General features: G+C 71.4%; 55 protein-coding genes. 32 read left to right on the top strand and 23 right to left on the bottom strand.

Translation table 11 applies throughout. The features are described from left to right. Positions 1–348 precede the first annotated feature (348 nt). Positions 349–612, bottom strand: coding sequence for an SCO4848 family membrane protein (locus ACO1BR_RS10800; RefSeq protein WP_426794806.1), 264 nt, complete (start codon positions 610–612; stop codon positions 349–351). 547 nt (positions 613–1159) lie between these two features. Here ACO1BR_RS10800 and ACO1BR_RS10795 point away from each other — a divergent pair. The 3 genes from ACO1BR_RS10795 to ACO1BR_RS10785 all read left to right on the top strand — a co-directional run bounded on the left by ACO1BR_RS10795 (position 1160) and on the right by ACO1BR_RS10785 (position 3627). Further along, entirely contained in the window at positions 1160–1468 is a 309-nt protein-coding gene (locus ACO1BR_RS10795) for a hypothetical protein (RefSeq protein WP_426794805.1), read from the top strand. 46 nt (positions 1469–1514) lie between these two features. After that, positions 1515–3008, top strand: coding sequence for a hypothetical protein (locus tag ACO1BR_RS10790; protein ID WP_426794804.1), 1494 nt, complete (start codon positions 1515–1517; stop codon positions 3006–3008). A gap of 100 nt (positions 3009–3108) precedes the next feature. Beyond that, positions 3109–3627 (top strand): FBP domain-containing protein, encoded by a 519-nt coding sequence (locus ACO1BR_RS10785; RefSeq protein WP_426794803.1) that lies wholly within the window; start codon positions 3109–3111, stop codon positions 3625–3627. A 112-nt stretch (positions 3628–3739) separates the two neighbouring features. Here ACO1BR_RS10785 and ACO1BR_RS10780 read toward each other — a convergent pair whose 3' ends face one another. Then, on the bottom strand, positions 3740–4561 hold the full coding sequence (locus tag ACO1BR_RS10780; protein ID WP_426794802.1) for an alpha/beta fold hydrolase: 822 nt from the start codon (positions 4559–4561) through the stop codon (positions 3740–3742). A gap of 109 nt (positions 4562–4670) precedes the next feature. Here ACO1BR_RS10780 and ACO1BR_RS10775 point away from each other — a divergent pair, with 109 nt between their 5' ends. Further along, positions 4671–5066: a MerR family transcriptional regulator gene (locus tag ACO1BR_RS10775; RefSeq protein ID WP_426794801.1), complete on the top strand. Its 396-nt coding sequence runs from the start codon at positions 4671–4673 to the stop codon at positions 5064–5066. 88 nt (positions 5067–5154) lie between these two features. After that, complete coding sequence (locus tag ACO1BR_RS10770) at positions 5155–6018, top strand: hypothetical protein (RefSeq protein ID WP_426794800.1); 864 nt, start codon at positions 5155–5157, stop codon at positions 6016–6018. On the opposite strand, the gene ACO1BR_RS10765 is transcribed toward ACO1BR_RS10770, so the two are convergent. The 5 genes from ACO1BR_RS10765 to ACO1BR_RS10745 form a co-directional block, all read right to left on the bottom strand. Next, positions 6002–6775, bottom strand: a complete 774-nt coding sequence (locus tag ACO1BR_RS10765; protein WP_426794799.1) for a succinate dehydrogenase iron-sulfur subunit — start codon at positions 6773–6775, stop codon at positions 6002–6004. The genes ACO1BR_RS10770 and ACO1BR_RS10765 overlap by 17 nt on opposite strands. After that, complete coding sequence (gene sdhA, locus ACO1BR_RS10760; RefSeq protein WP_426794798.1) at positions 6775–8529, bottom strand: succinate dehydrogenase flavoprotein subunit; 1755 nt, start codon at positions 8527–8529, stop codon at positions 6775–6777. The genes ACO1BR_RS10765 and sdhA overlap by 1 nt, the downstream gene beginning before the upstream one ends. Positions 8530–8562: 33 nt before the next feature. Continuing rightward, positions 8563–9051 carry a succinate dehydrogenase hydrophobic membrane anchor subunit gene (locus tag ACO1BR_RS10755; RefSeq protein ID WP_159508405.1) on the bottom strand — a complete coding sequence of 163 codons (489 nt, stop codon included), beginning with the start codon at positions 9049–9051 and terminating at the stop codon, positions 8563–8565. Positions 9052–9057: 6 nt separating this feature from the next. Continuing rightward, the gene (gene sdhC, locus ACO1BR_RS10750; RefSeq protein WP_159508404.1) at positions 9058–9438 is read right to left on the bottom strand and encodes a succinate dehydrogenase, cytochrome b556 subunit; all 381 of its coding nucleotides are present in this window, start codon (positions 9436–9438) and stop codon (positions 9058–9060) included. A 182-nt stretch (positions 9439–9620) separates the two neighbouring features. Beyond that, entirely contained in the window at positions 9621–10178 is a 558-nt protein-coding gene (locus ACO1BR_RS10745) for a 2-oxo-4-hydroxy-4-carboxy-5-ureidoimidazoline decarboxylase (RefSeq protein WP_426794797.1), read from the bottom strand. A gap of 389 nt (positions 10179–10567) precedes the next feature. Between ACO1BR_RS10745 and ACO1BR_RS10740 the strand changes: the two genes are divergently transcribed. From ACO1BR_RS10740 to ACO1BR_RS10730, 3 genes are all read left to right on the top strand, one after another. Continuing rightward, the gene (locus ACO1BR_RS10740; RefSeq protein ID WP_426794796.1) at positions 10568–12274 is read left to right on the top strand and encodes a beta-N-acetylhexosaminidase; all 1707 of its coding nucleotides are present in this window, start codon (positions 10568–10570) and stop codon (positions 12272–12274) included. A gap of 531 nt (positions 12275–12805) precedes the next feature. After that, positions 12806–13543: an RNA polymerase sigma factor gene (locus ACO1BR_RS10735; RefSeq protein WP_159508401.1), complete on the top strand. Its 738-nt coding sequence runs from the start codon at positions 12806–12808 to the stop codon at positions 13541–13543. Then, positions 13543–14589 carry a hypothetical protein gene (locus tag ACO1BR_RS10730; protein WP_426794795.1) on the top strand — a complete coding sequence of 349 codons (1047 nt, stop codon included), beginning with the start codon at positions 13543–13545 and terminating at the stop codon, positions 14587–14589. Before ACO1BR_RS10735 ends, ACO1BR_RS10730 begins: the two co-directional genes overlap by 1 nt. Before the next feature lie 247 nt (positions 14590–14836). Here the strand turns inward: ACO1BR_RS10730 and ACO1BR_RS10725 are convergent, their stop codons facing one another. Beyond that, complete coding sequence (locus tag ACO1BR_RS10725) at positions 14837–15259, bottom strand: peptidoglycan-binding domain-containing protein (RefSeq protein WP_426794794.1); 423 nt, start codon at positions 15257–15259, stop codon at positions 14837–14839. 54 nt (positions 15260–15313) lie between these two features. Here ACO1BR_RS10725 and ACO1BR_RS10720 point away from each other — a divergent pair, with 54 nt between their 5' ends. Both ACO1BR_RS10720 and ACO1BR_RS10715 read left to right on the top strand, forming a co-directional pair. Further along, entirely contained in the window at positions 15314–16894 is a 1581-nt protein-coding gene (locus ACO1BR_RS10720) for an acyl-CoA mutase large subunit family protein (RefSeq protein WP_426794793.1), read from the top strand. Between the two features lie 57 nt (positions 16895–16951). Then, entirely contained in the window at positions 16952–17164 is a 213-nt protein-coding gene (locus ACO1BR_RS10715) for a hypothetical protein (RefSeq protein WP_159508397.1), read from the top strand. Positions 17165–17183: 19 nt separating this feature from the next. Here the strand turns inward: ACO1BR_RS10715 and ACO1BR_RS10710 are convergent, their stop codons facing one another. Continuing rightward, positions 17184–17912, bottom strand: coding sequence for a FadR/GntR family transcriptional regulator (locus tag ACO1BR_RS10710; RefSeq protein WP_426794792.1), 729 nt, complete (start codon positions 17910–17912; stop codon positions 17184–17186). A 165-nt stretch (positions 17913–18077) separates the two neighbouring features. Here ACO1BR_RS10710 and ACO1BR_RS10705 point away from each other — a divergent pair, with 165 nt between their 5' ends. Then, positions 18078–18593, top strand: a complete 516-nt coding sequence (locus ACO1BR_RS10705; protein WP_426794791.1) for a gluconokinase — start codon at positions 18078–18080, stop codon at positions 18591–18593. Positions 18594–18680: 87 nt separating this feature from the next. Then, on the top strand, positions 18681–20078 hold the full coding sequence (locus ACO1BR_RS10700) for a gluconate:H+ symporter (protein WP_426794790.1): 1398 nt from the start codon (positions 18681–18683) through the stop codon (positions 20076–20078). A 175-nt stretch (positions 20079–20253) separates the two neighbouring features. Here the strand turns inward: ACO1BR_RS10700 and ACO1BR_RS10695 are convergent, their stop codons facing one another. Further along, positions 20254–21837, bottom strand: a complete 1584-nt coding sequence (locus ACO1BR_RS10695; RefSeq protein ID WP_426794789.1) for an FAD-dependent monooxygenase — start codon at positions 21835–21837, stop codon at positions 20254–20256. A 38-nt stretch (positions 21838–21875) separates the two neighbouring features. Between ACO1BR_RS10695 and ACO1BR_RS10690 the strand changes: the two genes are divergently transcribed. Then, positions 21876–22556 carry a TetR/AcrR family transcriptional regulator C-terminal domain-containing protein gene (locus ACO1BR_RS10690; protein ID WP_426794788.1) on the top strand — a complete coding sequence of 227 codons (681 nt, stop codon included), beginning with the start codon at positions 21876–21878 and terminating at the stop codon, positions 22554–22556. 25 nt (positions 22557–22581) lie between these two features. Here the strand turns inward: ACO1BR_RS10690 and ACO1BR_RS10685 are convergent, their stop codons facing one another. From ACO1BR_RS10685 to ACO1BR_RS10675, 3 genes are read right to left on the bottom strand one after another with little or no spacing between them, the layout of a single operon-like run. Next, positions 22582–23754 carry an acyltransferase family protein gene (locus tag ACO1BR_RS10685; RefSeq protein WP_426794787.1) on the bottom strand — a complete coding sequence of 391 codons (1173 nt, stop codon included), beginning with the start codon at positions 23752–23754 and terminating at the stop codon, positions 22582–22584. Then, positions 23751–25118 (bottom strand): alpha-2,8-polysialyltransferase family protein, encoded by a 1368-nt coding sequence (locus tag ACO1BR_RS10680; RefSeq protein ID WP_426794786.1) that lies wholly within the window; start codon positions 25116–25118, stop codon positions 23751–23753. The genes ACO1BR_RS10685 and ACO1BR_RS10680 overlap by 4 nt, the downstream gene beginning before the upstream one ends. Beyond that, positions 25118–26098, bottom strand: coding sequence for a glycosyltransferase family 2 protein (locus ACO1BR_RS10675; RefSeq protein WP_426794785.1), 981 nt, complete (start codon positions 26096–26098; stop codon positions 25118–25120). Before ACO1BR_RS10675 ends, ACO1BR_RS10680 begins: the two co-directional genes overlap by 1 nt. A 224-nt stretch (positions 26099–26322) precedes the next feature. On the opposite strand from ACO1BR_RS10675, the gene ACO1BR_RS10670 reads away from it, so the two are divergent. From ACO1BR_RS10670 to ACO1BR_RS10620, 11 genes are all read left to right on the top strand, one after another. Continuing rightward, positions 26323–27651: a DUF6716 putative glycosyltransferase gene (locus tag ACO1BR_RS10670; RefSeq protein WP_426794931.1), complete on the top strand. Its 1329-nt coding sequence runs from the start codon at positions 26323–26325 to the stop codon at positions 27649–27651. A gap of 35 nt (positions 27652–27686) precedes the next feature. Further along, entirely contained in the window at positions 27687–28907 is a 1221-nt protein-coding gene (locus ACO1BR_RS10665; protein WP_426794784.1) for a cytidylyltransferase domain-containing protein, read from the top strand. An 85-nt stretch (positions 28908–28992) separates the two neighbouring features. After that, positions 28993–29934, top strand: coding sequence for an N-acetylneuraminate synthase family protein (locus ACO1BR_RS10660; protein ID WP_426794783.1), 942 nt, complete (start codon positions 28993–28995; stop codon positions 29932–29934). A 168-nt stretch (positions 29935–30102) separates the two neighbouring features. After that, complete coding sequence (locus ACO1BR_RS10655; RefSeq protein ID WP_426794782.1) at positions 30103–31197, top strand: hypothetical protein; 1095 nt, start codon at positions 30103–30105, stop codon at positions 31195–31197. 139 nt (positions 31198–31336) lie between these two features. Next, the gene (locus tag ACO1BR_RS10650) at positions 31337–32548 is read left to right on the top strand and encodes an amidohydrolase (RefSeq protein WP_426794930.1); all 1212 of its coding nucleotides are present in this window, start codon (positions 31337–31339) and stop codon (positions 32546–32548) included. A 264-nt stretch (positions 32549–32812) separates the two neighbouring features. Then, a complete protein-coding gene (locus tag ACO1BR_RS10645) occupies positions 32813–33850 on the top strand; it encodes a BMP family lipoprotein (RefSeq protein ID WP_159508384.1) in 1038 nt (345 codons plus the stop codon). A 180-nt stretch (positions 33851–34030) separates the two neighbouring features. Beyond that, complete coding sequence (locus tag ACO1BR_RS10640; RefSeq protein WP_426794929.1) at positions 34031–35659, top strand: ABC transporter ATP-binding protein; 1629 nt, start codon at positions 34031–34033, stop codon at positions 35657–35659. After that, positions 35656–36762, top strand: a complete 1107-nt coding sequence (locus ACO1BR_RS10635; RefSeq protein ID WP_426794781.1) for an ABC transporter permease — start codon at positions 35656–35658, stop codon at positions 36760–36762. The genes ACO1BR_RS10640 and ACO1BR_RS10635 overlap by 4 nt, the downstream gene beginning before the upstream one ends. Then, positions 36759–38051, top strand: coding sequence for an ABC transporter permease (locus ACO1BR_RS10630; protein WP_426794780.1), 1293 nt, complete (start codon positions 36759–36761; stop codon positions 38049–38051). The genes ACO1BR_RS10635 and ACO1BR_RS10630 overlap by 4 nt, the downstream gene beginning before the upstream one ends. After that, entirely contained in the window at positions 38048–38443 is a 396-nt protein-coding gene (locus ACO1BR_RS10625; protein WP_426794779.1) for a cytidine deaminase, read from the top strand. The genes ACO1BR_RS10630 and ACO1BR_RS10625 overlap by 4 nt, the downstream gene beginning before the upstream one ends. A 102-nt stretch (positions 38444–38545) precedes the next feature. After that, positions 38546–39823, top strand: coding sequence for a thymidine phosphorylase (locus ACO1BR_RS10620; RefSeq protein WP_426794778.1), 1278 nt, complete (start codon positions 38546–38548; stop codon positions 39821–39823). 89 nt (positions 39824–39912) lie between these two features. Here the strand turns inward: ACO1BR_RS10620 and ACO1BR_RS10615 are convergent, their stop codons facing one another. After that, positions 39913–40266 (bottom strand): hypothetical protein, encoded by a 354-nt coding sequence (locus tag ACO1BR_RS10615; RefSeq protein WP_426794777.1) that lies wholly within the window; start codon positions 40264–40266, stop codon positions 39913–39915. Between the two features lie 100 nt (positions 40267–40366). After that, a complete protein-coding gene (locus tag ACO1BR_RS10610; RefSeq protein WP_426794776.1) occupies positions 40367–41353 on the bottom strand; it encodes a radical SAM/SPASM domain-containing protein in 987 nt (328 codons plus the stop codon). Positions 41354–42280: 927 nt separating this feature from the next. Here ACO1BR_RS10610 and ACO1BR_RS10605 point away from each other — a divergent pair. The 3 genes from ACO1BR_RS10605 (at position 42281) to ACO1BR_RS10595 (ending at position 44448) form a co-directional block, all read left to right on the top strand. Continuing rightward, a complete protein-coding gene (locus tag ACO1BR_RS10605) occupies positions 42281–43540 on the top strand; it encodes a helix-turn-helix transcriptional regulator (protein WP_426794775.1) in 1260 nt (419 codons plus the stop codon). 2 nt (positions 43541–43542) lie between these two features. Further along, positions 43543–43908 (top strand): hypothetical protein, encoded by a 366-nt coding sequence (locus tag ACO1BR_RS10600; protein ID WP_426794774.1) that lies wholly within the window; start codon positions 43543–43545, stop codon positions 43906–43908. Positions 43909–44208: 300 nt separating this feature from the next. Continuing rightward, positions 44209–44448, top strand: a complete 240-nt coding sequence (locus tag ACO1BR_RS10595) for a hypothetical protein (protein WP_426794773.1) — start codon at positions 44209–44211, stop codon at positions 44446–44448. Positions 44449–44544: 96 nt separating this feature from the next. On the opposite strand, the gene ACO1BR_RS10590 is transcribed toward ACO1BR_RS10595, so the two are convergent. Beyond that, entirely contained in the window at positions 44545–45864 is a 1320-nt protein-coding gene (locus ACO1BR_RS10590; RefSeq protein WP_426794772.1) for an MFS transporter, read from the bottom strand. Positions 45865–45899: 35 nt separating this feature from the next. Here ACO1BR_RS10590 and ACO1BR_RS10585 point away from each other — a divergent pair, with 35 nt between their 5' ends. Then, a complete protein-coding gene (locus ACO1BR_RS10585) occupies positions 45900–46946 on the top strand; it encodes a LysR family transcriptional regulator (protein ID WP_426794771.1) in 1047 nt (348 codons plus the stop codon). 18 nt (positions 46947–46964) lie between these two features. Here ACO1BR_RS10585 and ACO1BR_RS10580 read toward each other — a convergent pair whose 3' ends face one another. Further along, a complete protein-coding gene (locus tag ACO1BR_RS10580; RefSeq protein ID WP_426794770.1) occupies positions 46965–47732 on the bottom strand; it encodes an alpha/beta hydrolase family protein in 768 nt (255 codons plus the stop codon). A 103-nt stretch (positions 47733–47835) separates the two neighbouring features. Between ACO1BR_RS10580 and ACO1BR_RS10575 the strand changes: the two genes are divergently transcribed. Together ACO1BR_RS10575 and ACO1BR_RS10570 are read left to right on the top strand one after the other, a co-directional pair. Then, positions 47836–48996 carry an adenosine deaminase gene (locus ACO1BR_RS10575; RefSeq protein WP_426794769.1) on the top strand — a complete coding sequence of 387 codons (1161 nt, stop codon included), beginning with the start codon at positions 47836–47838 and terminating at the stop codon, positions 48994–48996. A 142-nt stretch (positions 48997–49138) separates the two neighbouring features. Next, entirely contained in the window at positions 49139–49399 is a 261-nt protein-coding gene (locus ACO1BR_RS10570) for a hypothetical protein (protein WP_426794768.1), read from the top strand. Between the two features lie 112 nt (positions 49400–49511). Here the strand turns inward: ACO1BR_RS10570 and ACO1BR_RS10565 are convergent, their stop codons facing one another. From ACO1BR_RS10565 to afsQ1, 5 genes are all read right to left on the bottom strand, one after another. Further along, entirely contained in the window at positions 49512–49721 is a 210-nt protein-coding gene (locus ACO1BR_RS10565) for a PspC domain-containing protein (protein ID WP_426794767.1), read from the bottom strand. 76 nt (positions 49722–49797) lie between these two features. Beyond that, complete coding sequence (locus ACO1BR_RS10560) at positions 49798–50304, bottom strand: VanZ family protein (protein ID WP_426794766.1); 507 nt, start codon at positions 50302–50304, stop codon at positions 49798–49800. A gap of 162 nt (positions 50305–50466) precedes the next feature. Next, positions 50467–51099 carry a hypothetical protein gene (locus tag ACO1BR_RS10555; RefSeq protein ID WP_426794765.1) on the bottom strand — a complete coding sequence of 211 codons (633 nt, stop codon included), beginning with the start codon at positions 51097–51099 and terminating at the stop codon, positions 50467–50469. Next, positions 51096–52823, bottom strand: a complete 1728-nt coding sequence (locus ACO1BR_RS10550) for an ATP-binding protein (RefSeq protein WP_426794764.1) — start codon at positions 52821–52823, stop codon at positions 51096–51098. The genes ACO1BR_RS10555 and ACO1BR_RS10550 overlap by 4 nt, the downstream gene beginning before the upstream one ends. Further along, a complete protein-coding gene (afsQ1, locus tag ACO1BR_RS10545; protein ID WP_131124765.1) occupies positions 52820–53497 on the bottom strand; it encodes a two-component system response regulator AfsQ1 in 678 nt (225 codons plus the stop codon). The genes ACO1BR_RS10550 and afsQ1 overlap by 4 nt, the downstream gene beginning before the upstream one ends. A 248-nt stretch (positions 53498–53745) precedes the next feature. Here afsQ1 and ACO1BR_RS10540 point away from each other — a divergent pair, with 248 nt between their 5' ends. After that, entirely contained in the window at positions 53746–54531 is a 786-nt protein-coding gene (locus tag ACO1BR_RS10540; RefSeq protein ID WP_426794763.1) for a SigE family RNA polymerase sigma factor, read from the top strand. 215 nt (positions 54532–54746) lie between these two features. On the opposite strand, the gene ACO1BR_RS10535 is transcribed toward ACO1BR_RS10540, so the two are convergent. Continuing rightward, complete coding sequence (locus ACO1BR_RS10535) at positions 54747–55391, bottom strand: ATP-binding protein (protein WP_426794762.1); 645 nt, start codon at positions 55389–55391, stop codon at positions 54747–54749. Positions 55392–55569: 178 nt separating this feature from the next. Here ACO1BR_RS10535 and ACO1BR_RS10530 point away from each other — a divergent pair, with 178 nt between their 5' ends. Continuing rightward, a complete protein-coding gene (locus ACO1BR_RS10530) occupies positions 55570–55986 on the top strand; it encodes a hypothetical protein (RefSeq protein WP_426794761.1) in 417 nt (138 codons plus the stop codon). Positions 55987–56036 lie beyond the last annotated feature (50 nt).

The raw sequence follows: 56036 nt of genomic DNA, 5'->3' as shown, positions 1-56036 counted from the left end.
GTGCAGGGACAAGTGCCTGCACGAGCGCCTGCACTAGTGCCTGTATGAGTGCCTGTATGAGTGCCTGTATGAGCCGGGTGTGCGAGGTCAACCGCGCAGTCGGGAGAGGGGAGTTGGGCCCCTGGTGCGACGGGGAGGGGTGGGAGGCGCGGCGGGGTCGCTGCGCCGTGCGGGTGCGTCCGGAAGGGCGGGGGATCGTCCTCCGCTGTTCCCGTTCGGGTGAACGACGCCGGCTCTCGGCCGACGGGCCGGGCGACCCCGCTGGTGGGGGCCGCGTCCGGCGCGGCCCCGCCCGCCCCCGATCGCCCCGCTGTCGCGCCCCCGGCGGCCCCTTCCCGAGGGACCCGCTCAGCCCTCCGCGGGAGCCTGCTGTGCCGACTCCTGGCGGAGCGCGCGAAGGCCCCGGAGCCCGATAACGCCAATAGCGGTCCCCAGAATGAACGACACGATGGCCAGGGTGAGGTGGATCCAGAAATAGGCGGTGGGATTCCCGTGATCGAAGGCCAGTCCGCTGGCGTCCTTGATCAAATTCTTCACGAAGGTCACCCAGACCATCCACGACCAAGCGCCGAAGGCGAGCAGGAACCAGGAGACGGGGCGGCTGAGCTTCATGGGAATGTGTCCTCTGCTGCGGGGAGCCTTGCCCTGCCAGTATCCGGCCGGTGGCTCCGCGCCCTGCCGTCGGGGTGCTGATGAGGTGCGGGTGAAGTGCGGGTGAAGCGCTTTCGCCGGGAATCCCTGGAGCGGGGCGGCGGCTCCGCGCTGTGCGCCACGGGTGATCCGGCCGCGTACTTCCGGGGTCGGCCGCGGCTCGCCGCGGTGTCCGCACCCCGCGCCGCGAGGGGGCTGATGGACCGTCAGCGTGCCTGCGGAGCGGCTCGGTTGGGTGGCGCGGCCGGGGTCTCCGCGCTACGGATCGCTCCCTGGCGGGTATGAGGAGAACGGGGGAGCGGGAGCCCTGCGGCCCCTTGGTAACGACCTGCCCGTCAATGGCATTCGTAAATGGCCATGAATCGGACAGTTCACGACTTACGATCTTGCTATTCGGACCGCTGACTCCGTAATCTGGATTATCTTTACGGTGTCCTTACCGTGGTGGCTCCGCGAGGCGGTGCGAAGGGGCGAGAAGGGCGCGCGGGTAACGGGGAGAGCAGCGGAAATGGCTGAGCAGTTCAAGGTCGACCTGGAAGAGCTGGACACCGTCGTACGCCGGCTCAGGCGCCTTCAGCGCGATATGGACGACCCCGGCCAGAAGGTGAAGTACAGCACGACGATCCCGAAGTCGGCGTTCGGGATCGATTTCCTGGAGGCGGGGGAACTCGCCGGCGCCCACGACAACATGCAGGAGTACATGTCGCAGGTCATCGCGGCGCTCCAGGAGCTGCTCCACAAGTTCGGGGAGAAGACCGAGGCCAGCCGGGGCGCGTACGAGGACCTGGAGCACACCACCAAGTCCATGAACGGCTGACTCCGCGGCGGCGCGGCGGCGAGGGTGACGACGAAGGGGGGCGGGCGTGGCTGACGCCCGGCAGGAGTACGGCAGCGCCAGGGCGGCGGAGCAGCGGCGCGCGGCGGCGGAGCGGGAGGAGCGGCTCGCGTCGCTCGCGGGGCAGGCCCACACCCGGCGCTCCCCGTCCGACTTCCAGCACCGCTCCATCGGCGAGCTCCGGCGGATGGTCGAGAGCGCCAACCCGGCGGCCATCGACGCGTCGGGCCTGCACTGGCGCTCCGCCGCCGACGGGATCGGCGGCGAGGACGGACACAGCGGCATCCGGAAGTCCTTCCTGGACGCCGTCGAGCACGCCTCGGCGCACTGGGAGGGCTCGGCGGCCCAGGCGTTCCGCAGGGAGGCGGCCAAGGTTCTGGCGAAGATCGACCGGACCTACGCGCACGCCAGGGTCGTGGAGCGCAGCCTGGTCGGCACCCGGGGCACCGGGCCCGAGCACGGCGTCGCCCACAACCTGCGCGAGGCCAAGCAGGCCATGGCGAAGATCCACGACCCGGGCCCGGCCGGCGGCGAGCTGGAGGCCGGCGACGACAGCCAGTTCCAGCGGGACATGGCCAACCCCAAGATGGACACCCGCACGGCGCTGGAACTCAACCGGGGCAGCCTGCCCATGAGCAAGCAGCGCCAGGTCGAGGCGGTCGTCGTGATGGACGAGCTGGCCGCCAACTACCACGGCCACGCCAAGGTCCTCAGGGAGAGCTACGACCCGCGGGGCGTGGCCGGCGACTGGCCCAAGCACCCCTCGTCGAGCCCCTCGCCGGCCCCCGTGAACGTGTCGGTGGCGGGCGGCAGCGCGGTGCACCAGCCGGCGCGCCAGGCGCCCGGCGGCGCGGGCGGCGGTGCCGTGCCGGCCGGGTTCGACGGCCCCAAGGTCAGCCGGCCCGAGGTGCCGACGACCACCGGGCTGGCCAGTGTGCAGGGTGGCACCCTCGCCCCGCCGCACGGCGGCACCGGCGCGGTCGCCGCAGTCGGTCCGGTCGGCACCGGCACGCCGGGCGCCGGGCACGGTGCCGTCGCCGGTCCGGTCGGCGGCCTTCCCGCCGGCGCGATTCCGCCGGGCGTCCTCGGCATACCGGGCGCCGGTACGGGCTCCGGCACCCCCCGCGCCGCCGGGGGCGGGGTCCGTACCCCCGGTTCCCGCGCCGCCGGGCGTCCCGCTGGCGCGGCAGGTGGCACGGCCGGTGCCGGGCCGGTGCCGGCCGGCGGCGGTGCCAAGGGCCGGGCGGGCGCGCCGGGTTCGGCCGCCGGACGCGGCGGTGCGCCGGCGCGGGCCCGCGGTGGCGCGGCCGGCACACCGGGCGGTCCGGCGGGCGGCACCCGGCAGGGCGGCTCCGCACTCCACCGCAGCCGCGGCGGTGCGAAGGCCGCCGAAGAAGCGGGAGCCCCGGGGAAGGGCAAGGCGGAGAAGGAGCGCACCGGCGGGCAGCGGCCGGATGACCTCATCGAGGACGAGGAGCCCCGTGCGCCGGAGCGCACGGTGGCGCCCCGCGTCATCGAGTAGACCGAGGAGTCGGCGCCGCCGCCGTCGACCCGGCGTGCGGCGCCCTGCGGGGGATAAATCGGGAGACGGTGCTCCGGCCGCCCTGCTAGCTTCCGCGTCCATGGACCCCGTCGGTGAAAAAGCGATACGCACGTCCTTCGTCAACTGCTCGAAAGGTGAGGCGAACCGGGTCAATCTGCCGGCACTGCCGGACGTCTCCTGGGGGGACCTGGACTTCCTGGGGTGGCGTGACCCGGGCGCGCCGGACCGGAGCTATCTGGTCGCGCCGCGCGGGGACGGCCTGATCGGTGTGACGCTGCGGGTGCCGCAGGGCGTGCGGCGGACCTTCACCAAGACGACGGTGTGCTCGGTCTGTCTGACGGGGCACCCCGGTTCCGGGGTCAGTCTGCTCGCCGCCCGCCGCGCCGGTCCCGCGGGCCGCCAGGGCAACACCGTGGGGACGTATCTCTGCGCCGATCTCGCCTGCTCCCTCTACGTCCGCGGGCGCAAGCGGTCCCAACTGGCGGGCCGGCACGAGGAGACGCTTCCGCTGGAGGAGCGGATCGCTCGTACGGTGCGGAACCTGGACGCCTTCCTGGACAAGGTCCTGGAGGGCGCGCACCAGGGCCCGGCCCACTAGATCCCGGTTCCAGGGTTGGGTCCACTGGACGTCGGTTCCCGGGGTCCGGCCCACCAGGGCCTGTCCGCACGGCCGTTGGGGCCCGACCGGGCGGCCGGGCCCCGGTTGCTGCTCACAGCCCGTGCTCGGCGAGGAAGTCCGTGATCAGCGCCAGCCACTCCGTCCCCCGTTCCACCATCGGCAGATGGCCGCTCTCGATCTCCGCGTAGGCGGCTCCCGGTATGTGGTCGGCCAGGTAGCGGGAGTGGGCGGGGTGCACCAGTGCGTCCCGCGTCGTGGCGATGACCAGGGTCGGGACCGCGATGCCCGGGAGGTCGGCGGTGGTGTCCACCTCCCGGACGAGGGCCGTCTGCTCGGCCGAGCCGCGCGGCGGCAGCGCCGGGTCCGGGTCCAGGACCGCCGCCAGTTCGGCCGGCGGCAGCGCGCCGAGGTACTCAGGCGCCAACCCGCTGAGGGCGCGGGCCTGTGCGAAGCCGGTGTGGTCGCCCCGGTCCAGGAGGCGCAGCCACAGGTCCAGCCAGACCCGCGCACGGGCGTCCGGCTTCGCCAGGCCGGCGGCCAGGACGAGGCCGCGCACCCGCTCGGGGTGGCGCGCGGCGGCCCGTACGGAGACCGCGGTGCCCAGGGAGAAGCCGATCAGGGTGAAGGTCTCCAGGCCCGCCGTGGTGGCCTGCGCGACCACCGCGTCGGCCAGCGCGTCCAGCTCCAACGGGCCGGTGGCGCGCGGGGTTTCGCCGGAACCCGGGTAGTCGGGGGCCACCACGCGGTGGCCGGAGGCGGTGAGGGCGGGGATGAGGGTGCCGTAGTTGTTCCGGACGCTGCCGGTCGCGCCGTGGGCGAGGAGCACGCCGAGGCCGGCGGCCGGGCCCGCGACGGTCGTGGCGAGCGGCGGGAGAGGGGCAGGGGCGCCGTGCGGTGCGGGAATCTGCGTCATGGGAAGGAGGTTGCAGCCTGACACCGGTGTCAAGGTCAAGTCGGCGGCCGCGGCAGCAGGTTCCGCCGGCGCGAGCAGCAGGGGAGAGGACCGCATGGAGGATCATCGGATGCGCATCGGGGAGCTCGCGCGCCGCACCGGCGCCAGCGCCCGCTCCTTGCGTTACTACGAGCAGCGCGGGCTGCTGCGGGCCGGCCGCGACCCGAACGGCTACCGCAGCTACGACACCGAGTCGGTCGAGACCGTCGCCCGGATCCGCGACCTGCTCGCCACGGGGCTGAACACCGACGCCGTCCGCGCGCTGCTGCCCTGCGCCCAGGGCGGCCCCGGGCTGACCCCGTGTGCGTTCTCGTGCGGTGTGGTCGAGCAGCAGATGGCCCAACTCGACGCGGAGATGGACCAGTTGCGGCAGCGTCGGGCGGCGCTGGACGCGTACGCACAGATCATGCGGGAACGGCGCGTCCAGGACCGGGCGTTGGCCGTGATGGCGCTACGGTCGGCCTGAGCGGCGCGGCGCGCCGGACACCCGCCGGGCAGAGCAGCCGCCGGCATGGCGCGCACCGCGCCATCATCGGGAGCGACGGGGGTACGGCGTGCTGAGAGTGCATTTCACGGCACGGGATCTGGCCTGCACACGAGTGGCCGACGGGGCCGATCCGCTGTGGGAGACGGTGCTGAGCCTGCACGTGCTGCGCGACCCGCGGGCCCGCAGCGACCCGGCGCTCACGGCCTGGCGCCGGCACGCCGTGCGGCACGGTCCCGGCCCGCTGCGCGGCATCCTGCCGCTGGTGCCGCAGCACGGCTACTTCCCGGACTTCCTCACCCCGTTCGCGTCCCTGTACGGCGTGGAGCCCGGCCTGGAGGCGGTGATGAGCACCCCGCGCCGGCGGCTGCGCGCGGAGCTGGCGCTGCTGGCCGAGCGGCACGGGCAGCCGCTGCCGCCCTGGGCCCGCGAGATCGCCGACGGCGAGCCGCCCGCGCTGCGCCGGCTGGCCCGCGGGCTGCGCACCTACCACCATCTCGCGATCGCGCCCGGCTGGCCGCGGATCGCCCAACAGGTCGGCGCGGACCGGGCGTTGCGCCGCCACGCGCTCGACGAGGCGGGCGCGGAGGCGATGCTGCGCACCTTCGGTCCGGCGATGCGCTGGCAGCCGCCCGTTCTGGAGGTCGCCTACCCGGTCGACCGCGAACTCCACCTGGCGGGGCGGGGACTGGTCTTCGTCCCCTCGTACTTCTGCCGGGACGCGCCGGTGGCGCTGGCCGACGGGGAGCTGCCGCCGGTGCTGGTGTATCCGGCGGCGGCTTCCTCCTGCCCGGTGTACGGCGAAGGGGCCCGCTCCTGGGCTTCGCTCTGCCCGGCGCACGACGAAGGGCCCCGCTCCCGTGGGTACGGAAGCGGGGCCCTCGGCGGCCGGGTGGCCCCGGCAGGGGCCGGTCGGCTCAGAAGCGCCGGGTGATCAGCGCCCGCTTGACTTCCTGGATCGCCTTGGTGACCTCGATACCGCGCGGGCAGGCGTCCGTGCAGTTGAAGGTCGTACGGCAGCGCCAGACGCCGTCCTTGTCGTTGAGGATTTCGAGCCGCTGCTCGCCGCCCTCGTCGCGCGAGTCGAAGATGAAGCGGTGCGCGTTGACGATCGCCGCCGGGCCGAAGTACTGGCCGTCGTTCCAGAACACGGGGCACGAGGTGGTGCAGGCCGCGCACAGGATGCACTTGGTGGTGTCGTCGAAGCGCTCGCGGTCCTCGGCGGACTGCCGGCGCTCGCGGGTCGGCTCGTTGCCGGTCGTGATCAGGAAGGGCATCACGTCCCGGTACGCCTGGAAGAAGGGCTCCATGTCGACGACAAGGTCCTTCAGCACCGTCAGGCCCTTGATGGCCTCGATGGTGATCGGCTTCTCGGGGTTGATGTCCTTGATCAGCGTCTTGCAGGCCAGGCGGTTGCGGCCGTTGATGCGCATGGCGTCGGAGCCGCAGATGCCGTGGGCGCAGGAGCGCCGGAAGGTCAGCGAACCGTCCTGCTCCCACTTGATCTTGTGGAGGGCGTCCAGGACGCGCTCCTTGGGGTCGATCTCCAGCCGGAAGTCCTGCCAGCTGGCCTCCTCCGCGACCTCCGGGTTGAACCGGCGGATCCGGAAGGTGACGCTGATCAGGTGCGACGCGTCGTTCTCGGCCGCGTCCAGTGCCGCGGAGTGCTTGTCGAGAGTGGGGGTGCTCATCAGTACTTACGCTCCATCGGCTGGTAGCGGGTCTGCACGACCGGCTTGTAGTCGAGGCGGATCGACTCGGAGCCGTCTGCGCCCACCTCGCGGTACGCCATGGTGTGCCGCATGAAGTTGACGTCGTCGCGGTGGGGGTAGTCCTCGCGGTAGTGGCCGCCGCGGGACTCCTTGCGGGCGAGGGCCGACACCGCCATGACCTCGGCCAGGTCGAGCAGGTTGCCCAGCTCGATGGCCTCCAGCAGGTCGGTGTTGAACCGCTTGCCCTTGTCCTGGATCGCCACGTTCCGGTAGCGCTCGCGCAGCTCGGCGATCTTCTCGACCGCGGTCTTGATCGTCTGCTCGGTGCGGAACACCATCACGTTGGCGTCCATGCACTCCTGGAGCTCCTTGCGCAGCTCCGCCACCCGCTCGGTGCCGGTGGAGTTGCGCAGCCGCTCCACCTGGTCGGCGACGAGCTGCGCCGGGTCCTCGGGCAGCTCGACGTAGTCGGCGGTGGCCGAGTACTCCGCGGCGGCGATGCCGGCCCGGCGGCCGAAGACGTTGATGTCCAGGAGCGAGTTGGTGCCCAGGCGGTTGGCGCCGTGCACGGAGACACAGGCGACCTCGCCGGCGGCGTACAGGCCCGGGACGACGGTGGTGTTGTCGGCCAGCACCTCGCCCTCGACGTTGGTCGGGATGCCGCCCATGGCGTAGTGCGCGGTCGGCTGGATCGGGATCGGGTCCGTGTAGGGCTCGATACCGAGGTAGGTGCGCGCGAACTCGGTGATGTCCGGGAGCTTGGCGTCCAGCTGCTCCGGCGGCAGGTGCGTGAGGTCCAGGTAGACGTGGTCGCCGTCGGGACCGCAGCCGCGGCCCTCGCGGATCTCCGTGTAGATGGAGCGCGAAACGACGTCACGCGAGGCGAGGTCCTTCATGACGGGCGCGTACTTCTCCATGAAGCGCTCGCCGTCCTTGTTGCGGAGGATGCCGCCCTCACCGCGCGCGCCCTCGGTCAGGAGGATGCCCATGCGCCAGATGCCCGTCGGGTGGAACTGGAAGAACTCCATGTCCTCCAGCGGCAGTCCGCGGCGGTACGCGGCGGCCTGGCCGTCACCGGTCAGGGTGTGCGCGTTGGAGGTCACCTTGAAGAACTTGCCGGTGCCGCCGGACGCGAAGATGATCGCCTTCGCCTGGAAGACGTGGATCTCGCCGGTCGCCAGCTCGTACGCGACGACGCCCGCGGACTTCTTGACGCCGTCGACGTCCTGGAGCAGCAGGTCGAGCACGTAGAACTCGTTGAAGAACTCCACGCCCTCCTTGACGCAGTTCTGGTACAGCGTCTGGAGGATCATGTGGCCGGTGCGGTCCGAGGCGTAGCAGGACCGGCGGACCGGGGCCTCACCGTGGTTGCGGGAGTGGCCGCCGAAGCGGCGCTGGTCGATCGTGCCGTCCGGGGTGCGGTTGAACGGCAGGCCCATCTTCTCCAGGTCGAGGACCGAGTCGATGGCCTCCTTCGCGAGGATCTCGGCGGCGTCCTGGTCGACCAGGTAGTCGCCGCCCTTGATCGTGTCGAAGGTGTGCCACTCCCAGTTGTCCTCCTCGACGTTCGCGAGGGCGGCGGCCATGCCGCCCTGGGCGGCGCCGGTGTGGGAGCGGGTCGGGTAGAGCTTCGTCAGCACGGCGGTGCGGCTGCGCTTGGTCGACTCGATGGCCGCGCGCATGCCGGCGCCGCCGGCGCCGACGATGACGGTGTCGTACTTGTGGATCTTCATGGATTGGTACCTCGGTCCCTCGTGGCCCGGCGCCTAGCGGATGTTCGGGTCGAAGGTGAAGATCACCAGCGTGCCCAGAAGGACGGTGAACACCGTGGCGGTGTAGAGCAGCATCTTCAGCCAGAAGCGGGTGGTGTCCCGCTGCGCGTAGTCGTTGATGACGGTGCGCAGGCCGTTGGCGCCGTGCAGCATGGCGAGCCAGAGCATGCACAGGTCCCATGCCTGCCAGAAAGGCGAGGCCCAGCGGCCGGCCACGAAGGCGAAGCCGATCTTGGAGACGCCGCCGTCGAGCACCAGCTGGATCAGCAGGTGGCCGAGGACCAGGACGACGAGCACGATGCCGGACAGCCGCATGAACAGCCAGCCGTACAGCTCGAAGTTGGTGCGGGTCGACTTCGGGGTCTTCGAGGTGCGCTTGCGTGGCGGCTCGATGACCGGTGCGGGGTTGTCCACGTCGTAGAGCGGGACGCCGTCGGACGCGCCCGCCGCGGTGGCACCTGCGGTCGTGGATTCAGCAGACATCTCGCGTCAGCTCCCGAACAGCGTGCGCAGCGTGTGCTGGAGCACGGGGTAGAAGGCACCGGCCATCAGCACGACCCAGACACCGACAACGGTCCACAGCAGCTGCTTCTGGTACTTCGGGCCCTTGGACCAGAAGTCCACGGCGATGACCCGGAGGCCGTTGAGCGCGTGGAAGAGGATGGCGGCCACCAGGCCGTACTCCATCACGTTGACGATGGGAGTCTTGTATGTCGCAACGACGTTGTCGTACGCCTCGGGGGAGACGCGTACGAGAGCGGTGTCGAGGACGTGGACGAACAGGAAGAAGAAAATGAGGACGCCGGTGACTCGGTGAGCCACCCAGGACCACATGCCTTCCCGGCCGCGGTACAGCGTTCCAGCCGGCACGGAAGAACCCTCCGGGAGCGGGGACTAGGGCCGCGCCGGCTTCTCTGTCGGTCGGGCCCGGCCGGGTACGGTCCACCGGCCGCTCGTCATCGTATCGACGAGCTGTCGGTTCCTCGCGCGGGGGTCCTTAGGTGTGATCAAACAGGCACCAACGGGCTATCACACAAGTACGAAACGGGATATCACAGGCAACCGGCCGCAAGTCGTGCCAGTCGGCCGCGGGCCAGCCGGCGCAATTCCTCCGCGGTGACCGACCGCTCCTGGTCGGGTGCGTTGCCCAGTCGGGTGCGCAGGGCGTACAGCGTCCGGTCCAGCAGTTCCTCGTCGCCGTAGCCGTCCAGGCAGAGCGTGAAGACGTGGCGGAAGCGGCGCTCGTACTCGGCGTGCGCGGCGCGCAGCGCGGTGGCGGCGGCACGGGTGCCGGGGCCACGCCCGGCCCGCGGGAGCGGGGCGGCGGACTCGCGCGCGAGGGCCCCGGCCACCTCGGTCGGGGTGAGGTCGTAGCTGGCCTCGTCGCATGCGGCCAGCAGGGATCCGGGGTCCGGGTAGGGGCGGTGCGCGGCGATCCGCTCGGCCCAGCGGCGGCTGCCGCAGCAGGCCAGCAGGGCGGCCACCGCCGCTTCCTGGGAGAGGGTGTTGAAGCGGTCGAGACCGCGCTGCGGGGGGTGCGCCGACGGCGGAGAGATCCGGCTCTGCCAAGGTATGCCGCACCTCTGGACGTGCGGGTGAGGCCGCGTCATCGGGCGGGCGGCCGGGGTGTCGCCGGACAGCGTGGGCTCCTCGGACGGATGAGATCGGATGCGAAGGGGTCTGTTCGACGGGTGCGGGGCGGGTGGCTGACGGAAGCTGGAGGGGCGCTTGAGCGGAAATGGACGAAAAGCCTGATACGTACGGAAGCGGAGGCGGGTGCGGTGATGTGGCCGACGATGCGGCACCCGGCGGATTTCCGGCGGTCCAGCAGCCCCCTGGAAGGGGGTGAGCGACGGTGAACCCACGCTAACGACGCTTGTCGGCCACTGTCCGATGGATGCGCGATTTTCACCCGGATGAGAGAGCTTTTGCGCGCTCGGTGGACGACCCGTTCCGCACACCTGGCAATACCTTCGCCCCGAAAAGTGAGGATTGCACGATGTCGAACCCGTTGCGGCTGCCGCAGTTCCCGCGGCCCTCGGCCTCCCCGCCGCCCCCCTGGAAGCCCCGGCGCGGCCGCGGCCCGGCGGCCCGGTCCGCGCTGCTGGCCGCCCCGGTGCTCGCCGGAGCGCTGCTGCTCGGCGGCTGCTCGGGAGCGGCCGATTCCCAGCCCCCGGGGCGTGCCGTCGCCCCCGAAGGCCGTGCCGCACCCACCCCGAGCTGGGCGAAGGTGACCGGTCCGCCGCACATCGTCCCGGCCGTACGGGAGTTCCGTCCGGCCGACGGAATCGGCTGGCGTCCGTCCAAGGGGGCCCGGGTGGTGGTGCCAGCCGGGCAGCAGAGCACCGTCGCCGATGAAGCGCAACTCATGGCCAAGGATCTCGGCGGGCTCCCGGTTGTGTGGGGAGAGCAGACCGTACGGCCCGGGGACGTCGAGGTGAAACTCACCGGGAAGGACGGCGGCCGGCCGGACAACGCGCCGCCCACCAGCACCGCCGACGAGTCCTACACCCTCACCGCCCGCGGCACCCGGCTCACCCTCACGGCCCCCACCGACGCCGGAATCTTCAACGGCACCCGCACCGTCAAGCAGGCCGTCCGCACGGCCGGCGGGCTCCCCGAGGGCACCATCAACGACCGCCCGGACCGCCCGCAGCGCGGGATGATGCTGGACAACGCCCGCAAGCCGTTCACCGCGGCCTGGATCGAGGCCCGCATCCGGCAGCTCGCCGACCTCAAGTTGAACCAGCTCCAGCTGCACTTCTCCGACGACCAGGGCTTCCGCATCCAGAGCGACAGCCACCCCGAGATCGTCTCCGGGGACCATCTGACCAAGGACGAGGTCCGCCACCTGGTGAAGGTCGGGCAGAGCCTGCACGTCACGCTCATCCCGGAGATCGACTCGCCCGGCCACCTCGGCGCCGTGCTGGACCACTATCCCGACCTCCGGCTGCGCAGCGCCTCCGGCAGGGTGGTGCGCGGTGCGATCGACATCTCCAATCCGAAGTCCGGGGAGCTGATCGACTCGCTGCTGAAGGAGTTCGCCCGGCTCTTCCCGGGTCCGTACTGGCACCTGGGCGGTGACGAGTACCAGGCGCTGACGGTCAGCGACCCGGCGTCGTCGTTCCCGCAGCTGGCCCGGGCCGCGCAGGACAAGTACGGGTCCGGCGCCACCCTCAAGGACCTGGCGACCGGCTGGCTCAACGACCGGCAGAAGACCGTCGAGGCGGCCGGCAAGAGCCGGATCGAAGCCTGGAACGACGGCTTCTTCGCCGGCGGCAAGGTGACCGCGGACAAGAACCGCACGGCCGTCTACTGGACCGGCAAGGAGATCGGCGCCCGCGACCCGGCCGAGTACCTGAACGAGGGCCGCACCGTGCTGAACGCCAATGACGAGTACCTCTACTACGTGCTCGGCGAGCCCAACAACTTCCTCTATCCGACCGGTCAGCGGATCTACGAGAGCTGGACCCCGAGGGTGCTGCGCGGGACCTCCCCGGTGTCCGTGCCGGCCGGCCAGACCGGACCCGACCGGATCCCGGGCGGGCGGTTCGCGGTCTGGTGCGACCACGCGGACGCGCAGAGCTCGCAACAGATCGCGGACGGGATCCGGCTGCCGCTGGCGGCGCTGGCGCAGAAGACCTGGGACCCGCGGACCCCCGCGCTGTCCTGGGCGGGCTTCAAGACGCTGGCGAACCGGGTGTGAGCGCTCCGGGCAGAAGGGCCGGAGGCGGGATACGAGGGACGGCCGGGGCCGCCACCCCCCACAGGAGAGGCCCCGGCCGTCGTTCTCGGGGAGCCCGCGACGGGCTCCTAATCGATACAGCGCCGGCGGGCCGAAAAGCGTCACACCGGGTACGGGCGGCGGCACGGCCAGTGGTCTGGACGTGGGCCGGGCCGGGCCCGTAACGTGCGGGAACGCGCCCGCGGGCGTGTTGATCACGGCTGTTCCGGCGGCCGAAGAACGGCCAGTTACCCGGGAGTTCAGATGGAATCGTGCGCGCGTGACGTTTGTGCGCCGAACGTCCCAAGAGGTGGGCCGGGTGCCGGAAGACCGATCTCACGGGTTACGGTCAGCAGACGCGGCCGGATTACCGGCGGTCGGCGGAGCGGCTGAGCGAGCTGATCGCGCGGCGGCCACGACGGCACGAACGACGAACCATCAGCGAAGAAACAGCGGCAGCGCGATGCGGCAAGGACCGGGCGGCGGACATTCAGCGTGCGACAGGATGGACCCGTGCGAGGGGACGACATTCAGCCGGACGACGGTCGGCTGACGGTTGCCGTGCAGGCGGCGCAGGACGGCGACGAGGCGGCCTTCCGCCTCGTCTACCGTGCAGTACATCCCAGACTTCTGGGGTATGTGCGGACCTTGGTGGGCGAAGCGGACGCGGAGGACGTGGCGTCCGAGTCCTGGCTCCAGATAACCCGAGACCTCGCCCGCTTCAGTGGCGACGCGGACCGCTTCCGCGGCTGGGCTGCCCGGATTGCCCGCAATCGTGCGCTTGACCACATTCGGATGCGGGGACGCCGCCCGGTCATCGGTGGCGACGAGAGTGAACTCGCCGACACCCCCGGTGCGTCCGACACCGCGGGCGAGGCGCTGGAGGCGCTGGGCACCGGCCACACCCTCCGGCTGATAGCGCGGCTGCCGCAGGATCAGGCCGAGGCGGTGACGCTGCGGGTGGTCGTCGGGCTGGACGCCAAGAGCGCGGCACAGGTCCTGGGCAAGCGGCCCGGGGCGGTGCGCACGTCGGCGCACCGCGGGCTGCGCAAGCTCGCGGAGCTGCTGGAGGAAGGCGGTGCGGACGGCGGGGGACCGGGCTCCTCCGGGACGTCCGCGGCCGGTTCGGGCAAGGGTGGTGGAACAGTGGGTGAGGTGCCCATACAGGGGCGAAGACGTCGCGACGGTGTGGCGGAATCGTACGTACCAGGTGTGACGGAAACGGCCGCACGAACGCAGAAGGACATGTGATGGCCGACCACGACCGGTACAGCTGGCTCGACAAGGACGCCGCGGAGCGACTGCTGCGCGGTGAGCCGGTCAGTTCCCGGGACGGCGACGGCGCACGCGAACTCGAACAGCTGCTGAAGGCCGCCGCGGCGGTCGAGTCCGGCCTGCCCCAAAGCGCCCCACTGCCCGGCGAGGAGGCGGCGCTCGCCGCCTTCCGCCGGGCCGGGCACGGCGCCGGCGCCGCTTCGCGCGATGCCGCCGCGCCGGGCCGGCTGCCCACCCTGCGCGGCGCCCGCGCCACCGGCGCCGGAGAACGCACCCGGCTCGCCCGCCCGTTCCGGCGCGGCTTCGCGGTCGCCCTCGCGGTCTGTGCGATCGGCGGCATCGCGGTCGCGGCCGGTACGGGCGTACTGCCGACCCCTTTCCGGGGCGGCGAACCCGAGCCCGGCGCCAGCGTCTCGGCGGCCGAGTCGCCGAGCCCGCTCGACGGCGGGCAGCCCACGCAGGGCGGCGGCGAAACCAGTCGGACCCCAGGTGCCACCCCCGGCGACCGGACCGCCACGCCCGGCTCGACGCCCACCCCGGGCGGCAGCCCCGGGAGCAGCCGGGGCCCGGCCGTCCCCAGCACCGGCGGAATCCTCGGCGGAGTCCTCGGCGACGACGGCAAGGACCTGCCCGGCGGCGACAAGAAGAAGCTGCTGCTGGGGATCTGCGCGGACTACGAATCCGGCAAACGCGGCGATATCGACCGGGACACGCTCAAGCGCCTGGAGAGCAAGGCGGGCGGCCCGGACAAGGTGCACGCCTTCTGCCGGCAGTATCTGGCTCAGGGCCAGAGCGGCGGCGGCTCGGGTGACAACGATGGCTTGGGCGGTGGCGGCGGCAAAGGCGGCGGCCAGAACGGCGGCGGCGGTGGCGGCGGCGGTGGCGGCGGCCAGAACAGCGGTGGCGGTGGCGGCGACGAGGAGGGTGACTCTTCCCCCTCCGCCTCGCCGAGCGTGACCGCCCCGCCGGCCCCCACCACCCCCGCGCCCACCCCCTCCGTGGCCTCGCCCACCCCCTCCTGAACGGCGCCCGCCGGCCAGGTGTGACGTTTTTTGAGCCAGTGACGCAGTAGAGAATGAGCCGACTGGTCATCGGCGGCGCAAAGAGCCGGGGTTCCCCCCGTACCCACGGCTCAGCGCACACGGCGCGGGCGGGGCACGTTCCCCCGGCCCTGCCCGCGCCCAAACTTCGCCCCCCTTTGCGCCTAAGCCGGCGCCGCTCTCGCGGACGTGGTTGCGCGGAGTGGGGGTTTCTCAATTTTCGCTTCGGTCAAGGATTTTTCTCCGCGGCAGCGGCGCTTCGAGTGGTACTCGGTCGTCGCAGGCTCCGTCGGCACAGCTCTCCATCGTCCGGCTTGCGGGTTCGGGAGAGCAGGGCCGATCGGTCCGCCGTGGTGAATTCGCCGGACGGTGGAAGTCCCGCCCGTTTCTGGAAGGCGCGGAGCGCCGTCGCGGTTTCCGTGGCGTAGTGGCCGGTGGGGCGTGGCGGAACGGGCCCAGTCGGGTCGGCCGGGCCTGGAGATCGCGTACGGGAGCGCCGTGTGCGCCGGTTCTCGTCAGGGTGGACGCCGTGACGGGATGACAGGCGGTGGCCGGGGCGAGCGCCGCCGGCACCGCCGCCGTTCGCCGTCCTCCGCTCCGCCGTATGACCCACCCTCTGCCCAGCGGTGCGGTGGGACGAACCTGCGGGCATGCTGTGAATACGGCGGAAACCGGTACTGGTCACCCATGTGGAGGAGTACGGGATATGGCGCGGTACAGCGAGAGCGGGCTGCCCCTTGAGCCGGTGTACGGGCCCGAGGCGCTGGCGGGGTGGGATCCGGCACAGCAGCTGGGGCAGCCGGGCCAGTACCCGTACACGCGCGGGGTCTACCCGTCGATGTACACCGGGCGGGCCTGGACCATGCGGCAGTACGCCGGGTTCGGTACGGCGCGGGAGTCCAACGCGCGCTACCGGCAGCTGATCGAGCACGGCACGACCGGACTGTCGGTCGCCTTCGACCTGCCGACCCAGATGGGGCACGACTCGGACACCCCGATCGCGGCAGGCGAGGTCGGCAAGGTCGGGGTGGCGATCGACTCCGTCGAGGACATGGACGTGCTCTTCGGCGGGATTCCGCTCGGCTCGGTGTCGACGTCCATGACCATCAACGCACCGGCCGCACTGCTGCTGCTTCTCTACCAACTGGTCGGCGAGCAGCAGGGGGTGGCCGGTGAACAACTCAACGGCACCGTGCAGAACGACGTGCTGAAGGAATACATCGCGCGCGGGACCTATATCTTTCCGCCGCAGCCGTCACTGCGGCTGACCGCGGATATCTTCCGGTACTGCCGGGCGGAGATCCCGCGGTGGAACACGATCTCGATTTCCGGCTACCACATGGCGGAGGCCGGCGCCTCGCCGGTGCAGGAGATCGCCTTCACCCTCGCCAACGGCATCGCCTATGTCCGTACCGCGATCGCCGCCGGAATGGACGTCGACGACTTCGCGCCCCGGCTGTCGTTCTTCTTCGTCGCCCGCACCACGTTCCTGGAGGAGATCGCCAAGTTCCGGGCGGCACGCAGGATTTGGGCGCGGGTGATGCGGGACGAATTCGGCGCGCGGAATCCGAAGTCGCAGACGCTGCGGTTCCACACGCAGACGGCGGGAGTGCAACTGACCGCGCAGCAGCCGGAGGTGAATCTCGCCCGGGTGACGGTCCAGGGGCTGGCGGCGGTCCTCGGCGGGACCCAGTCGCTGCACACCAACGCCTTCGACGAGGCCATCGCGCTGCCCACGGACAAGGCGGCGCGACTGGCGCTGCGCACCCAGCAGGTGCTGGCGTACGAGACCGATGTGACCGCCACCGTCGATCCGTTCGCCGGGTCGTACGCGGTCGAGGCGATGACCGACGAGGTGGAGGCGGCCGCCGTGGAGCTGATGGGGCGGGTGGCGGACATGGGGGGCGCGGTGGCGGCCATCGAACGCGGCTTCCAGAAGGACGAGATCGAGCGCAACGCGTACCGGATCGCGCAGGAGACGGACGCGGGGGAGCGGGTGGTGGTCGGCGTCAACCGCTTCCGGACCGAGGAGGAGGAGCCGTACGAACCGTTGCGGGTGGACCCGTCGATCGAGGCGCGGCAGGCCGAGCGGCTGACGGCCCTGCGCGCACGGCGGAATGGGTCCGCGGTGACCGCGGCGCTCGGCGCGCTGCGCAAGGCCGCCGAGGGGACGGACAACGTGCTCTACCCGATGCGCGAGGCGCTGCGCGCCGAGGCGACGGTGGGCGAGGTGTGCGATGCGCTGCGCGGGGTGTGGGGGACGTACGTGCCGACGGACGCGTTCTGAGGCGCCGGCAGGTGGCCCGGAGCGTGCGGGCCCCGGCCGGTCGGTGACACTGGTGGCATGTCGTCACCCCGCCGGGCGTGCCCCGTCTGCACCCGAGAGATCGCCGTCGTCGGCGGACGTTTCGCTCGTCATGACCCTCCTGGGCGGCGCACCGGGATCGAGCTGATCTCCTGCCCGGGGTCGCGGCGGACGGCCCCGATGATGGCGCCGGCGGAGAAGCTGTTCGACCCGGAGGAGCCGCCGATGCCGGGTCAGCAGCCGCTGTTCTGAGAGCTGCCGTGGCGGCGGACTACGGTGCCAGCACGTCCAGTTCGGCCATCGCGCCGGCTGTGATCTCCCGCGTCAGGGACTCCGCGCGGGCCGCGTCCCCGGTCCGTACCGCCTCGGCGACCTGGACGTGCAGGGTCACCGCGGCCGGGTCGGGGTCGGTGAACATGACGTGGTGGTGGGTGCGGCCGGTCAGGACGGCGTCGACGACGTCGGCGAGGCGGGCGAACATCTCGTTGCCGGACGCGGTGAGCACCACCCGGTGGAAGGCCGTGTCGTGGACGAGGTAGGCGTCGAGCTGCTGGCCGCGTGAGGTGGCCACCATGCCCATGGCGTGCTCGGTGAGCTGGGCGCACTGGGCGGGGGTGGCGTGGGTGGCGGCGAGTCCGGCGGCGACCGGTTCGACGGCCGAGCGCAGTACGGTCAGCGAGCGCAGCTGCCGGGGGCGGTCCCGGCCGGCCAGCCGCCAGCCGATGACCCGGGGGTCGTAGACGTTCCACTCCTCGGTGGGGCGCACGGTCACCCCGACCCGGCGCCGGGAGGCGACCAGCTGCATGGACTCCAGGACCCGGATCGCCTCGCGGATGACGGTGCGCGAGACGTCGAAGCGCTGCGCCAGCTCGTCGGTGCGCAGCACCGTGCCCGGGGGGTAGTCGCCCGCGGTGATCGCGGGCCCCAGGGACTCCAGCACGCGGCCGTGCAGGCCCTTCTCCCCGTTTTCCCCGGTGTCCGCGGGTGCCCCGTTTTCCATGGGCCAAGCCTACGGTCCCGCACCTCGGCCAATTAAGTATGACTTTTGCGTCACAGGGGCTTGAATACGTCGTACCTAATGGGTTTCAGTGGGGGCGCACGAGGTCGAAGACGACAGCGTCATAGCGGTATGGCGCGGTACGTCCTGCTAGATGAGGTAAACGGGATGAGCAGCGCCGACGTCATCGTCGTGATGGGCGTGGCCGGGACCGGCAAGACGACGATCGGGCCCCTGGTGGCCGCCGCACTGGGCGTTCCGTACGCCGAGGGCGACGACTTCCACCCGCCGGCCAACATCGCCAAGATGTCGGCCGGCAGCCCGCTGGACGACACCGACCGCGGCCCCTGGCTCGACGCCATCGGCGCCTGGGCGCACGGCCGGGCCGGGCGGGGCGGGGTGGTCAGCAGCTCGGCGCTCAAGCGCGCCTACCGCGACCGGTTGCGGGCCGCCGCCCCCGGCGTGGTCTTCCTCCACCTCACCGGCGACCGCGCGCTGATCGAGGCGCGGATGGCCGAGCGCAAGGGCCACTTCATGCCGACCGCGCTGCTGGACTCGCAGTTCGCCACGCTCGAACCGCTCGGACCGGACGAGGCGGGCGTCGCCGTCGACGTGTCCGGGACGCCGGAGGAGATCGCCGGACGCGCGGTGACCGCGCTGCGGGCCCCGGCCCCGAACGGCTAGGCCCTGCGCCACCCGGGGCCGCACCCCGCATTCACCACCCACCCCCCCGCACCCCCCTTCCCCCTCCGTCCAACCAAGGGAATCGCCGTGACACATCTCAGCGTCGAGATGCTCGCAGCGGATGCGACCGCGCCCATCACCACGGCCGGTCATGCACAGCTGGGCATCGCCGTTCTGGCGGGAATCGCCGTCATCGTTCTGCTGATCACCAAGTTCAAGCTGCATGCGTTCCTGTCGCTGATCATCGGCTCGCTGGTGCTCGGAGCGGTGGCCGGGGCGCCGCTCGACAAGGCGATCGCCAGCTTCTCCACCGGGCTGGGGACCACCGTCGCCGGTACGGGGGTGCTGATCGCGCTGGGCGCCGTACTGGGGAAGCTGCTCGCCGACTCGGGCGGCGCGGACCAGATCGTGGACACGATCCTGGCCAAGGCCGGCCGGCGGGCGATGCCCTGGGCGATGGTGCTGATCGCCGGGATCGTCGGGCTGCCGATCTTCTTCGAGGTCGGGATCGTGCTGCTGATCCCGGTGGTGCTGCTGGTCGCCAAGCGCGGCAACTTCTCGCTGATGCGGATCGGGATTCCGGCCCTGGCCGGGCTGTCCGTGATGCACGGGCTGATTCCGCCGCACCCCGGGCCGCTGGCCGCGATCGACGCGGTCAAGGCGAACCTGGGCGTCACGCTGGCGCTCGGCGTCGTCATCGCGATACCCGCCGCGATCATCGCCGGCCCGGTGTTCTCGCGGTACGCGGCCCGCTGGGTCGACATCACCCCGCCCGAGAAGATGGTGCCCGAGCGGGCCTCGGAGGAGCTGGAGAAGCGGCCGGGCTTCGGGATCACCGTGGCCACGGTGCTGCTGCCGGTGGTGATGATGCTCGCCAAGGCGCTGGTGGACGTGGTCGTGGACGATCCGAAGGACGGCCTCCAGCGGGCCTTCGACGTCGTCGGGTCACCGCTGGTCGCGCTGCTCACTGCCGTCGTCGTGGCGATGTTCACCCTCGGGCGTTCGGCCGGCTTCACCCGGGGCCGGATCGCCTCCACCGTCGAGAAGTCGCTCGGCCCGATCGCCGGGGTGCTGCTGATCGTCGGCGCGGGCGGCGGCTTCAAGCAGACGCTGGTGGACTCCGGCGTCGGCCGGATGATCCTGGAGATCTCGCAGCACTGGAACATCTCGACGCTGCTGCTGGCCTGGCTGATCGCGGTCGCCATCCGGCTCGCGACCGGCTCCGCGACGGTGGCCACCATCTCCGCGGCGGGCCTGGTCGCGCCGCTCGCCGCCGAGATGAGCACCACCCACGCCGCGCTGCTGGTGCTGGCCATCGGTGCCGGGTCGCTGTTCTTCAGCCATGTCAACGACGCGGGCTTCTGGATGGTCAAGGAGTACTTCGGGATGGACGTCGGCCAGACGCTGAAGACGTGGTCGGTGATGGAGACGCTGATCTCGGTGGTCGGGATCGTGGGCGTACTGCTGCTGTCGCTGGTCGTCTAGGGCGTTTCCGTCCCCAGGGACTCCAGGACCTGAAGGCCCTGGCGAGCGCGGCGGCGGTCCGGGACGAGGCGGCCTCGCCGCGGTGCGTGAACGGCACCGTGGCGAGGCCGCCCACCGGCTTTCTGACGGGTGCTCAGATCGCCTGTGTGGGTACTCGGATCACCCGCGTCGGTACTCAGACCGTCTGCGCGGCGCCGAAGTACGTGCCCAGGGCGTCCGCCACCGGTGCCGTCGCCCCGACCGCCGGGGCCGCCAGGGCGATGTAGCCGTCGGGGCGGACGAGGAACACGGCCGGCCCGGCGCCGTACGCGTCCCGTATGTGCCCGTCGGTGTCGAGCAGATCGGGGTCCGGGCCGCCCACCCGGACCGTGCGGAGCAGCGCCGGGTCGCCCGTCCCCGGAAGTGACGCGACGTCAAGATCCGTACTGCCCAGGGCGATCACGGTGAAGTGCGGGCCCCGGAAGGCGTCGAAGAGGTGGGCGGGGGTGCCGTCGGCGGTGCTGCAGGGGGCGTCGGGGGCCCGGTCGCCGGCGGTGCGGGCGTCCTTGGAAAGGCCGGTGCGCAGTTCGCGGGTGAGCGGGCTGTCGGGGTAGCCGATGTCGAGCTGGTGCAGGTCCCGGCCGCGGTTCAGGCTGCCGGAGCGGTGCAGCCGGGTGCTGGTCGCCAGGATGCGGGCCGCGATCGGGCGGCGCTCGGTCTGGTAGGTGTCGAGGAGGCTGTCGGGGGCGCCGTGCCGGAGCACCTGGCCGAGCTTCCAGCCGAGGTTGTAGGCGTCCTGGACGCTGGTGTTCATGCCCTGGCCGCCCGCGGGCGAGTGGATGTGCGCCGCGTCGCCGGCCAGGAAGACCCGGCCGTGGCGGTAGGCGTCCGCAATCCCTGCCCGGGGGCGGTAGACCGAGGACCACACCACCTCGCGGACCTGCTCGGGGGCGAGGTCGGTGTGGTGCGCGATCAGGGCGCGGACGGCCTCGGGGGAGGTGTCCGGGTCGTCGGTGGCCGCCGCCGCGAAGCACTGGAACAGGTCGGTGCCGACGAGCGGGAGCAGTGTGACGAAGCCGTGCGGCGGCAGCATCCAGCGGTGCCAGTGGTCCCGGTCCAGGCCGTCGATCCGCACGTCCGCGACGATCGCGACACCGGGCGGCAGGTCCGGGCCGCTCATCTGGACGCCGAGCTGCCTGCGGACGGTGCTGCGCCCGCCGTCGGCGGCCACCAGATAGGAGGCGCGGACGGTGCGGACGGCGCCGTCCGCACCGGTCAGCCGGGCGGTCACGCCGTCCGCGTCCTCGGTGAAGTCCCGCAGCTCGGTGCCGAGCAGCACGCTGCCGCCCAGCTCCACCAGCCGGGCGTGCAGCACCTGTTGGTTGCGCCACTGGGGGAGCATCAGGGCGTTGGAATACGGGGTCGAGGGGGTGGGGTCGACCAGCTCGATCATCTGGTGGGTGCGGGCGATCCGGCCGTCCTCCCACAGCGCCATGGGCGGGTACAGGCCCCCCGCGGCCTGGGCGGCGGCGAGCACGCCGAGGTCGTCGAAGACCTCCTGGGTGCGCGGCTGGACGCCGGTGCCGCGGGCCCCGCGGGAGAACTCGGGCTGCCGCTCGACGAGCAGCGCCCGCACCCCGCGGCGGGCGAGGTCGACGCCGAGGGCGAGGCCGGTCGGGCCCGCGCCGGCGATCAGTACGTCGACGGCCGCGGTCGCGGTGGCGTCGGCGGAGTCCCCCGGAATGGCCTCAACGATGTCTATAACGTTGTTAAGTTCCATGCTTTCCAGGCTGCATTTAACGGTGTTAAGTTGTCAACGTGGTTTCGCGAATCGACCGGGAGCAAGTGGCCGGCACGGCCCTGCGGTTGCTGAACGACGTCGGCCTCGACGGGCTGACCCTGCGCCGTATCGCCAAGGAGCTGAACGTCCAGGCCCCCGCGCTCTACTGGCACTTCAGGAACAAGCAGGAGCTGCTGGACGAGATGGCCACCGAGATGTTCCGCCGGATGACCGGGCCGCTGGTGGCGGAGCACCGGGCGGGGACCGGCGAGGTCTGGGGGACCTGGCAGGAGATGCTGGTGGCCACCTGCTCCACGCTGCGCGAGGCCCTGCTCGGCTACCGCGACGGGGCCAAGATGATCAGCGGTACGCGAATGACCGACGACAGCTTCGCCGCGCCGCTGGAACTCTTCATGAGCCACTTCACCGCGGCCGGCTTCGCGCTGCCCGAGGCGGCGCGCGCCTGGTGGACCGCGTACAACTTCACCATCGGCGTGGTGATAGAGGAGCAGTCGGTGTACCCCGATCCCGCGGCGCCGCAGCTGCGGGACCCCGCGTACGACGTCGCCGACCGCGAGGGGCGGCTGGCCGCGGACTACCCGCTCGCCGCGAAGGCCGGACGGCAGATGTTCGGCGACTTCGAGGAGGCGTTCCGCACCGGGCTGCGGATCATCATCGCCGGTATCGAGGCCAACCACAGCCCGGGGGCGGGGAGTTGAGGCGCGTCCGACGGATCCGGCGGCGCTACCGGCGGGGGTCGATCGCCCCCCGCAGCCGCGGCGTCAGCGGCCGTTCCACCCACCGGTGCATCACCCACGCCAGCACCAGCATCAGCCCGACGGTCAGCAGCAGGGTGGCGTAGGACGGCAGTCCGGCGCCGTGGTGCAGGGCGTGGATCACGACCCAGCCCAGATGCTCGTGGACGAGGTAGAAGGGGTAGGTCAGCGCCCCGGCGACGGTCAGCCAGCGCCAGTTCGCCCAGTGCAGCTTGCCCAGCGCGATGGCCGCGACCAGCGCGAAGCCCGCGGTGACGACGGCGACGATGCCGACGGCCGAGCGGTAGGAGAAGGCGTGCACGGACGCCGGGTGCCAGAGGCCGGCGACCGCGTAGTGCTGCCCGATCAGCCAGCTCACCAGCACGATCGTCCAGGCGACCGGGTCCCGAGGGCCGTAGCGGTGCAGCAGGTAGAGGCCGACCCCGCCGATGAAGAACGGGGCGTACTGCGGCATCAGTACGACGTTGAGGAACGGCTCGTGGGCCGACTGGGCCAGCGCCGCGGCGAGCGTCCAGCCCGCGCAGAAGAGGACCACCCGGCCGCGGGTGGCGCCGGGCAGGACCACGCACAGCGCGAAGAGCGCGTAGAACCGCATCTCGGCCCAGAGCGTCCAGCACACCCCGAGGACGCGGTGCACCCCCAGCGGGTACTGGAGCATGGTCAGGTTCGTCAGCACCTCGCTGGGCGAGAGCGCCTTGTAGACCACCCAGGGGAGCGCGAAGACCGCGGTGACCAGCAGGACCGCGACCCAGTACGCCGGGTAGAGGCGGGAGATCCGGGAGGCGACGAAGGAGCGCAGGGTCCGCCCCCAGCCGCTCAGGCAGATCACGAAGCCGCTGATCACGAAGAAGATCTGCACGCCCAGGCAGCCGTACGCGAACAGCCCCGAGACGTACGGGAACTGGTGGGCCGGCGAGCCGCCCCAGGCGCGGGATATGTCGCCGCTGCGGCCCCCGTAGTGGTACCCGGCGACCATCAGGGCGGCGATCAGCCGCAGTCCGTCCAGTGCGCGCAGCCGGGCGGCGCCGCCCTCTTTGCCGCGGTCGCGTGGCGCGGCGTCGGGCGCGGTGGCGGGTGCGGTGGCGGCGGTGGAGTGCGGCGCCGCGGGGCGGGTGCCGGTCGGCTGTGTGGTGGTGGTCATCCGAACGCGGCCCGCTTCTTCAGTCGGCGCTGTACGGCTCGTGCCCGGCGCGCCACCCGGCGGACGGTGGCGTTGCGCGGGATGAACGACAGCTGGGAGGGGAGCGCGCCGGGCAGCGCCAGCGCGGTGAGCCGGCGGCGCTTGAAGTAGCGCCGGGTGTACGGGTCGAGGTGGGCCGCGAGATAGCGCTCGGCGGCCGGGCGCAGCTGCGGGTAGATCTGGTGCTGCATCGCGTAGCCGACGGCGGTGACCAGGCCGGAGATGTTCTCCGGGGTGCCGGCGGGGCGCGGCGTCACGCCCCGGTCGTCGAGGTCGGGCACCAGCGCGTCCACGATCGTCACCGGCACCCGGTTGCTGTTCTGGTACGGCGTCAGCCGCTCCAGCAGCAGCCCGGTCCCGGTCCGCGCGACCGGCAGGCCGTAGAACGCGGAGGCGGTCAGCAGCGCGGTGGAGAAGCAGCCGACGACCAGCGCGGGCCGCATCCGCTGGTAGAGCACCTCGGCCAGGACCGGGCGGTCCAGCACCGTCAGGGAGATCTCCAGCCTCTCCGCCTCCCGCTCCAGCAGCCGCGACCAGCGGGCCGGCGCGGACGGATGCGGTTTGAAGACGATCTCGCGGTGGCCCCGCTCGACGGCACCGCGCACCATCCGCACATGCAGCTCCTCCTCCTCTTGGGGAGTGAGGATGGACAGCGCCGAGAGGTACTGGCCCAGGAGCAGCGCGGCGCCTTCCGGCAGGTCGTCGAGGTCGGTCGACTCGTCGGCGTCCTCGGCGAGTTCGGCCAGCACCTTGGTGAAGGCCCCGGTCGGTACGGTCTCCGGCTCGACGCCGAACTCGGTGAGCAGCAGCGGCTTCAGCCCCGGGACGAGGTCCAGGTGCAGCAGCCGGGTGATGCGGGTGCCGACGAGCGGATCGAGCTTGTTGCGGGTGGGGCCGTAGCTCATCAGGCCGTCCGCGTAGACGTCGACCGACGCCTCCGGGAAGAGCTGGGCCAGCGCGAGGGCCGGGTTGACCTGGATGGACTCCACGACCAGTTCGATCCGGTCGTCGCCCAGGTCCCACAGCATCCTCAAGTACCGCTCCCACAGCGGGACATCGTCCGCGCGCGGCGACCAGCCGCCGGGGTGGAACGGGCGGATCGTCTCGTTCCAGGACAGCACCCGGTCGAACCGGCCGCGCAGCCGCGCGAAGCCCGGCATGGTGTCCAGCGAGGCGGTGGTCTCCGGGGTCGTGGCGTTGTTGCTGAGCAGCAGCAGCCGGCGGTCGGCCGCGGGGAAGCGGTCCGCGTCCAGCGCGGCGGCCAGCGTCGCCGCGCCGTAGAGCGTCGACGCCAGGAAGATCTGGGTACAGGGCCGGTTCGGCATCAGGCGGCGACCTCCGCCGTGGGGGAGGGGCGCCGGCGCAGCCGACGCAGCCGGGACGCGCGCTGTACGTCCATCGAGTCCAGGGCTTCCTTCAGTACGTCCTGCGGCATGCGTTTCATGGCCGCCGCGCTCATCGCGCGCAATTTACGGGCCACCGGCGGCTCGAATCGTTCGATCGAGCCGAGGTGGTGGGAAATGATCGCGCAATAGGTGCGCACCGCTTTGGGCAGCAGCAGATGCGCATCGCGATCCTGTGCGGTTTCCTCGATCACCTGGTCGAATGCGCGGATGAAGTCCAATTGCCGTACGTCTCCGATCTGGGTCAGCGACGACGCCACACCGCGCCGGTAGAAAACCCCGAGCAGACCGGTCACCGCCATGGACCGCGCCTCGCGGTGCAGCCGCCAGATCCACGGGCGGTCCTCCGCGGTGCGCAGTCCGTCCCGGAAACGCAGCACTCCGTCGTCCAGCAGCCGCCGGTGGTACACACCGGCCCAGGCGTAGGCGTAGTCGACCGAGGTGGAGCGGTCCGCGGGCAGGATCGCCGCCCGCGGGTCCAGCACCACGCCGCGCCGGCCGTGCGGGACGCGGTGCACGGTGCGGGCCTTGGCGGTGCACTGGACATGGTCGGTGCGCACGAAGTCGCACCCCAACTCCTCGATCACGCCGAGGAGTTCGGGCAGGTATCCGGGAGCCAGCCAGTCGTCGCCGTCGAGGAAGGTGACGTACTCGCCGCGGGCCGCGTCCAGGCCCGTGTTGCGGGCGGTGGCCAGGCCGCCGTTCTTCTCGTGCCGCAGCACCCGGGCGCCCGGCAGGTCGCGCTCGGCGCGCGCGAGGATCTGCGGGGTCTCGTCGCGTGAACAATCGTCGACGAGCAGGAATTCGAAGTCCTCGCGCGAGTTCGCCGCCAGGCTTTTCAGGGTGTCGGGCGCGTATGTCTGCACGTTGTAGAACGGCACGATGACGGAGAGCTTAACCACCCGCGTGACGTTAGGTCCGGCGCCCGGCATTCGTCTTGACGCGCTGCGTACTTCGCGGTGAACGAAGAATGGCGGGATGGTTAACCGGGTCGATAATCGGGCGGGTTCGGAATCCGTCGGTGCGCTGTTTACCCTTTGTTGCTTCCCAGTTGGCCCGCGGAGCCCCGGGCCTTCCTAGCGTCTTCGACGTGCCATCACGTACCGATTCCCCGCCGCGGGTCGCGGTGCTCGCCGACTCGGACACCCGGTGGAAATGGGGCGCTTTGACAGCGTACCGCCTCCAACCGGGCAGCCGGCTCGACGGCTATCTGCTCCGCGGCCGTGCCACCCCCACGGTCCGCCAGCTCGACGAGGTCGGCGCCCGCGCGGACGCGCTGCGGGAAATCAGGGGAGTCGACTTCCTGGACACGATGGAGCGCGCCGCCCGCGGCACCGGACCGGACCGCTGCGACGTCGTGGTGCTGGCCTGCGTGGGCGGTGCGGTGCAGGCGATGCTGCACGGTCTCGCCCGCGCCTGGCGGGACGCCGAACGCCGCCCGGTCGTCGTCACCGGCTACGTCGGCGTGGTCTACGAGAAGCTCGCCGACGGCCTGCTGCTGCGGCACGGCGCGGACGTGGTGCTCGCCAACTCCCGCCACGACGCGGACCGGTTCCGCGAGGTCTACCACGGAGTGGGGGCTGCCACCGGCAGCGTCGTGGAGTGCGCACTGCCGTTCCTCGGCGGCGCGCCCTACGGCGGGGAACACACCCCGTACACCGTGGTGTTCGCCGCCCAGCCCTCCGTACCGGAGAGCCGCGCCGACCGAACGTACCTGCTGCGCAGGGCGGTTGAGCACGCCCGCCGGCACCCCGACCGCGAGGTCCTGGTCAAGCTGCGCAGCAGACCCGGCGAGCACACCACGCACATCGAGGAACTGCCCTACCAGAAGCTCGCCGCCAGAATCCCCGGCGGTCTGCCCGCCAACTGCCGCCTGGTGTACGGGAACATGGGCGAGGTCCTGGACCGCACCGACCTGATGGTCACGGTCAGCTCCACCGCCGCCCTGGAGTCGCTGCACCGCGGCATCCCCACCGCGGTCCTCACCGACCTCGGCATCCGCGAGGCGCTCGGCAACCACCACTTCCTCGGCTCCGGCTGCCTCGTCTCCTGGGACGAACTCGACGCCGGCCGCCGCCCGGAGCCGGACCCGGCGTGGCTGGCCCGCCAGGGAGTGGCCGCGTCCGACGCCCCCGGCGCCGCCCCGCACGACGCGTACGAGCACGCCTTCGAGGCCGCCCGCGACCGGGTCGGCGAGCTGCGCACCGCCGACCGGCTGCCGCCGATCACCCCGTACTACACACCCCGCACCGCCCCCGGCTACCTCCCCGGCATCCTCGCCCGCTACGGACTCGACCCGCACGGCGCGCCGCTCACCGGGTACACCGAGGCGCCCCAAGAGACCGGCGGACTACGGCGGTTCGCCCGCGACACGGTCCGCGAGGCCGCCCGCGGCGCCTACCGGCACGGGGTCCAGCGCGTCGCGCCCGCCATCCGCCGCTGGGGGCAGCTGTGAGCGTCCCCCGCTTCCGCCCGACGAAGGAGTTCGCAATGCACCCCACCGTGGTGGCCGTCATCCCCGCCCGCGGCGGCTCCAAGGGCGTACCGGCCAAGAACCTCGCCGCCGTCGGGGGAGTGCCCCTGGTGGCCCGCGCGGTCCGCGAGTGCCGGGCCGCCCGGCTGGTCACCGACGTGGTCGTCTCCACCGACGACGCCGGGATCGCGGCGGCGGCGCGCGGCGCCGGCGCCATCGTCATACGCCGCCCCGGCGAGATCGCCGGCGACACCGCCACCAGCGAGGCCGCGGTACGGCACGCCATGGACGCCTACGAGGACGAGCACGGCCGGCCGGTCGACGCGGTGCTGCTCGTCCAGTGCACCAGCCCGTTCCTGGTCCGCGAGGACATCGACGCGGTGGCCGCCGCGGTCGTCGAGGGCGGCGCGGACAGCGCACTGACCGTGGCCCCCTTCCACGGCTTCGTCTGGCGGGACGCCGATTCCGATGACCCCGCCGCCCCCGCCGCCTCCGCCACCCCGGAGGCCACCGGCGGCTTCGGCGTCAACCACGACAAGTCCTTCCGCCCGCGCCGCCAGGACCGCCCGCAGGACCTGTTGGAGACCGGCGCCGCCTACGCCATGGACGCGGCCGGCTTCCGCGCCGCCGGCCACCGCTTCTTCGGCCGTACGGAGCTGGTGCGCACCGACCCCGCCCGGGTGCTGGAGATCGACGATCCGCACGACCTGGCCCGCGCCCGCGCGCTCGCCCCGCTGCTGGACGCAGCGCGCCCCGGCGCGCTGCCGACGCGGGACGACATCGACGCCGTCGTCCTCGACTTCGACGGCACCCAGACCGACGACCGGGTGCTGATCGACGCCGACGGACGGGAGACCGTGGCCGTGCACCGCGGGGACGGCCTCGGGATCGCCGCGCTGCGCAGGGCGGAACTGCAGCTGCTGATCCTCTCCACCGAGCAGAACCCGGTGGTCGCCGCCCGTGCCCGCAAGCTCAAGGTGCCCGTCCTGCACGGCATCGACCGCAAGGACCTCGCCCTCAAGCAGTGGTGCGAGGAGGCCGGTGTGCAGCCCGAGCGGGTGCTCTACGTCGGCAACGACGTCAACGACCTGCCGTGCTTCGACCTCGTCGGCTGGCCGGTCGCGGTCGCCTCGGCGCACGACGCGGTGCGCGGCGCGGCCCGCGCGGTCACCGCGACGCCGGGCGGCAGCGGCGCCATCCGCGAGATCGCCGGCTGGCTCCTCGGCCCCTCCCTGTAACTCCGTTACGGCGCCCGCCCGCCACGACCGCCACCCCGTATCCCACCCCCGACACCACCCCCGTACCAGAGCAGAGGAACCTCCCATGAGCAGCAACTCCCGTCTCCGCGCCCTCGGTGACCGCCTGGCCGGCCCCGGCCGCCCCGTCTACGTCACCGGCGAGATCGGCATCAACCACAACGGCGACCTGGAGAAGGCGTTCGCGCTGATCGACGCCGCCGCCGACGCCGGCTGCGACGCGGTCAAGTTCCAGAAGCGGACCCCGGAGATCTGCACCCCGCGCGACCAGTGGGACATCGAACGCGACACCCCCTGGGGCCGGATGACCTACATCGACTACCGCCACCGCGTGGAGTTCGACGAGGACGGCTACCGCGCCATCGACGAGTACTGCAAGAAGCGCGGCATCGCCTGGTTCGCCTCCCCCTGGGACGTCGAGTCCGTGGCCTTCCTGGAGAAGTTCGACGTCCCCTGCTACAAGGTCGCCTCCGCCTCGCTCACCGACGACGAGCTGCTGCGCGCCATGCGCGCCACCGGCCGCACCGTCATCCTGTCGACCGGCATGTCGACCCCCCGGCAGATCCGGCACGCCGTCGAGGTCCTGGGCAGCGACAACATCCTGCTCTGCCACGCCACCAGCACCTACCCGGCCAAGGCCGAAGAGCTCAACCTCCGCATGATCCACACCCTCCAGGCCGAGTACCCCAACGTCCCGATCGGCTACAGCGGCCACGAGACCGGCCTGCAGACCACCCTCGCCGCGGTCGCCCTCGGCGCCACCTTCATCGAGCGGCACATCACCCTCGACCGCGCCATGTGGGGCTCCGACCAGGCCGCCTCCGTCGAGCCGCAGGGCCTGACCCGCCTGGTCCGCGACATCCGCACCATCGAGGAGTCCCTCGGCGACGGCGTCAAGAAGGTCTACGAGAGCGAGCTGGGGCCGATGAAGAAGCTGCGCCGGGTCGCCGGCGTGGTCGCCGAGGCGGAGGCCGACGAGGCCGCCGACCGCACCCCGGCGGCCGTCTGACGGACCGACAGGAGTTCCCACGTGAGCTCACCCGAAGGGACCCGCGCCGAGCCGCCCGCAGCCGGCGCGCCGGTCCCGCCCCAGGAGACGGCGGGGACTCCCGCCCGCCGTCTCCTCGGGGTACCCCGGCAGCGAAAGAGATCCGTGCCCTCGGGAGACGCGCCCCCCATGCCCGCTTCGGACACCGCAGGCGACACCGCCGGCGACACCGCCACCCTCGCCTTCGTCGAGAGCCCGGTGCAGCTGCTGAACGTCCTTGAATGGGCCCACGCCGACCGGGCCGGCGCGCTCACCGTCGTCGTGCTCGCCCCGCACGACCCGATGACCCGCGGCCAGCTGCGCCGGATGGCCGAACTCGCCCGCGACGAGGGCCACACCGTCCGCTGGGAGGAGGCCCGCGGCGGCCCGACCGCCCCGCTGCGCACCATCGGCGGCCTGACCCCGCAGCTGCGCCGTGCCCGCCGCATCGTCATCGGCGACCCGTTCTCCCGCTACGTCCAGCTTCTCCTCGGTCTCGCCCGGGCCCGCGATCTGGTGGTGGTCGACGACGGCACCGCCACCATGGAGTTCATCTCCCAACTCGCCCGCGGCGAACGGCTGGTGCGCTGGCACCGGTACGGCAGCGGACGCCGCCCGCGCGATCTGCTGTTCGCCCCGTTCGCCGCCACCGCCCGCCGCCGGCTCACCCCGGGGCCCGAGGACGCCCGGCGCCGCCGCACCGTCGCCCTCTTCAGTTCGATGCCCGTCGAGGTGCCAACGGGCGTACAGGTCCGGGCCAACGATTTCGCCTGGACGCGCGGGCGCTTCGGCCCGCCGCGCCCCACCCGCACCGCCGACATCGTCGGCACCTCGCTGGTGGAGACCGGCGTCGTCGACGCCGACCGCTACCTGGAGGCGGTCGCCGCCCTCGCCCGGACGCACGGCGCCACCCGCTACTTCGCCCACCGCCGCGAACGCCCCGGCAAACTCCGCCGGCTGGCCACCGAGACCGGCCTGGAGGTGGTGCGCCCCGACCTCCCCCTCGAACTCATCGCCCGCCGCGGCCCCATCGGCCGCCTGATCCTCAGCTTCCCGTCCACCGTCGTCCACACGCTGCCGCTGGCCCTCCAGGGCACCGGCGTCCAGGTCGCGGTCTGCGACATCGACCCGGCCTGGCTCACCGCCAACGCCTCGCCGCGCGCCCAGGGTTTCCTCGACGACGTCACCGGCACCGCCCGCGACGTGCGGCGACTGCCGCCCGCCCAAGGCGATGCGGCGCCGTAAAGCGCTACTTCATACCCGTCTCATAAACCGTCCATGCACCGAGCGGCCTAAATTTTCTTCCCCTAAGGGGCTGAACTTTTGTTGATCGAGGGACAGTTGCCCCGTTCGGCCCCGTACCCTTCAACGGGTGAACCAACTGATGTCCCGCGATGCCGACCACCCTCACGCCCCCGACCTCGCCGGCACCCTCCCCGAGGCACTGGTCCCCGAACTCACCGCGTTCCGCCGGGACTTGCACCGGCACCCGGAGCTCGGCAACCAGGAGTTCCGGACCACCGCGGCGATCAAGGACCGTCTGGAGCGGGCCGGGCTGCACCCCCGGATCCTCGCCACCGGCACCGGCCTCATCTGTGACATCGGTACGGACACCGGCGCCGGCGACCTGCTCGCCCTGCGCGCGGACATCGACGCCCTCCCCATCCCCGACACCAAGACCGTCGGCTACGCCTCGACGATCCCCGGCCGGGCGCACGCCTGCGGACACGACGTGCACACCACCGTCGTCCTCGGCGCGGGCTTGGTCCTCGCCGACCTGGCCCGGTCCGGCCGGCTGCCGCGCCCCGTGCGCCTGATCTTCCAGCCCGCCGAGGAAGTCCTCCCCGGCGGCGCCGCCGACGCCATCGAGTCCGACGTCCTGGAAGGCGTCGGCCGGATCCTCGCCGTCCACTGCGACCCGCGCGTCGACGCCGGCCGGATCGGGCTCCGTACGGGAGCGATCACCTCCGCCTGCGACCGCCTGGAGGTCGAACTCGACGGCCCCGGCGGCCACACCGCCCGCCCGCACCTGACGACGGACATGGTCACCGCCGCGTCCCGGGTGGCCCTCGACGTACCGGCTCTCATCGGCCGCCGGGTCGACGCCCGCGCCGGCCTCTCCGTCACCTGGGGCCGCCTGGAGTCCGGCCACGCCTGCAACGTCATCCCGCAGCACGCCGAACTCTCCGGCACCGTCCGCTGCCTGGACCTGGACACCTGGCGCCGGGCCCCCGACCTCGTGCACGCCGCGATCGACGAGGTCGCGACGCTGCACGGCGCCAAGTCCCAGATCAACTACGTCCGCGGCGTCCCCCCGGTCGTCAACGAGCCGGACAGCGCCCAGCTCCTGCACGACGCCATGGTCGCCCGCCGCGGCGCCGACGCCGTCGAGGACACCGAACAGTCCCTCGGGGGTGAGGACTTCTCCTGGTACCTGGAACACGTCCCCGGCGCCATGGCCCGCCTCGGCGTCCGCCCGCCCGGCGAGCTGAGCCGCCTCGACCTCCACCGCGGCGACTTCGACATCGACGAACGCGCCATCGCGGTCGGCGTCGAGCTCTTCACCGCGGCGGCCCTCCTGGACGGGGACCGGTAGGGCAGGCGCCAGGCCCCGGTCACCACCGGTCCTCGTCCGGTCGCACTGTGCGACGAGGGTGAAAAGTGCTGACGGTGATTGGATCGTGGCGTTCCGTGTATCCGGGTGGCCGACACCTGTCGGCCGCCCGCTCTTGTTTCCGTTCCGTGCCCTGAGAGACGAATCGATAACAGCCACGCATTGGAGGGTTTTGCGCCCGGTCTACGCGCGTTAATCTCCCGTCAGCCAGCGCCGAGGGAGGCGCTACGAGACAAAGGGGCCCTCGTGCACCGGGTATCCAAGATCGTTGCCGCGGGCATAGCCACCGCGGCCCTCACGCTCTCGCTCAGCGCTTGCGGCGCGTCGTCCACCGAGTCCGGTGGTCAGGACAAGGGCGTCGGGCTCGCCTTCGACGTCGGCGGTCGGGACGACCACTCGTTCAACGAGGCGGCGGCTCGTGGCGTGGACAAGGCCCAGAAGGACTTCGGCGAGAAGTCCAAGCTGATGACCGCCAAGAACGGCGAGACCGAGGCGGACCGTGAGCAGCGGCTGTCCTCGCTGGCCGAGGCGGGCTACAACCCCGTCATCGGAGTCGGCTTCAACTACGGCAACGCCGTCAACAAGGTCGCCAAGCAGTACCCGAAGACCACCTTCGGCATCGTGGACTCCCCCTCCCAGGCCCAGAACGTCTACGGCATGGTCTTCGCCGAGCAGGAGGGCTCCTACCTCGCCGGTGTCGCCGCCGCGCTCAAGAGCAAGACCCACCAGGTCGGCTTCATCGGCGGTGTGAACAACGCGCTGATCCAGAAGTTCCAGGCCGGCTTCGAGCAGGGCGTGCGGGACACCGACCCCAAGACGAAGGTCACCTCCGAGTACCTCTACGCCAACGACGACAAGGGCTTCAACGACCCGGCCGCCGCGAAGGGCAAGGCCACGGGCATGCTCGACGCCGGTATCGACGTCATCTACACCGCGGCCGGCCAGTCCGGCAACGGCTCGATCGAGACGGTCGCCGGCAAGAAGGGCACCTGGGCGATCGGCGTCGACTCCGACCAGTACCTGCAGCCGGGCCTGGCCCAGTACAAGAACTCGATCCTCACGTCGGTGATGAAGAACGTCGACGTGGCGGTGTACGACCTGATCAAGAGCGTGCACGACAAGAAGCCGCTGACCGGGAACAAGAGCTACACGCTCAAGGACGACGGCGTGAAGCTTTCCACCTCGGGCGGCTTCATCGACGACATCCAGGCCAAGATCGACGAGGCGAAGAAGAAGATCGCTTCGGGTCAGGTGAAGGTCAGCGAGACCCCCGCCAAGCAGTAAGGTCTCTCCAGCTCGGCGCGGCGGCCATCAGGCCGTCGCGCCGGGCTCGTCGCCGGAGTGACCCGGCAGCTCATTCGGCTTTTTTCGGCGCCAACACTACGCGCGTAGCGTGGAGTTGGCGCGATATCTTCACCTCCCCGCTCCTTCGTACCACTCCCTGTCCCCCGAGGAGAGTGCGCCATCAAAGCGTCCAGCAGCCCCCAGGCAGACAGCGCCCCCGCCGTGGCACCGGCGGTGGAACTCCGCGGGATCACCAAGCGGTTCCCGGGAGTCGTCGCCAACCACGACATCGACATCACCATCCACCGCGCCACCGTGCACGCGCTGGTCGGCGAGAACGGCGCGGGCAAGTCCACGCTGATGAAGATCCTCTACGGCATGCAGAAGCCGGACGAGGGCACCATCAGCATCGACGGCGAAAAGGTCAGCTTCCACAGCCCGGCCGACGCCATCGCCCGCAACATCGGCATGGTGCACCAGCACTTCATGCTCGCCGACAACCTCACCGTCCTGGAGAACATCGTTCTCGGCGGTGAGAAGCTGCACGGCATCGGCGCCAGGGCCCGCGCCGAGATCATCAAGATCTCCGACCGCTACGGCCTCGGGGTCCGTCCCGACGTCCTCGTCGAGGACCTCGGCGTCGCCGACCGCCAGCGCGTGGAGATCCTCAAGGTCCTCTACCGCGGTGCCCGTACCCTCATCCTCGACGAGCCGACCGCGGTCCTGGTCCCGCAGGAGGTCGACGCGCTCTTCGACAACCTGCGTGAGCTCAAGGCCGAGGGCCTGACCGTCATCTTCATCTCGCACAAGCTGGGCGAGGTGCTCTCGGTCGCCGACGACATCACGGTCATCCGGCGCGGCACCACCGTCGCCTCCGTCGTCCCCGGCGACACCACTCCCAAGCAGCTCGCCGAGCTGATGGTCGGCAGCGAACTGCCCTCGCCGCAGACCGGCGAGTCCACCGTCACGGACGTGGAGATGCTCAAGGTCGAAGGGCTGCGGCTGACCACCGCCGACGCGGAGGGGGTGGCGCGCACCGTCCTGGACGACGTGTCGCTGACCATCCACAAGGGCGAGGTCCTGGGCATCGCGGGTGTGGAGGGCAACGGCCAGGCCGAACTGGTCGAGGCCATCATGGGCATGCGCGACCCCGACGGCGGCACCATCACGCTGGACGGCGTCGACATCAGCCAGCTGCACACCCGCACCCGGCGCGAGGACGGCATCGGCTACATCCCCGAGGACCGCCACCGGCACGGCCTGCTGCTGGAGGCCCCCCTGTGGGAGAACCGCATCCTGGGCCACGTCACCGAGAAGCCCAACGCCAAGGGCAGGCTGCTCGACCTGAAGGCCGCCCGTGCCGACACCGAGCGAATAGTCGCCGAGTACGACGTCCGTACCCCCGGCATCGAGGTCACCGCGGCCTCGCTCTCCGGCGGCAACCAGCAGAAGCTGATCGTCGGCCGGGAGATGAGCCACCACCCCAAGCTGCTGATCGCCGCGCACCCCACCCGGGGCGTGGACGTCGGCGCCCAGGCGCAGATCTGGGACCAGATCCGCACCGCCCGCCACCAAGGTCTCGCCGTGCTGCTGATCTCGGCCGACCTGGACGAGCTGATCGGCCTGTCCGACGGCCTGCGGGTGATGTACCGCGGCCGGCTCGTCGCGGACGCGGACCCCGCCACCATCACCCCGGAGGAGCTGGGCTCGGCCATGACCGGTGCCGCCAGCGGCCATCTCGCCGAATCCGACGGCGGCACCGCCGCCGATCCGGAGTCGCGCCCGTCCCAGGAGGGAGAGTCCGAGTGAAGAAGCCCGACAAGAACAAGCTGATCCTGGGCATCGCCGCGCCGGTTCTGGCCATCGTCGCCGCACTGGCCATCACCTCGGTGATCATCCTGGCCACCGGCAAGGACCCGATCCACGCCTACCTGGTGATGGCCGACTTCGGCTCCAAGAGCGACAGCCAGGTCTGGATCATCAACAAGGCGGTCCCGTACTACCTGTCCGCGCTGGCCGTCGCCATCGGCTTCCGGATGAACCTCTTCAACATCGGCGTCGACGGCCAGTACCGCATCGCGGCGTTCTTCGCCGCGGTGGTCGGCGGTGCGCTGACGCTCCCCGGCTTCCTCCAGATCCCGCTGATCATCATCGTCGCGATGCTGGTCGGCTCGGTCTGGGCGGGCATCGCGGGTCTGCTGAAGACCACCCGCGGTGTCAGCGAGGTGATCACCACGATCATGCTGAACGCCATCGCGGCGGCCGTCATCGGCTACTTCCTCCAGGACGGCCGGCTCGCGGTCAAGGACGGCAACCTCTTCCACACGCCGAACCTCCCGGCCTCCAGCCACTTCTTCACCATCCCCACCACGCCCGCCCCCATCGACGGCTTCGTCGTCGTCGCCGTCGTCGTCGGCTGTGCGTACTGGTTCGTGCTCAACCGCACCCGCTTCGGCTTCGACCTCCGTACGGTCGGCCAGTCCGAGTCCGCGGCCGAGGCGAGCGGCGTCAGCGTCAAGCGGATGATCGTCACCTCCATGCTGCTGTCCGGCGCCGCGGCGGGCCTGATCGGCATGCCGACACTGCTCGGAACCTCGTACAACTACGGCACCGACTTCCCCATCGGCATCGGCTTCACCGGTATCGCCATCGCGCTGCTGGGCCGCAACCATCCGGTCGGGATGGCCGCCGCGGCGCTGCTGTGGGGCTTCCTCGAACGCACCGGCACCCAGCTCGAATTCGAGAACTACCAGCAGGAGATCGTCGGTGTGATGCAGGGCGTCATCGTGCTCTGTGTCGTCATCGCCTACGAACTCGTGCGGCGATACGGCCTCAGACTCCAGCAGCGGCAGGTCGGCGCGGAACTCGCCGCCCAGGCCCGTAAGACCGAGAAGGCGGAGGTGTCCGCATGAGCACGAACCTCACGGCTCCGGTCGACCAGAGCCCCACCCACCAGCACAAGCCCAAGGCTTCCCGGGGCAAGCTCAGTTACCCCCAGGTCCTGCTGATCATCGCGGGCGCCCTGGTCCTGCTGTCCCTGCTGCGGGTCGTCACCGGCGCCACCAACCTGACCGAATCCGGCCAGTACACCGCCGCGCTCAACGCCGCGGTGCCGATCGGCCTGGCCGGTCTCGGCGGCCTGTGGGCCGAGCGCTCCGGCGTCATCAACATCGGCCTCGAAGGCATGATGATGCTCGGCACCTTCTCCGCGGGCGCGGTCGGCTGGCAGCACGGCCCCTGGGCCGCGGCGCTGGCCGGCATCGTCGGTGGCGCGCTCGGCGGACTGCTGCACGCGGTCGTCACCGTCACCTTCGGCGTCGACCACATCATCTCCGGCGTCGCCATCAACATCATGGCGCTCGGCCTGACCCAGTTCCTCGCCAAGCTGATGTTCGGCGCGGAGGGCAGCGCGGCGGCGGCCGCCGGCGGCAACGACAAGCAGTCGCCACCGATGCCCGACATGCCGACGTTCACCGTCCCGGGCCTCTCCGGCTGGCTCCATTCCGTCGAGCACCACCACTGGTTCCTGGTCTCCGACGTCGCCGGCATCCTCGGTTCCCTGGTCACCAACGTCTCCTGGCTGACCCTGCTGACCGTCGGCCTCTTCGTGCTCAGCTTCTTCGTCCTGTGGCGTTCCGCCTTCGGCCTGCGGCTGCGCTCCTGCGGCGAGGGCCCGATCGCGGCCGAGTCGCTGGGCGTCAACGTCTACCGCTACAAGTACGCGGCGGTGACCGTCTCCGGCGCGCTGGCCGGCCTCGGCGGCGCGTTCCTCGCGATCTACGTGCACATCTACCAGGACGGGCAGACCGGTGGCCGCGGCTATATCGGCCTCGCCACCATGATCTTCGGCAACTGGCGGCCGGGCGGCGTCGCCATGGGCGCCGGCCTGTTCGGCTTCATGGACGCGCTCCAGCTGCGCGGCGGCGGCCCCACCGTCCACGCGCTGCTGCTCCTGCTCGCCGTTCTGTTGGTCGGCCTGGCGCTGTGGAAGCTGCGCGGCGGCCAGCGGATCCAGGCCGTGATCAGCCTGGTCGCCGCCGTGCTGCTCGGTGCCTGGTACGCCACCTCCGACACGGTCCCGCTGGAGATCGTCGGCGTCGCCCCCTACATCGCTACGCTGCTGGTGCTCTCGCTGGCCGCGCAGCGACTGCGGGTACCGAAGGCCATCGGCAAGATCTACAGACGAGGTCAGGGCAAGTGATCACACCTCCCGACTGGGAGTCACTGCGGACGCAGGCCCGGGACGCCATGTCCCGGGCCTACGCCCCGTATTCCGGCTATCCCGTCGGCGCCGCCGCCCTCGTGGACGACGGCCGCACGGTCACCGGCTGCAACGTCGAGAACGCCTCGTACGGCCTCGGGCTGTGCGCCGAGTGCGGGCTGATCTCCGCGCTGTTCGCCGGCGGCGGCGGACGCCTGGTTGCCTTCACCTGCGTCGACGGCGCCGGCGAGCTGCTGGTCCCGTGCGGGCGCTGCCGCCAGCTGCTCTACGAGCACGGCGGCCCGGAGCTGCTGGTCGACACCGCGCTCGGCATCCGCCCGCTGGCCGAACTGCTCCCCGACGCCTTCGGCCCCGGCCACCTGGTCCGCTAGCCACCCCTGGTCCCCCCCCCGGCGCCCGTTGCGCTCGCCCTTTCTGGCCGCCGCCGGCTCTATGCGTGTAGAACGGGAGCTACCCGTTCGAAAGGAAGCCCCATGGACGTCATCAGCGTCATCCGTACCAAGCGCGACCGCGGAGAGCTGACCCCCGATCAGATCGACTGGGTGATCGACGCCTACACCCGTGGCGAGGTCGCCCACGAGCAGATGTCGTCCCTGGCGATGGCCATCTTCCTCAACGGCATGAACCGTACGGAGATCGCCCGCTGGACCGCCGCCATGATCGCCTCGGGCGAGCGGATGGACTTCTCGTCCCTGCCCCGCCCCACCGCCGACAAGCACTCCACCGGCGGCGTCGGCGACAAGATCACCCTCCCGCTCGCCCCGCTCGTCGCCGCCTGCGGCGCCGCCGTCCCGCAGCTCTCCGGCCGTGGCCTCGGTCACACCGGCGGCACCCTCGACAAGCTGGAGTCCATCCCCGGCTGGCGCGCCCAGCTCTCCAACGACGAGATGCTGGCCGTCCTCCGCGACGTCGGCTCGGTCATCTGCGCCGCCGGCGACGGCCTGGCCCCCGCCGACAAGAAGCTCTACGCGCTCCGCGACGTCACCGGCACCGTGGAGTCGATCCCCCTCATCGCCTCCTCCATCATGTCCAAGAAGATCGCCGAGGGCACCGGCTCGCTCGTCCTGGACGTCAAGGTCGGCTCCGGCGCGTTCATGAAGAACATCGACGACGCCCGCGAACTCGCCTCCACCATGGTCGGGTTGGGCACCGACCACGGCGTGCGCACGGTCGCCCTGCTCACCGACATGGCCACCCCGCTCGGCCTGACCGCGGGCAACGCCCTCGAAGTCCGCGAGTCCGTCGAGGTGCTGGCCGGCGGCGGCCCGCAGGACGTCGTCGACCTCACCCTGGCGCTCGCCCGCGAGATGCTCACCGCGGCCGGCCTGCCGGACGCCGACCCCGCCAAGGCCCTGGCCGACGGCTCTGCCATGGACCACTGGCGGCGCATGATCATCGCCCAGGGCGGCGACCCGGATGCCGTGCTCCCCGTGGCCCGCGAACAGCATGTCGTCACCGCTGAGCGGACCGGTGTCCTCACCACCCTCGACGCGTACGCGGTCGGCCTCGCCGCCTGGCGCCTGGGCGCCGGCCGGGCCCGCAAGGAGGACCCGGTGCAGGCCGGCGCGGGCATCGAGCTGCACGCCAAGCCGGGAGACGCGGTGACGGCGGGCCAGCCGCTGCTCACCCTCCACACCGACACCCCGGAGAAGTTCGACTACGCCCTCGCGGCGCTGGAGGGCGGGGTGGAGATCGGGCCGTCGGACGCGGGCTTCACGGCCTCGCCGGTGGTGCTGGAGCGGATCGGCTGACGCCTGCCGGGGTGCCGTTGCCTTCCGTGCACGGCACCCCCGCCACCCCCCCCGCCTCCTGAGCGAGTGCCCTTCGAGGACTCTGCTTGCTACGTAGCCAGGGTTTCCGTGAGGCAAGCGCGGGCGGCCTCGACGAAGACTTCCCGAGCCTTCTTGAACGCCACCCAGTCTTGCGCGTCCTGGTCGGCTCGCCCAAGGATTCGGATCTGCTCGACGACGGCCTGCGCTTCTTTGTGTGGCCCGACCGGCTCGACGAGGATCCGGTTGAAGGCGTCCCGGGTGATCGCGTACGCGGCGTCTTGGGCCTCCCGTGTCGAGTCCGGGCTCGGATACTGGCCGTCGGCCTTCCGCCAGCACACCGACGACTCGGCGTCGGCAGCGCTCAGGAACGCGGCGTACGCGTCGCGGCGGGCCAAGTAGAGGTCGAGTGTGGTGGCGCTCATGGGCATCTCCGTAGGGCGGGGGCGAGAGCGCTGTCACGCTACTCGCACACATGGCCACGCTCACTCTCCGGCCCGAAGGTTCCCCCGTTTGCGAAGCCGGTCAGCAGTCCGTACCGGCGATGCGGGGATCGCCGTACCGTACCGAGCGGTGTGGGGACATGATCGGCTCCGCGAGTTCCTCCGAACTGTCCTCCGTCGGCCCGCAGGCAGCGTCCGGGGCGCAGGCAAGCTGCGGCGAGCACGTGTCGAACGACGGGTTGCAGTCGGGCAGGCAACTCGGGCTGTTGGCGGTCGGTACCTTGTCCGGGAACACCTGGGAGAGTTCTGCGCGGGCACCTTGCATGGCTGCGCCGTTGTAGATCGAGGCGAGGCTCTGTTCGTGGACGTTGCCGACGGTCATCCAGCGGGCGAAGACGCAGGGCCAGACGCTTCCGTCCGGACCGATGGCGAACTTGTTGCGTCCGCAGCGTCCACACAGCTTTGTGACGTCCGGACCGGCGCCGTCGGCTCCGCGTCCGAACGGCCTGACCTTGTCCGTCCTGACATCGCGTAACCCGATGTTGAGCAGGTCCCGGCGGGCCTCGGTCGCGCGTTGCCCTTGGAGGACGTTGATCACGCTGCCCCTCATGGGGATCCCCAGGGCCTTGGCTTTTTGGACGTTGGCACGAGTGCGGGCGTGAGAGCCTCGGTTCTCCGTTACGTCGTCGTGGTCCTGGCCTTCGTCCGAGTAGTAGCTGAAGGCCAGCCGGACGCCCGGAAGTTTCAGCGCTTCCCACACCTCGTCGGTGATGTGGGTGAGGTTGCTGAACACCTCGATGCGCATCTGAGCCTTCCGAGCGTGGCGGATGTACGAAGGAAGGCTGGGGTGGAGGGTGGGTTCCCCGCCGATGAACTGCACGTCTCGGACGTGTAGAGCGGCGAGTTCGTCGAGGACGCGGCACCAGTCGTCGTCCGTCATGGTGCCGTGGTTCCCCTCGGGTGAGGAGTCGGCATAACACTGGCGGCACTGGAGGTTGCAGAATCCCGTGATCTCCAACCATGCGAATTGCGGCCCCAGTGGCGCGAGGGAGCGTGGCAGTAAGAGCATGGACTCCTCCTTTGTGGGAGTGCTGGTGTCCCGCCCCGGTAGACCGTCCTCATCTCAGGAAAGCCGGGGCGGGTGGGCGCGGCGCTCGGGCAGCGGCTGGGAGATGGCAGGTCAGCTGACCACTCGCCGAGACTGTCGATGCAGTTCACGGACGGGCCCGCCGACGACCACTCATCCGGACCGCCGTCGTCATACTCTGGCCGCTGCGCGTCATCGACCCAGATGAGTTCGTGGACGGGTGATCACGTCGCCCCCGACGGTGCCCGCCATGCGGCCGTCGGACGCGATGCACGTCACTTGGGCGGTGCACACTGGTGGAACCTCAGGGCTGCCCTTCCCCCTGTCTGTGCGGATGGCTACGGATTTCCTGGCTGACCTCGAACAGCTTCTTGTTGTCTCCCGCTTTGAGGGCTCTGTCCCGCTCGTTGCTCAGGGCCGCGCAAACCCGGCATCCGGGCACCGGGCGGGCCTCGTACAGCCACCCGTCGACGGGCAGCTCAATCGGCCTCGCCGAGTAGCGTGTCGGTTCCGTCATCGAGGGCCTGCCCAAGACCTAGGTGGCTGACGACGCCGTTGGGCCACACCGGGGGCACCGGCACGGCGGCCAATTCCCGGTGGGAGGGACACGGACTGTCCGCTTCACCCGCCGCTCGGGCCGAAGCGTTGCCCGGTCGCGTTGATTGCCGGCCCGGTACACCGCGAGGGTCATGCCACTCATGGAGCCTCCTACGTTTGTGATCTGCTTTCCTTTCAGCCCCGTTGAGGATGCGCCGAGCCATGGGCCGTGGGAGGCCGGTCGGCGAGCACTCATAGCCAATCGCCACCGATCGCTGCGAGCCACGGCATCTGTGCGGCACTCTTGATGCAGCTCCGATGCATGGTGCGCCACGTGGGTAAGACCCTGGTCGAGCAGGGAAGGAGACGTGAGTGGGCCTCGCTGAACGTCGAAAAGCCATGGGCTACAGTCAGGAGCGCTTTGCCGCCGTAATCGGCGTCGACCGCACAACGGTTGGCCGCTGGGACCGCGGAGAGACGACGCCCGAGGCAGTTCACCGGCCCAAAATGGCCGACGCGTTACAACTTGGCCTCGCCGAACTCGACGCATTGCTGACTCCGCCACAAGCACACTTCTCGGAGTTGACCGCGTCGCCGCCTTGCGACCGACACGGCTCTGAGGAAATCGACATGATCCGACGCGAGTTTCTACGCCTTATGGTGGTGGCAGGATCCTTGATGGCGCTGACACCCGACGATGCCGATGCGATAGCGGAGATTGCCGACCGGGGCTCGGCTTCCGACTTTCGCTTGATGAACTGTCACCTGTGGCAGGTGTATCAACTGGCCCGTTCCAAAAGCTCCGTAACCGCTGTCGTTCAGGACCAACTCGGCGCGCTTAACGAAGCACTCAAGGAATCAGGTCGGGAGGGGAGCCTGTACGAAGCCGCGGGCGACCTGTTCCAGCTTTCTGGAGAACTCTCATTCGACGGCAACCGCTACACCGACGCTGCGGCGTCCTACACCCTTGCCGCAAACGCCAGCAGTCGCGCTCGGGCATTCGACCTATGGGCATGCGCACTTGTTCGTCACGCCTACGTCGATGTCTATGAGAGGCGTTACTCGGAGGCTGCCGAAACTCTGGAAGTCGCGCGGCGAGTAGCCAAGCGAGGCGACAGTGCGCTGTCGACCCGCCATTGGGTTGCCTCGGTACAGGCCGAGGTGCATGCCGGACTGCAAGACCTCGGCGCCTGCGAGAAGGCTCTTGATGAAGCGCAGCGTGTAGCCGACCTGACGACGCCGGTTCACTCCGGCGGGTGGCTTCGCTTCGATGGATCGCGACTCGCCGAGGAGCGAGGGGCGCGCTACGTGCAACTCGGGCGACTGGACCTCGCCGAAAAATCGCTCAAGCACGCCCTCGAATCGAATGCCCTGTCCAGAGGCCAGTCATTTCGGCGCCGCGGTGCGGTTCTCGTGGATCTAGCCACAGTTGGGGCGAAACGCCGTGATGCGGAGCAGGTCGCAACCTACGGTGGTGAAGCTCTTCGCTTGGCCAGGAAATCAGGCTCGGGGTATATCGCCCGTAGGCTTCAGGCGCTGCAGGGGGATCTGAAGGTGTGTGGGCGAGATCGTCGAGTAGTCGAACTGAACAGTGAAATCGGCGTCCTGCAAGAGGCGTTGAGAAAGGAGTAGGAGTGTCGCAGCAAGATGGGGCGAGGGTGTTCCGTGAGGCGTGGATCGCAGGGGTACGTGAACACTTCCCCGGCGAGCCGAAGTTGAGCTATGTGACGCCCTGGGAAGGCACCCCGGACTGGGAACGCCGGGCCGCAGGTGCTGTGTATGAGCAGGTTCGCCAATTCCTCACCCTGAGTGAGGGGCATGCGGCGCGACTCACGCGTGAACAGAAGGGCCGGTTCGTCGCGATGTGTTGGACGGCGCAGATGTACAAGCACTTCGAGAGCCCCAAGCCCGGGTATGTAGCTGACTGGATGGACCTTCCGGACTGGCAACGAGAAACCGACTCGGACGTTTTCGAGGCTATTGAAAAGTCTCTGCTTTGAGGGGCTTCCGCATCCGCCGGTCCGCGGCGTCGAAATCAGCCCGGCCGGAACAGACCTCACCTTTGAGCTCGGTGGTGCTGTGGCGGATCGGCTGACCTGCCGGGGGTGCCGTGCCCTCGGGCTACGGCGCCCCTCCACCACCCACCCACGCCAGCACCAGGAGGCTCGTATGGGCGAACAGCGGCCGTGAACCGGCGCGGACCTCGTTCGACGTGGTGCAATCAGCCGCGTCTCGCCGAGAGGAACCTGCCGTAAAAGAACTCACCGTCGACCACTACCCGGTGGCCGGGCGCGAGTGGGATGCCCTCGTCCGGATCTGGGAGGACACGGACGCCCCGCCGCGCCGGGTACGCCTCGGCGGGGGTTCGGCTGTACCTCCTCATCGACCTCTGGGCATCCGCCGGGCCGGTCATCACCCTCTACGGCGAACCGGCGGACGACGCGTACCAGGTACTCCAGACCGTGCAGTTCGGCGATGAGCTGACGCTCCCGGCGCCCTTCGGCCTCGCCCTGGGCACCGGCGTTTTCGCCGTCGGTTGACCGCGCCTGAACGACGAAGGGCCCACCCCACCAGGACAGGTGGCGGGACGGGCCCTTCGGCTCGCGGGGCCCCGGGGGGCCGTATCGGACGGGCGGTTACGCGGCCCTCGCCAGGCTCAGCAGCCGCCGCTCGGCGACCGCCTTGCGGGTGGCGTAGAGGGTGATGCCGGCCGCGCCGGCCATCGCGGCCAGCCCCAGCAGGACGGTGCCCTGCCACCCGGCGGCGCGGAAGGCGACCGCGCCGAGGGCGCCGCCCAGGCTGCTGCCGATGTAGTACGCGCACTGGTAGAGCGCGGACGCCTGCGCGCGGGCGACCTTCGCGGTGCGGCTGACCGAGGACGAGGCCACCGCGTGGCCCGCGAAGAAGCCGGCGGTGATCAGCACCAGGCCCGCGAGCACCGCGGCGACCGAGGCGGCCAGGGTGAGCAGCAGACCGGTGGAGGTGGTGCCGACGGCCAGGTAGAGGGCGCCGCGGCGGCCCATCCGGCCGACCAGCTTGCCGGCCGCGGCCGAGGAGACCGTACCGACCAGGTAGACGACGAAGATCGAGCCGACGATGCCCTGCGGCAGGTTGAACGGCGCGGCGACCAGGCGGTAGCCGATCACCGTGTAGACCGCGCCGAAGACCGTCATGAACAGGGCGCCGATACCGTAGAGGCGGCGCAGCAGCGGGTCGGAGAGGTGGCCGCCCAGCGTGCGGGCCAGCGTCCGCGGGCCCACCGAACGCGCCGCGAAGTGCCGGGCCTTGGGCACCAGCAGCCGGAACGCCACCGCGCACACCACGGCCAGTACGCCCACCGCGCCGAGCGCGGCCCGCCAGCCCCACGCCTGCGCGACCCAGCCGGTCAGGATCCGCCCGGACATCCCGCCGATGCTGTTGCCGGCCACGAACAGGCCGATCGCACCGACCAGTGCCTTGGCGCGTACCTCCTCCGCCAGGAACGCCATCGCCGACGCGGGCAGCCCGGCCAGCGCGACGCCCTGGACGGCGCGCAGCGCGATCAGTACGCCGAGCGTCGGCGCGAACGGGACCAGCAGCGCGATCAGTGCGGCGACGGAGAGCGAGGCCGTCATCAGCGTGCGGCGGCCGAAGCGCTCGGAGACCGCGCTCAGCGGGATCACGCCCAGTGCCAGCCCGAAGGTGGCCGCCGAGACGGTCCAACTGGCCTGGTCGGGGGAGGCGTTGAGGTCGCCGGAGATGGCGGGCAGCAGTGCCTGGGTGGAGTAGAGGAGGGCGAAGGTGGCCACTCCGGCGGCGAAGAGGGCGAGGCTCATCCGGCGGTAGCCGGGGCCGCCCGGCCGCAGCTTGTCCGACTCGGGGTCGGGCGCGGCGGCGGTGGAGGAGGTGTCGGTGGACGACTGGGGAGAGGCGGCCGCACGGTCGGTGACGGACGCCCCGGTATCAGCGGGAGGCATACGTCGAACGTAGGCCCCCTTACTTCATGCGTCCAATGCATGGAAACGCCATAATCGATGCTGTGCCACATGACCGCAGCTCACAACCGCCTCTGTTGCAAGCTCGCAACACAAAACACACTCCGGAGCGCCTGCGCGGCGCCCCGCCCGAGGGTCTGGAGCCCGCCGAGCTGGGCCCCGGCTCCTGGGCGCCGGCGCTCGCCCCGCGGCTCGCCCAGTTCGCCGCCGTCGCCCGGCACGAGCACGTCACCCGCGCCGCACACGAACTCGGCATGCCGCAGCCCACCCTCAGCCGCGCCATCGTCCGGCTGGAGAGCGACCTCGGCGTCGCGCTCTTCGCCCGGCACGGCCGCACCCTCTCCCTCACCCCGGCCGGCCGCGGCTTCCTCGCCGCCGCCGAGCGGGCCCTCACCGACCTGGAGCGGGCCACCGACTCCGTCCGCGCCGACGCCGACCCAGCCGCCGGGAAGGTCGCCTTCGGCTTTCTGCACACGCTCGGCCCGGAGACCGTCCCCGGCCTGATCCGCAGTTTCCGCGCCGACCACCCGGGCGTCCGCTTCCAACTCGTCCAGAACTACGGCGAGGCGATGATCGAACGGCTGCGGGCCGGCGACCTCGACCTCTGCCTGACCTCCCCGGTCCCCGACTACCCGGACCTGGTCGCCCGCCGGCTCGACGAGCAGAAGCTCCGCCTCGTCGTCCCGGACGACCACCCGCTGGCCGGCCGCAAGCGCATCCGGCTCGCGGAGGCCGCCGGCGAACTCTTCGTCACCCTCGAACCGGGCTACGGCCTGCGCCGGATCACCGACGCGCTGTGCGCCGAGGCCGGGTTCACCCCGCGCGTCGCGTTCGAGGGCGAGGAGGCCGAGACCCTGCGCGGCCTGGTCGCGGCCGGCCTGGGCGTGGCCCTGCTGCCGCCGCCCGCGGTGCCCCGGCCCGGCGTCGCCGAACTGACCGTGACCGCCCCGCGCGCCGTCCGGGAGATCGGCGTGGCATGGCTGGACGGCCATCCGGACACCCCGCCGGTGGCCGCGTTCAAGAAGTTCCTGCTGAGCCGGCGGGGCCGGCTGCTGCCCCGCTGAGGGCCGCCGGCCCGCCGCTCAGTACCGCAGCGACCGCCCGAACCCCGACGCCAGCGGCATCCGCAGCCCCAGGGGCGGCGGGGCGGCCAGGGCGTCCTTCACCGGGCGGGCGAAGTTCCGGGTGAACAGCGAGCCGAGCATGAAGTCCGCGGCCAGCGCCCAGACTTCGGAGCGGTGCTGGTGCAGCGAGTGGCCGTCGGAGTGCACCTCGAAGCGGCAGGTGTCGCGGTTGACCTTCTTGGCCCGCTCGGCGTAGCGGTAGGAGAGTTCGGGGTCGACCCGCTCGTCGTTGGTGCCGTGCACCAGCAGCACCTGCCGGCCGATGAGCTGCTTGACCGGGTCGGGATCGACGTCGTCGTGGCGCGGGTCGGGCAGCCAAGGGGCTATCGCCAGGACGGAGTTGACGGCCGGGTGGCCGGCGGCGAGCAGCGCGGCGCGGGCGCCCATGCCGGTGCCGACCAGCGCCACCGGGACGTCGCCGTAGCGCCGCACCACCTCCTCCAGTGCCCAGGAGGCGTCCCGCGCCGGGTGGGCGGCGGCGCCGTTCCAGCCGCGGCAGCGGTAGTGCACCACGTGGGCCGTCAGCCCCTCGGGCCGGCCGGCCCTCGCCAGCCGGGCCGCCAGCGGGCGCACCGCGAGCGCCGGCACCGGTGACGGCCGCCGCAGCCCGGTCGGCCCACCCCCGGGCAATAGGAGAGCGACACCGCTCACCGCCTTTTCCGTCCCCGCCGATCCCAGTGGTTTTCCCAGCCGGGCCTCGCGCACCGGTAGCGCTTGCTGAGCCATGCCGAGAACGATGGCAGAAGGCGGCGCACTGTCCACCCTGTGGACGGGTCACTGTTACGTATCGTTCGGTCTGATCTACGCGCGTAGGGGCTAGAGTGCGGCAATGACGAGCGAGACGAGTAACCTGCCGACCGCCGAACAGATCCTCCGCGCCCCCAAGGTCCTGCTCCACGACCACCTCGACGGCGGGCTGCGCCCCGGCACCGTCGTCGACCTGGCCAGCGAGAACGGATACCCCGGCCTCCCCGAAACCGACCCGGAGAAGCTCGGGATCTGGTTCCGCGAGGCCGCCGACTCCGGCTCGCTGGAGCGCTATCTGGAGACCTTCGCGCACACCTGTGCCGTCATGCAGACCCGCGAGGCGCTGACCCGGGTCGCCGCCGAGTGCGCCGAGGACCTGGCCGCCGACGGCGTCGTCTACGCCGAGGTGCGCTACGCCCCCGAACAGCACCTGGAGCAGGGCCTCAGCCTCGAAGAGGTCGTCGAGGCCGTCAACGACGGCTTCCGGGAGGGCGAGCGGCGCGCCCGCGAGAACGGCCACCGCATCCGTGTCGGCGCCCTGCTCACCGCCATGCGGCACGCCGCCCGGGCCCTGGAGATCGCCGAACTCGCCAACCGCTACCGCGACTCGGGCGTCGTCGGCTTCGACATCGCGGGCGCCGAGGCCGGCTATCCGCCCACCCGCCACCTCGACGCCTTCGAATACCTCAAGCGGGAGAACAACCACTTCACCATCCACGCCGGTGAAGCCTTCGGCCTGCCCTCGATCTGGCAGGCGCTCCAGTGGTGCGGCGCCGACCGCCTCGGCCACGGCGTCCGGATCATCGACGACATCGAGGTCGGTGAGGACGGCTCCGTCGCCCTCGGCCGGCTCGCCTCGTACGTCCGCGACAAGCGCATCCCGCTGGAGATGTGCCCCACCTCCAACCTCCAGACCGGCGCCGCCACTTCCTATGCGGAGCACCCCATCGGCCTGCTGCGCCGGCTGCAGTTCCGCCTCACGGTCAACACCGACAACCGCCTGATGAGCGGGACCAGCATGTCGCGGGAATTCGAGCACCTGGTGAAGACATTCCGCTACACCCTCGACGACATGCAGTGGTTCACGGTCAATGCCATGAAGTCGGCCTTCATTCCTTTCGATGAACGTCTGGCCATGATCAATGACGTCATCAAGCCCGGATATGCGGAACTCCGGTCCGAGTGGCTGTTTCGCCAGAGCGCCACAACTCCCCTCACCGGCAAGGGATCTGACGCTGAGTGAGTGATCCGGAAAAAGACTTAGCGCAACGGCCGGTGGATTGTCCACCGGCCGTTTTTTCGGCGGTGGCGGCTGTTTGCGGCGGTGGTGGCGCAATCACTAGGTTTCTTAGCCGGTCAAGCCCCCATCACGAGGACGTAATTCGATGAAGCAGACTGTCAAGACTCTTGGTGCCGTCGCGCTCGGCGCCGTCTTCGCCGCCACCGCCGCGGGCGCCGCCTCCGCCGCTCCGGTCGGCAACTCGATCGACACCAGCGGGGTGCTGCACAGCCTGTCGGGCGCCCAGACCGTCGCCGGCGCGGGCCACGTCAAGAAGGGCGGCAACCCCATCCGGACCCACGTCACCCCCCAGGGCAACCAGATCGTCGGTCTGCCCGTCGCGGCCCCCGACCTCCCCCTGAACTGAGCAGCCGACCGGCCGGCTCCCCCGTCCCCTAGGGGACGCCCCGCTGCGCCCCGCTCCGTACGTCGTATTCCGTACGGAGCGGGGCGCGGTCATGTCCCCGGGGATCTCGGGGCTACCACGCCGCGGCACCGCTCGCCCGGTCCTCCGAGGGGAGGAGCACCCAGAGCGCCAGATAGACCAGGAACTGCGGGCCGGGCAGCAGGCACGAGAGCAGGAAGATCACCCGCATCGTGGCCGGGCGGGTGCCGAAGCGGCGGGCGAGGCCGGCGCAGACACCAGCGATCATGCGGTTGCCGGTGGGGCGGACCAGTGCGGCGGCCATGGGGCTGCTCCTTCTCGACGCCCGTCTCGGCGTCCTTCTCGGCGGATGCGGGGCGATCGCCCCGCATGCCTCAAAGCTAGGTTCGGCCGCCGGAGAAGACGTCAGCCTGCGGGGCCAGACCGACCCTGGAGATCTTCGGGGTCGCACCCCTGGGGTGCTCGTACCGGCGGCGGAGCCGGGACCGCGCCCCGGGGACGACGGCCAGGTGGGCCAGTGCCACCCCCAGGGTGCTCAGCAGCGCGGTGTCGATGTCCGGGACCTGTCCCGGCACCCCGGACTGGAGCACCTCGATGGTTAGCGCGATCATCGCCCCGGCGAAGACCGTACGGGCCAGGGACCCCAGCGGGGAAACGTTCAACCGCCCGCCCGCCAGTGGCAGCAACACCCCCAGCGGCGCCAGCAGCAGAACCGAACCGCCCAGGTGCCACACCGCCTGCCACGTACCGCGCGCCAGCTCGGCGTGGATCGACGCCAACGGCTCCAGATTCGGCGCCGGCACCCACGGCACCGTACGAGGACGCAGCATCAGCCAGCAGACGATCAGCAGATGCACCACAAGGAGGAGGATTCCGGTGGCGCGCAAACGGGGGGCGACGGTGCCGCCAGGGCCATGACGCTGCACACAGGCCAGGACGCCGGCAGCGGGGGCCGCGGTTCCGCCGCCCTGAGAGGCCGGGCTCGGCCGGACGACCGGCCCGGCCGTACCCGGGCCCCGAAAGCCGCCGGGCCCCCGGCGCGGCGCCGCTCAGCTCTGCTCGGACAGCGGATCGCCCCAGCCCGTCCGCTGCGCGATGTCCGGACTGGTCAGCACGTCCGCCGAGCAGTCGTAGCGGTGCGGCGCACCCGAATCCGGGCCGCCCAGCAGCGCCGCGTGCGTCCGGCCCAGCGCACTGCTCGCCCCGTACGTGCACACCAGCTGCGCCAGCGCGAACGACGGCAGATCGTCCGGCTGGACCGACAGCCGCAGCGCCTCCTCCGGATCGCCGGACCGCGGCCCGTCGACCCGCAGCTCCCTGGGCAGCACCGTGCTGAACCCGGCCCTGACCTCCTCGGGCAGCGGCTGCCGCTGCAACTCGGCGAGCAGCGTCCGGGCCGACATCAGCCGGACCTCCGCCGCCGTGGTCCCCTTGGGCGGCGGCACCATCCGCTCCACCTGGGCCAGCGCCGAACCGCACACCAGGTAGACCGAGACCTGCACCGCGGCGGTGGTGCCCGGCTCCGGCTCGGCGGCCGGGGCCTTGCAGCTCACCCGCGACGGCGCCCCGCCCGCGTCGACCGGGACGGACGTCCCGCGGATCCCGCAGCCCGCGGCGGCCAGGGCCAGTGCCGTGAGCGCCGCGGTGCGCCGCCACGTCCCGGGCCGGATGCACACCGTCATCGCCCGCCCTCCGCGCCCTCGCCGCCACCGCCGGACGTCCCGCCGTCCGCCCGCTGTGCGCCCTCGGACAGCCGGGAGGCGTCCATCGGCAGCCGCAGGGTGAACACCGCGCCGCCCTCGGGGTGATTGGCTGCGGTGATCTCCCCGCCGTGGATGTGCGCGTTCTCCAGCGCGATCGACAGGCCCAGACCGCTGCCCTCCGACCGCGGCCGGGACGCGCTCGCCTTGTAGAAGCGGTCGAAGACGTGTGGCAGGACCTCCTCCGGGATGCCCGGACCGTGGTCCCGCACCTGGATCACCAGCCGCCCGCCCTCGTCCGCCGCGCCCTCGGGCGGCTCCGTGCGCTCCCCGGCCTCCGCGCGCTCCGCGGTGTCCGGCCGCTCCGCGGGCTCGGTACGCACCGACACCCGCACCGGCGAGCCGCCGTGCTTGAGGGCGTTGCCGATCAGATTCGCCAGGATCACATCCAGCCGCCGCGGGTCCAGGCGGGCCATGACGCCGCGGTCGGCGTCCAGGTCCACCGCGTCCAGCCAGGCCCGCGCGTCGATACAGGCGGTCACCTGGTCGGCGACGTCGACGTCGTCCAGCACCAGCCGGGCCGTCCCCGCGTCGAAGCGGGTGACCTCCATGAGGTTCTCGACGAGATCGTTCAGCCGCCGGGTCTCGCTGACCACCAGCTGCACGGCCGGCGCGATCATCGGGTCGAGGGAGTCCGCCTCCTCCTCCAGCACCTCGCTGACCGCGGTGATCGCGGTCAGCGGGGTGCGCAGCTCGTGCGACATGTCCGCGACGAACCGGCGGGACGCCGCCTCCCGTGCGCTCAGCTCCTCGACACGCTGCTCCAGCCGCTCCGCCGTGCGGTTGAACGTCCGCGACAGATCCGCCAGTTCGTCCGTGCCGGTCACCCGCAGCCGGGTGTCCAGCCGCCCCTCGCCCAGCTGCCGCGCCGCGTACCCCAGCCGCTGCACGGGCCGCAGCACGGTCGTCGCGGCGGCCTGCGCCAGCAGCGCCGAGCCGACCAGCGCCAGCGCCGTCGCGATCCCCAGGGACCAGGCCAGCGAGGTGAGGTCCTGCCGCTCGGTGGCCAGCGACTTCATCATGTAGCCGGTCGGCCCGCCGCCGATCACCTTTGCCCCGGCGACCAGGTACGGGACGTCCTCGACCTCGTTGCGCTGCCAGTACAGATGGTGCGCGAAGTGGTTGGACTCGTCGACCGGGCGCACCTGGTCGACCGCGTTGCGCAGCGACTGCGGGACGGTCCTGAGCGTCAGCAGGTCCTTGTTGGTGGTGGCCGCGCACTCCTTGCCCTCGCGGTCCAGCCCGATCAGCAGCACCGTGTAGTTCTGCGGACCGGCCGCCATCTGCCGTGCGGCGTCCTGGAGTTCGGAGCACCGCGGGCGCAGCGGCAGCGACCGCGTGCTGTCCTCCAGCGACTTGCGGAAGTCCTTGAGGACGGCGTTCTGGGTACGGTCCAGGACCGTGTTGCGGTTGAGCCAGTACGCGATCCCGGATGCCGAGACCGCCGCCGTCAGCGCGACCAGCGCGAACACCACGACCAGCCGCAGCCGCAGGCTCGTCCAGCGCAGCAGCCCGGCGGCCCGGCGCAGCAGCCGGGTGGCCCGCCGGCCGGAACCGGAACCGTCCCCGGCAGCCGCCTGGCCCGAAGCCCCGCTGTCCGCCGCCGCGCCCGGCGTGCCGTCGTCTCCCTGAGGGCGTTCCGTCACTGCGGGGTGTCCAAGCGGTAGCCGACGCCGCGGACCGTGCGGATCAGCGTCGGCGAGGACGGGACGTCCTCCACCTTCGCGCGCAGCCGCTGCACACAGGCGTCCACCAGCCGCGAGTCGCCGAGGTAGTCGTGCTCCCACACCAGCCGCAGCAGCTGCTGCCGGGACAGCGCCTGACCGGGCCGGCGGCTGAGCTCCAGCAGCAACCGCAGCTCGGTCGGCGTCAGTTGCAGGTCCTCGCCGTTCTTGGTGACGGTCATCGCCGAGCGGTCGATCACCAGCGAACCGAACGTCGCCGAATCGCTGGACTCGCGCTCACCGCGCCGCAGCACGGCCCGGATCCGGGCGTCCAGCACCCGCCCCTGCACCGGCTTGACGACATAGTCGTCCGCACCGGACTCCAGCCCCACCACCACGTCGATGTCGTCGTTGCGCGCGGTGAGCAGGATGATGGGCAGCTGGTCCGTACGCCGGATCCGTCGGCACACCTCGAAACCGTCGATGCCCGGCAGCATCACGTCCAGCACGATCAGATCCGGCCGCTGCTCGCGCAGCAGTTTCAGGCCGTCCTCGCCCGTCGCCGCGGTCACCACACGGTGACCCTGGCGGGACAGCGAGAGTTCGAGGGCCGTGCGGATGGCGTCGTCGTCCTCGATCAGCAACAGGAAAGGCACGCAGCCATTCTGGCGCATGGCACGGCGGGAGATCGACCGGTGCCGCGCTGCCACACCCGGCCCGTCCGGATGACGGAGCACGCCGCACCGTCACCGGCCCTGTGACACGTCTGTGACAGTCGGCGGACACCCCGATGAAACTGGCTTGGCAGTCTTTTGGGCATCCGGAAGAGATCAACACCCGCAACGGGCGAGATCGGCGCCGGGGACACACCGAACGAACTGGCTCAACCGACGGGGGGCGTGAGATGAACACACTGCACGGCACCACTTCCAGCGCAGTTGTCACGCGGCTCCACGACGTCGTGCGGGCCGGCGAGAAGTCCGGTGCCGTGGGCGGGCGGGGGTGCGCTCGCGGCACCGGGCGTCAACGGCCGCCGTACATGGTGGCCATTGACGCGACGATGGTGCACAACGGGTCCAACGGGGGAAACGGGGGCCAGGAGAGCGCCAACGGGGGAGCGGCGTACAGGGAGACGGGGGACCGGCGCACCGCGGCGGAGGCGGCCGAGGCCGAAGCGGCCTTCACCGCCTACGTCCAGGAGCGCCGCGCCTCCCTGTACGCCACCGCCTACCACCTGACCGGTGACCGCTACGAGGCCGAGGACCTGTTGCAGAGCGCGCTGTTCTCGACCTACCGGGCCTGGGACCGGATCAGCGACAAGGCGGCGATCGGCGGCTATCTGCGGCGCACCATGACCAACCTGCACATCAGCGCCTGGCGCCGCCGCAAGCTCAACGAGTACCCGACCGAGGAACTGCCCGAGACCGCCGGCGACGTGGACGCGATGCGCGGCACCGAGCTGCGCGCCGTCCTGTGGCAGGCGCTGGCCCGGCTGCCGCAGGCGCAGCGCACCATGCTGGTGCTGCGCTACTACGAAGGCCGCACGGACCCGGAGATCGCGGACATCCTCAACATCAGTGTCGGCACGGTCAAGTCCAGCATCTGGCGCTCGCTGCGCCGGCTGCGCGAGGACGAGGTCCTCAGCTTCGGCCGTGACGAGGAGGAGTCCTTCGGCGAACTGGTCGCCTGAGGACGGGGGGAACGCCCGAGGGGGCGGAAGAACCCGAGGGGGATCCGGGGGGAGAGCCCGAGGGGGAACACGGGGGAAGCAGGGGGGACACGGGGGAAACGAGCGGGTTCGGGCGGCCGGGGGGTCTGCCCGAACCCGCTCTCCCGTTTCCGCCGCCGACCGCCGACCGCCGACCGCCGACCGCCGACCGCCGACCAAGCCAACCGCCGTACGGCTCAGGACCGTACGACCGTCCCGACCGGGTCCGCGGAGCGCGCCGCCGCTATCCGCTCCAGCGCCTCCGGCCTCGCGCACGCGTACGCGCCCAGCGAGGTGTGCCGGGCCACGATCGTCCGCTCGCTGCGCAGCAGCCGCAGTCCGCGGCGCACCAGATACGACGCCGGCTTGCGGCCCTCGCGCAGATCCCGCAGCAGCCGGCGGCGGAAGGTCGTCGTGGGGCGCCCGCGCAGGCACAGCGCGTCGGCCAGCACGCCCGCCGCCCGGCAGCGGTCGATGACGTCGGCGGCGAAGATGCCCTCGGCGATGAACAGCGGAGCCCCGTCGAGCGCCAGCCGCGACGAGCCCACCCGGGCGCTGACCGAGATGTCGTACACCGGAACCGCGGTGCGTCCCGTGCGGCACAGCTCCTCGATGGCCGCGACCGCGGTGCCCGCGTCCCAGGAGAGCGGTGAGTCCCAGTCGGCGCCGCCGCCGTCCGGCAGCTGCGGCAGCGTCGGGTCCGTGCCCTCCTTGTAGAAGTCGTCGAGGTTCAGCACGGGCAGGCCGGTCAGCGCAGCCAGGGAGGTCTTCCCGGAGCCGGACGGACCGGTCAGCAGCACGACATGGGCGACGGGGGGCCGGGCGGGCGGGTGGGAGGTCACGGGTACCCATTGTCGGGCATTGCGCCGTGGGGGGTACCCCTGGCGCGCGAGGTGGAACGGCCGCCACCGGTCAACTACGCTACGCAGTCAATCGATTACGCAGTGCTGGCGGCTCGGGTGCCGTCCGGCTGTGTGACCGGTGGAGACTCTCGCTTTCCGATCCACAGGCAGGTGGCAGATGCCCTCCCACGCACGTCCCAACCCCAGCCGCGTCCCGCGCGGTGTACTGCGCGCCGGACTGGTGATCTCCGCGGCCGGCGCCGCGATGGCGGGTGGTGCGGCGGCGAGCGCCGCCCCCGCACACGGTCCCGCGCACGGTACCGCGGCCCCCCGGCTGTCCCGGTCGGACTCCAGCGGGACGTCGCTGGGCGCCGCGCTCAAGTACGGCTCGCGCGGCGGCCTCGGCCCCGTCAAGGACATCCGGCTGGACCCGATGAACAACACCGGCGTCGATCCGCTGGCCAACGGCGTCGGCACCCAGGTGGCCGACTTCAAGCCGGTGAGCACGGCGCAGGTGACCGGCCCGGTGACGAACGGCGGCACGCTGCGGACGCTGCCGGTGACCGGTCTGGTGATGCGGACGCTGCCCGGCTGACGCACCGCCGGCGGACCCGCACAACGGCGCGGGACCCCACCCCTGTCGGG

The organism is Streptomyces sp. YGL11-2 (assembly GCF_050054615.1).
Taxonomy (GTDB): domain Bacteria; phylum Actinomycetota; class Actinomycetes; order Streptomycetales; family Streptomycetaceae; genus Streptomyces.
Note: the sequence above shows the minus strand (reverse complement) of the source record. Positions and strands in the feature narration are given on the sequence as shown.

Coding starts and splice junctions, on each gene's coding strand:
- ACO1BR_RS10725 (WP_426794794.1), bottom strand. CDS start 15,259: ATGCCCGCAGGTTCGTCCCACCGCACCGCTGGGCAGAGGGTGGGTCAT.
- ACO1BR_RS10575 (WP_426794769.1), top strand. CDS start 47,836: ATGACGAGCGAGACGAGTAACCTGCCGACCGCCGAACAGATCCTCCGC.
- ACO1BR_RS10555 (WP_426794765.1), bottom strand. CDS start 51,099: ATGACGGTGTGCATCCGGCCCGGGACGTGGCGGCGCACCGCGGCGCTC.
- ACO1BR_RS10785 (WP_426794803.1), top strand. CDS start 3,109: ATGGACCCCGTCGGTGAAAAAGCGATACGCACGTCCTTCGTCAACTGC.
- ACO1BR_RS10710 (WP_426794792.1), bottom strand. CDS start 17,912: ATGGAAAACGGGGCACCCGCGGACACCGGGGAAAACGGGGAGAAGGGC.
- ACO1BR_RS10715 (WP_159508397.1), top strand. CDS start 16,952: ATGTCGTCACCCCGCCGGGCGTGCCCCGTCTGCACCCGAGAGATCGCC.
- ACO1BR_RS10775 (WP_426794801.1), top strand. CDS start 4,671: ATGCGCATCGGGGAGCTCGCGCGCCGCACCGGCGCCAGCGCCCGCTCC.
- ACO1BR_RS10630 (WP_426794780.1), top strand. CDS start 36,759: ATGAGCACGAACCTCACGGCTCCGGTCGACCAGAGCCCCACCCACCAG.
- ACO1BR_RS10740 (WP_426794796.1), top strand. CDS start 10,568: ATGTCGAACCCGTTGCGGCTGCCGCAGTTCCCGCGGCCCTCGGCCTCC.
- ACO1BR_RS10650 (WP_426794930.1), top strand. CDS start 31,337: ATGTCCCGCGATGCCGACCACCCTCACGCCCCCGACCTCGCCGGCACC.
- ACO1BR_RS10540 (WP_426794763.1), top strand. CDS start 53,746: ATGAACACACTGCACGGCACCACTTCCAGCGCAGTTGTCACGCGGCTC.
- ACO1BR_RS10685 (WP_426794787.1), bottom strand. CDS start 23,754: ATGACCACCACCACACAGCCGACCGGCACCCGCCCCGCGGCGCCGCAC.
- ACO1BR_RS10615 (WP_426794777.1), bottom strand. CDS start 40,266: ATGAGCGCCACCACACTCGACCTCTACTTGGCCCGCCGCGACGCGTAC.
- ACO1BR_RS10610 (WP_426794776.1), bottom strand. CDS start 41,353: ATGCTCTTACTGCCACGCTCCCTCGCGCCACTGGGGCCGCAATTCGCA.
- ACO1BR_RS10590 (WP_426794772.1), bottom strand. CDS start 45,864: ATGCCTCCCGCTGATACCGGGGCGTCCGTCACCGACCGTGCGGCCGCC.
- ACO1BR_RS10620 (WP_426794778.1), top strand. CDS start 38,546: ATGGACGTCATCAGCGTCATCCGTACCAAGCGCGACCGCGGAGAGCTG.
- ACO1BR_RS10570 (WP_426794768.1), top strand. CDS start 49,139: ATGAAGCAGACTGTCAAGACTCTTGGTGCCGTCGCGCTCGGCGCCGTC.
- ACO1BR_RS10705 (WP_426794791.1), top strand. CDS start 18,078: ATGAGCAGCGCCGACGTCATCGTCGTGATGGGCGTGGCCGGGACCGGC.
- ACO1BR_RS10795 (WP_426794805.1), top strand. CDS start 1,160: ATGGCTGAGCAGTTCAAGGTCGACCTGGAAGAGCTGGACACCGTCGTA.
- ACO1BR_RS10695 (WP_426794789.1), bottom strand. CDS start 21,837: ATGGAACTTAACAACGTTATAGACATCGTTGAGGCCATTCCGGGGGAC.
- ACO1BR_RS10585 (WP_426794771.1), top strand. CDS start 45,900: ATGCATGGAAACGCCATAATCGATGCTGTGCCACATGACCGCAGCTCA.
- ACO1BR_RS10655 (WP_426794782.1), top strand. CDS start 30,103: ATGCCCGCTTCGGACACCGCAGGCGACACCGCCGGCGACACCGCCACC.
- ACO1BR_RS10665 (WP_426794784.1), top strand. CDS start 27,687: ATGCACCCCACCGTGGTGGCCGTCATCCCCGCCCGCGGCGGCTCCAAG.
- ACO1BR_RS10745 (WP_426794797.1), bottom strand. CDS start 10,178: ATGACGCGGCCTCACCCGCACGTCCAGAGGTGCGGCATACCTTGGCAG.
- ACO1BR_RS10680 (WP_426794786.1), bottom strand. CDS start 25,118: ATGCCGAACCGGCCCTGTACCCAGATCTTCCTGGCGTCGACGCTCTAC.
- ACO1BR_RS10780 (WP_426794802.1), bottom strand. CDS start 4,561: ATGACGCAGATTCCCGCACCGCACGGCGCCCCTGCCCCTCTCCCGCCG.
- ACO1BR_RS10800 (WP_426794806.1), bottom strand. CDS start 612: ATGAAGCTCAGCCGCCCCGTCTCCTGGTTCCTGCTCGCCTTCGGCGCT.
- ACO1BR_RS10580 (WP_426794770.1), bottom strand. CDS start 47,732: ATGGCTCAGCAAGCGCTACCGGTGCGCGAGGCCCGGCTGGGAAAACCA.
- ACO1BR_RS10730 (WP_426794795.1), top strand. CDS start 13,543: ATGGCCGACCACGACCGGTACAGCTGGCTCGACAAGGACGCCGCGGAG.
- ACO1BR_RS10660 (WP_426794783.1), top strand. CDS start 28,993: ATGAGCAGCAACTCCCGTCTCCGCGCCCTCGGTGACCGCCTGGCCGGC.
- sdhA (WP_426794798.1), bottom strand. CDS start 8,529: ATGAAGATCCACAAGTACGACACCGTCATCGTCGGCGCCGGCGGCGCC.
- ACO1BR_RS10755 (WP_159508405.1), bottom strand. CDS start 9,051: ATGTCTGCTGAATCCACGACCGCAGGTGCCACCGCGGCGGGCGCGTCC.
- ACO1BR_RS10595 (WP_426794773.1), top strand. CDS start 44,209: ATGCCCTCGTCCGGATCTGGGAGGACACGGACGCCCCGCCGCGCCGGG.
- ACO1BR_RS10765 (WP_426794799.1), bottom strand. CDS start 6,775: ATGAGCACCCCCACTCTCGACAAGCACTCCGCGGCACTGGACGCGGCC.
- ACO1BR_RS10530 (WP_426794761.1), top strand. CDS start 55,570: ATGCCCTCCCACGCACGTCCCAACCCCAGCCGCGTCCCGCGCGGTGTA.
- ACO1BR_RS10720 (WP_426794793.1), top strand. CDS start 15,314: ATGGCGCGGTACAGCGAGAGCGGGCTGCCCCTTGAGCCGGTGTACGGG.
- ACO1BR_RS10565 (WP_426794767.1), bottom strand. CDS start 49,721: ATGGCCGCCGCACTGGTCCGCCCCACCGGCAACCGCATGATCGCTGGT.